Origin of the sequence: Streptomyces sp. NPDC088810 (assembly GCF_044750305.1) — a bacterium.
In the GTDB taxonomy this organism is placed as follows: domain Bacteria; phylum Actinomycetota; class Actinomycetes; order Streptomycetales; family Streptomycetaceae; genus Streptomyces.
Genome location: NZ_JBIVJQ010000012.1, coordinates 221,815 through 276,802, shown reverse-complemented (window position 1 = coordinate 276,802; position 54,988 = coordinate 221,815). Strand labels below are relative to the sequence as shown.

Sequence of the window (54,988 nt, the reverse complement as noted above, 5' to 3'; positions counted from 1 at the left end):
GCTGAACTTCTCCTCGCTGGACCTGGCCCCGGACGAACTGCTCGGACACCTCGACGAGATGGTGACCCGGCTGGACACCCAGGGCGGCCTCACCGACGACGACCGGGTACCGCTCACCGGGGCCACCTGCCTGTACGCCATCTACGATCCGGTCGGCGGGCGCTGCACCCTCTCACGCGCCGGGCACCTCGCACCGGCCGTGGTGGACCCGCAGGGCAGGGTGACCTTCCCCGACCTTCCCCTGTCGCCGCCCCTGGGGGTCGGCGGGCACCCCTTCGAGGCCGGGGAGCTGGACCTGCCCGAGGGCAGCCGGCTCGTGCTGTTCACCGACGGCCTGATCGAGAACCGCGGACGGGACATCGACGAGGGCCTGGACATGCTCTCCGCGGCCATCGCGCACGCGGACCGGACACCGGAGGAGACCTGCCGCGCCCTGGTGGACACGATGCTGCCCGGCCACCCCAGCGACGACGTGGCACTGCTGGTCGCCCGCACCCGGCTGCTCGCCCCCTCGTCCGTCGCGGCCTGGGACGTCCCGTTCGACGCCGAGGCCGTGCCCCGGGTCCGCAGGGAGGTGAGCCGCCGGCTCGCCGACTGGGGCCTGGAGGGGGTGGCCTTCGCCACGGAACTGATCCTGAGCGAACTGCTCACCAACGCGATCCGCTACGGCGCGCCGCCCGTGCGGGTCAGGCTGCTGCTGGGCCGCACCCTGGTCTGCGAGGTGTCGGACGGCAGCAACACCTCGCCTCGCCTGCGGCGCGCGGCCAGCACCGACGAGGGAGGCCGCGGACTGTTCCTCGTCTCGCAGTTCGCGGACATCTGGGGCACCCGCTACGCCCCCCGGGGCAAGGTCATCTGGGCCGAGCAGAACCTGGACAGCGTCTCGGAACCGGACCCGTCGGCCCTGTTCGACGTCATGGGCCTGTAATCCGCGGCGGGCCGACGGGCACGTCAGCCACGTCGACGCGACACCGGTGGGATGCGAGTTTCGGGAGCGCTCCAAAAAACGCGGACTCCCGCGCGCCCTCCCTTCCGACCTGCGGCTTCGAAACCCCTTCGATACTCGTCCCGCCGCCAGTCTTGTCAGGGACATGGACTGTCCCTACAGTCCCTGGCCAACGGAGGGAATGGGAGCGCTCCCATTCCTGCGCCTGTGGGAGCGCTCCCGCACTCCCCCCACCGTCATGTGAGAGGACCCGCATGCGACCGTCCAAGCACCATGTCCGTGGAACGCGCGGCCTGTTGGGCGCGCTGCTCACCGTACTCGCCGCCGTGGCCGCGCTGCTCGGCGTCGCGCCGGCGGCCCAGGCCGACACCACGATCTGCGAACAGTACGGGTCGACGACGATCCAGGGCCGCTACGTCGTCCAGAACAACCGCTGGGGCACCGGCGAGGCCCAGTGCATCAGCGCCACCGACTCGGGATTCCGCGTCACCCGGGCCGACGGCTCGGTGCCGACGAACGGCGCCCCGAAGTCCTACCCGTCCGTCTACAACGGCTGCCACTACACCAACTGCTCGCCCGGAACCAGGCTTCCGGCCCGGCTCGGCACCATCTCCAGCGCGCCGACCGGCATCTCGTACACCTATGTGAGCAACGCGGTGTACGACGCCGCGTACGACATCTGGCTCGACCCCACGCCCCGCACCGACGGCGTCAACCGGACCGAGATCATGATCTGGTTCAACAAGGTGGGCCCCGTCCAGCCCGTGGGCTCGCAGGTCGGCACCGCCACCGTCGCCGGGCGCACGTGGCAGGTGTGGTCCGGCAACAACGGCTCCAACGACGTCCTGTCCTTCGTCGCGCCGTCGGCGATCAACAGCTGGAGCTTCGACGTCATGGACTTCGTCCGGCAGGCCGTCTCCCGGGGTCTGGCGCAGGACAGCTGGTACCTGACCAGCGTGCAGGCCGGGTTCGAGCCCTGGCAGAACGGCGCGGGTCTCGCCGTGACCTCGTTCTCCTCCACGGTCGAGACCGGCGGCGGCTCCGGGGGCTCGACGGCCTGCAAGGTGGCGTACGCGACGAACGTCTGGCAGGGCGGTTTCAGCGCCGACGTCACCGTCACCAACACCGGCGCCTCCCCCGTCAACGGCTGGAAGCTGGCTTTCACGCTGCCTGCGGGGCAGCAGATCAGCAGCGCCTGGGGCGCCGGCGTGACGCCGTCCTCCGGGGCGGTCACGGCGGGCAATCTCGCCTACAACGCGCAGATCGCGCCCGGCGGCCAGGTGTCCTTCGGCTTCCAGGGCAGCTACGGCGGCACCTTCGCCAAGCCGGCCGGTTTCAGCCTGAACGGCAGCGCCTGCACCACCGCGTGACCCACCCGCTCCGGGACCCGCTCGTCCCGCCCGCCGATCGGGCGGGTCCCGGCTCCACACCAGCCCCACCCCGCTCCCGGACCGCTTCCGGAAAGGCCCACCCGCATGAGCCTCCTGCTCGCCCGCCGCCGCCCGGTGACGGCCCTGACCGTGTGCGCCGCGGCCCTTGCGCTCACCGCGCCGGCCGCCGCCGCACCGGAGCCCGTGGCCGCCCCGGCCGCGCTCCTCCCCTACCAGGACGCGTCCTTACCCGTGCGGGACCGGGTCACCGACCTGCTGTCCCGCATGACCCTGGACGACAAGCTCGGCCAGATGACGCAGATCGAGAAGGACGCCCTCGTCCCGCAGTCCGACCTCGCCGCCTACCGCATCGGATCCGTGCTGTCCGGCGGCGACTCGACCGTCAGTCCCAACAACGCCCAGACCTGGGCCGACACCTACGACTCCCTGCAGCGCACCGCCCTGACCACCCCGCTCGGCATCCCGATGATCTACGGCATCGACGCCGTGCACGGCCACAACGCGGTGCGCGGAGCCACCCTGTTCCCGCACAACATCGCTCTCGGCGCCACCCGTGACCCCGCGCTCGTCCAGCGGATCGGGCGGGCGGTGGCCGAGGAGGTGTCGGGCACCGGCATCGACTGGGACTTCGCGCCGTGCCTGTGCGTGGCCCGCGACGACCGGTGGGGCCGTACCTACGAGTCGTACGGCGAGACACCCGAACTGCCCTCCGCCCTCACGACGTTCATCACCGGGCTGCAGGGCGACACGCTGGGCTCCGGGCCGGCGTCCGTGCTCGCCACCGCCAAGCACTACCTCGGCGACGGCGGCACCGCAGGCGGTGTCGACCAGGGGGACACCAAGGTGTCCGAGGCAGAGCTGCGCGCCGTTCACCTGCCCCCGTTCAAGGAGGCGGTGCGGCGCGGTGTGGGCGCGGTGATGCTGTCGTACAGCAGCTGGAACGGTGTGCGGTCCCACGCCCACAAGTACCTGGTGACCGACGTGCTGAAGGGCGAGCTCGGCTTCACCGGGTTCGTGGTGTCCGACTGGGCGGCGGTCGACCAGCTCGACGGGCAGACCGGATTCACCGGTGCGGAGATCAGCACGGCGGTCAACGCGGGCGTCGACATGGTGATGGTGCCGCACGACTACAAGAGGTTCCTCACCCTGTTGCGCGGCGAGGTCGGCGCCGGCCGCATCGCCGCGTCCCGGATCGAGGACGCCAACCGGCGCATCCTCACCAAGAAGTTCCAACTGGGCCTCTTCGAGCGGCCGCTGGCCGACCGCTCGTACACCGCCACGGTCGGTTCGGCCGCGCACCGGGAGCTGGCCCGGCAGGCGGTACGCGCCTCACAGGTGCTGCTGAAGAACGACGGCGGCGTGCTGCCCCTGCCGAAGTCGGCCAAGCTGTTCGTCGCCGGCAAGTCCGCCGACGACATCGGCAACCAGAGCGGCGGCTGGACCGTCGGCTGGCAGGGCCGCAGCGGCCCCGTCACCGACGGCTCCACGATCCTGCAGGGCATCCGGGCCGCCGTCACCGACCCGTCCCGGGTCACCTACGACCGCTACGGCAATGGCATCGACTCCGGTTACCGTGCCGCCGTCGCCGTGGTCGGCGAGACCCCGTACGCCGAGGGCCGGGGCGACCGGCCGGGCGGGCTCCAGCTGGACCAGGAGGACCTGGGGACCCTCGCCCGGCTGAAGGCGAGCGGGGCGCCGGTCGTCGTGGTCCTCGTCTCCGGCCGCCCACTGGACGTCTCCGCCCAGCTGCCCGACTGGAAGGCGCTGCTGGCCGCCTGGCTGCCCGGAACGGAGGGCGCCGGCGTCTCCGACGTCCTGTTCGGCGACCACGCCCCCACCGGCAGGCTGCCGGTGAGCTGGCCGAGGACATCCGCCCAGGAACCCGTCAACAACGGCGACGGCAAGGACCCGCTCTTCCCGTACGGGTACGGACTCACCTACTCCGGTACCGGTCCCGCACCGGCGCCCGGGGCGTGCACCGCACGGTTTCGCACCACCTCGTCCTGGCAGGGCGGTTACCAGGCCGAGGTCACCGTCGAGAACACCGGTTCCGACGGGCTGACGGGCTGGTCGGTGCAGTGGGACTTGGGCGGCTCCCGCGTCACCAGTCTCTGGAACGGCTCGCTGAGCACGGCCGACGGCCGGGCCACGGTCCGCAATGCCGCCTTCAACGGCTCTCTGGCGCCGGGTGCCACCGCCGCGTTCGGCTTCACCGCGGACGGCACCGCCGGCACACCCGCCCCGCACTGCGCCGGCAGCTGAGCGCGCCGGCCCCGACCGCACGGCTCCCGCTGACCCCGCACGCACGAGGAGGACACATGACACACCCCATCCGCCGAGCGCCCGTGGCCCGGCCGGGCCGGCGACGGCGCCGGGCAGCCCCGCTGGGCGCGGCGCTCGCCGCCCTGACACTGGGCCTGTCAGGGCAGCTCACCGCGCACCCCGCGGCCGCCGCGGAGAGCCACGTCGACAACCCGTTCGCCGGCGCCTCGTTCTACGTCAACCCCGACTACACCGACCGCGTCCGCACCTCGGTGGCCCAGACCTCGGACCCCGGGCTCAGGGCGAAGATGCGGAAGGTCGGCCGCTATCCCACCGCCGTGTGGCTGGACCGGATCGCCGCCATCGGCGGCGGGGGCAAGGACGCCGGCCGCAAGAGCCTCGCCGACCACCTCGACCTGGCCCTCGGCCAGAAACGGCGCGGACAGCCGATCACCGCCACCTTCGTGGTGTACGACCTGCCCGGCCGGGACTGCTCGGCCCTCGCCTCCAGCGGTGAACTCCCGCTCACGCAGGCCGGTCTCGACCGCTACGAGCACGAGTACGTCGACGCCATCGCGAACGTCTTCAAGAAGCGGAAGTACCGCGACATCCGCATCACGACGGTGATCGAGCCGGACAGCCTGCCCAACCTGGCGACGAACACCTCCGACCCGGAGTGCGCCCAGGCCAAGAGCAGCGGGATCTACGTCAAGGGCATCCAGTACGCCCTGGACAAGCTGCACGCGCTCCCCAACGTGTACACCTACCTGGACTTCGCGCAGTCCGGCTGGCTCGGCTGGGACGGCAACCTGACCCAGAGCGTGCAGCTCTACACGGACGTCGCCCAGGGCACCGCCGCCGGGCTGTCCAGCGTCGACGGGCTGGTCACCAACGTCTCCAACTACATTCCACTGGAGGAGCCCTTCCTGACCGACCCGGACAGGACCGTCGGCGGGAACGTGGTCAAGTCCGCGAAGTTCTACGAGTGGAACGCCAATTTCGACGAGTCGGACTTCACCAGGAACGTCCACCGGGCGCTCGTCGCGGCCGGCTGGCCCGCGTCGACCGGCATGGTCGTCGACACCTCCCGCAACGGGTGGGGCGGCCCCGCACGTCCCACGGCGGAGAGCACCAGCACCGCCCTCGACACCTACGTCACCGAGTCCCGCATCGACCGCCGCGCCCACCGGGGGCTGTGGTGCAACGTCAGCGGCGCCGGGCTGGGGCGCCCCCCGCAGGCCGCGCCGCCCGGCTATCCCGACTCCCACCTCGACGCGTTCCTGTGGGTGAAGCCGCCGGGCGAGTCGGACGGCGCGAGCGCCGACATCCCCAACGACGAGGGCAAACGCCTGGACCCCATGTGCGACCCGTCGTACACGGCGCCGGGCGCGGGCGGCAACAAGACCGGCGCGCTGCCCGGCGCCCCGCTGGCCGGGCACTGGTTCCCCGAGCAGTTCGCGATGCTCGTGAAGAACGCCGACCCGGCCGTGCCCCCGGGCCGCGGCACCGGTCACTGACACGACGTACGCCGACGCCCCGGCGGACCAGCCCGCCTCGGTACGGCGCCCGCCTGATGCGAACCGAAAGGAGCAGAACGTGGCTCGACGCAACAGACTGATGTCGGCGGCAGCGGCCCTGTCGACGCTGCTCGCGGCGCTCGCCCTGACCCTGCTGGGACAGAGCAGCGCCCAGGCGCACGGGGTGGCCATGCTGCCCGGATCCCGCACCTACCTGTGCTATCTGGACGCGCGTACGACGACCGGCGGGCTCGACCCGACCAACCCGGCGTGCCGGGACGCGCTGGCCGAGAGCGGAGCGACGGCGCTGTACAACTGGTTCGCCGTGCTCGACTCCCGCGCCGGCGGCCGGGGCGCCGGTTACGTCCCGGACGGCACCCTGTGCAGCGCGGGCGACCGGTCCCCGTACGACTTCCGCGCCTACAACGCGGCGCGCTCGGACTGGCCGCGGACCCATCTGACCAGCGGGGCGACCATCCAGGCCCAGTACAGCAACTGGGCGGCGCACCCGGGTGACTTCCGGGTCTACGTCACCAAGCAGGGCTGGTCACCGTCCTCCGCCCTGCGCTGGACCGACCTGGACCTGATCCAGACGGTCACCAATCCGCCGCAGCAGGGCTCGCCGGGCACCGACGGCGGCCACTACTACTGGGACCTGAAGCTCCCCTCCGGGCGGTCCGGTGACGCCCTGCTCTTCATCCAGTGGGTCCGCTCGGACAGCCAGGAGAACTTCTTCTCCTGCTCCGACATCGTCTTCGACGGCGGTCACGGCGAGGTCACGGGCATCCGCGGCTCCGGCAGCACACCGACGCCCACCCCCACGCCCACGCCGTCGGATCCGCACACCGGGTCCTGCATGGCCACCTATTCCGTGGTGAACTCCTGGAACGGCGGCTTCCAGGCCTCCGTCGAGGTCATGAACCACGGCACGGCACCGCTCGACGGCTGGGCCGTGGCCTGGCGGCCCGGGGCGGGCACCAGGATCAGCAGCCTGTGGAACGGCACGCAGTCGACCGCCGCCGACGGCACGGTCACGGTCCGCAACGTGGACCACAACCGGGTCGTACCGGCCGACGGCAGCGTCACCTTCGGCTTCACCGCCACCTCGACCGGCAACAACGTCCCCGCCGGTCCGATCGGCTGCGTCCCGGCGCAGGGCACCTCCTGACGCACCCCGGCCGCACCGCCTCCCCGGCCCGTTCCGGGGAGGCGGTGCGGGTGCCCTGGGAATCAGGCCGGGGCCGGCGGAAGCAAGGTGGGGCGCTTGGGGCCGCGGCCGTCGCCGGAGGAGTGGCCGCGCAGGCGGCGTAGCAGCCAGGGGCCCAGGAAGCTGCCGGCCCAGCGGAGTTCGGCGGCGACGGTTCCCCGTGCGGAGGGTCCGGCCGGCAGGGGTCGGGTCCAGCTGTCGTCGCTGTCGGGCAGGCCGAGCGCGTGGGCGACGGCGGCCGCGATGCGGGCGTGGCCGAGCGGGCTCGCGTGCAGCCGGTCGGCGCTCCACAGCCGCGGATCGGTCACCACCGGGTGCCCGGCCGTCTCCGCCACCACCACGCCGTGACGTCCGGCGGCCTCCCTGATGCGCTCATTGAGTGCACGGACCCGGGGGCCGATCGGGCGGGCCAGCGGCGTGATGCGGCCGACGTCGGGGAACGTGAGCGTCGCCACGGTGGCGCCCTGGGCGGTGAGGGCGGCGAACATCGCCTCCAGGTGGCCGGCCACCTCGTCGAGGTCGAAGCCGGGGCGCAGCACGTCGTTGACGCCGGCCACCACGGTGGCGAGGTCGGGCCGCAGGGCGAGAGCCGGGGCGAGCTGCTCGGTACGGACCTGACCGGCCCGGCGGCCGCGCACCGCGAGGTTGGCGTAGCGCAGGCCGGGACTGTGCCGGGCCAGCTGCTCGGCGAGCCGGTCGGCCCAGCCGCGCAGCCCGTGCACATCGTCGCCGTCCCCGAGCCCCTCGGTCTGGCTGTCGCCCAGGGCGACGTAACGCAGATAGGCACTGCTCGGCACCGGCCCACCCCCTGGATAGAGAACTATGCACTTAGGTGCATTATTGAGTAATCACCGTAGCTTCCGTCCTCCATCCCGCACAACCTTCGGACGAGCCGCCACTCCCGCGAGCCGTCCTCGGCCGCGGCAACCTCCGGAGCAGCGGCCGGCACCGGGGGATCGTCCCCGTATCCCGACAGTCTCGAACACGGACCCCGACAAGATCCTTGACGAGGCGTCAGCGGCGTTCCTACCCTCGCAGCGGCATGGGAGCGTTCCCACACCCTCCTCCCCCCACTCCCCGGAGGTCAGCGTGTCCGGATCGCGCATCGCCGTACGGCCCGCCGGGAGGACGGTCGGTGGCGCCGCCGCGGCCGCCGTGCTGGCGCTGTCCGCGCTCACCGGGTTACCGCAGACCGCGGACGCCGCCACCGCCCGGCAGGTGGAGAGACTCGGCCGGAGCAGGGCCGGGACACCGCGGACACCGGGGACACCGGGGACACCGGGGGCGGCTCCCTGTACGAGCCGGCGCGTACCGCCGCCCGCTTCGTCCCCGACCCGTTCAGCGCGACACCGGGGGCGGGCATGTACCGAGGCCGCGTTGGCCGACCATCCGGCGGTGTCCGCCGCCGTGGACGTGGTCCGCGGGGACCGGCCGGGCGACAGGCGGCTCGTGGGCTACGCCGCGCGGGCCGCGCACGCCGGCGGTGCTCCGGCCGACCCGGCGGGGCTTCGCTCCTTCGTCCGGGACCGGCTGCCCGCCTACATGGTGCCCTCCGCCGTCGTCGTTCTGGACGAGCTGCCCCTGACCGCCAACGGCAAGGCGGACCGGGCCGCGCACCCCGATGGAGGCGCAGAGCGCCGCCGTCCGCGCCGAGTTGCTCGACCGGGACGACATCGGCGTGCACAACGACTTCTTCGCCCTCGGCGGCCACTCCCTGCTGGCCACGCAACCCGTGAGCGGGTGCGGACGGAGTTCGCGGTGGACGTCTCGCTGCGCGGGTTCTCCGAGTCTCCGACCGTCGCCGAGCTGGCGGAGCAGATCCTCACCCCGCAGGCCGCCGCCCTGGACGAGTCGGAACTCGACTCCCTGCCGGCCGAACTGACCGACGAGTGACCCGCACTGCCCCGACTAGCACCGCCCAGGAGAAAAGCATGCTGGTACGCGCCCTTTCCGCGAGCGAAGCGGCACGTGCTCTCGACTGCACCGTGAGCGAACCGATCGACTGGGTCGGCCCCGACCAGCTCGAAGACGGGCTAAAGAGCGGCCACTACCGGCCGGAGTGGACCTGGATCGCGGAGGACGGCGGGAAGCTCCTCGCCCGCGCGGTGTGGTGGGGGCTGCCGGACGGCACCCACCCCCTGGCGCTGGACTGCCTGTACGTGCACGAGTCGGTCGGGGACCGCCAGGCGCTCGCCGCCCACCTGATCGCCTCGGCACACGAGCGGTTCCGCGCCCAGGGCATGACCCGGCTGCCGGAGTTCCACCTCTTCTCCCGCACCGACGGGCCCCCGGCGGAGACGTCGGCCGCGCTCGACTGGCGGATCGGGGCCGCCGCCGCGGCCGGCCTGACGGACGTCCTGCGCAGGCTGCGTTACGAGTGGACGGCCGACGGCAAGCCGCCCGCGGCCCCCGAACGGCTGGTGTTCCGCCCGGAACCCGACGACGAGGTGTTCCTCGCCGCCTTCCGGGAGGTGGCCGAGCAAAGCCTCGACACCACGACCCGGCGCGCGGTCGCACGGCACGGCGTGGCCAAGGCGGCCCGGGACGACCTGGAGGGTTACCGGGACATGCCCGGCGACCGGGCCTGGTGGCGGCTGGCCCACACCCCGGACGGAACACTCGCCGGCCTGCTCGTCCCGTCCCGCAACGACCAGAGCTTCGTGGTCGGTTACCTCGGTGTGGTCCCTTCCCTGCGTGGCCGGGGGTACGTGGACGAGCTGCTGGCGCAGACCACCCGCATCCTGCTGGACGCGGGCGCCCGCCGGATCACGGCGGACACCGACCTGGTGAACCGTCCCATGGCGGCCGCGTTCGACCGTGCCGGCTACCGCAACTTCGCCTCCCGGACCGTGCTCGCCGCTCCCGCCGACAGCTGAACGGCCGCCGCACCCGCACCCGGCCGGCCCCACCCTTACGTGGAGACCTCTGATGCCGATCCCCCATGCCGGTCCTCGCCTCGGACCCACGGTGGCCGACCCGGCCGACGACGGATTCGTCCACCGGTGCGTCCTCACCGACACCGAGGCCGAACAGGCCCTCGACCTGGCGCCGCGGCGGCACGGACACCCCGTACGACCGGATCCGGGATGACTTCCGGGAGTTCATGCTGCTCACCGCGTACGCCGCCACCCTGGCCCGCTTCAGCGGTCAGCAGGACTTTGTCCTCACCCTCCCGGTGGCCGACTGCTCCCGCGAGGAACTCAGCAGGACCGTCGGCCTGTTCGTGAACATGAACACGCTGCCCGTCCGCGTGGACGCGTCCGGGAACCCCACCCTGCCTCCCCTCGGTCGCGCTGCCGCCTGGAGCTAGGCGGAGCGGTCGGGTGGTCGTGCGATCCGGGTCAGGTCGGTCATGAGGGAGTTCAGCCAGGCCACGGTCGCGTAGTAGCGCCGCGGGGCGCCGGGCGGCTCGGTGCCGAACCCGGCGGGGGCCGGGTCGATGAGCGGTGTCGTCGCGGCCGGGGTGTCGTCTGCCGGGTCCAGTGCCGCCGAGACCAGCAGCATCCGTCCCGCCACCCGCTCCCCCAGTACGCCGGCCGACCCGGCGGCCGCCGGGCCGAGCGGGGTGCGCGGCGGCTCCAGCAGCCGGGCCGACCCCCACAGGGTGTGATGCCCGGCGATCAGTGTGGCCTGCCAGTCGACCGCGGGTGGCTGCGGCCCGCGCCCCTTGCCGCCGAAGGGCGTCGGTTCGCTCTGCAGCTGGGCGTACGCGGACTCGGCGAGGACGACGGCCCGCTCCAGCGAGCGGTGCCCCGGCACGCCCGACGGCACGGAAGCCGCCGCGCCGTCCGCCACCGAGGCGCTGGTGGCCACCACGATCTCCGCCGCCCTGCGCAGGAGGTCCGCCGCCGCGTGGCGCAGCTCCTCGTGGGCGCCCCGGGGCCAGGCCAGCACACCGAAGACGGCGCCGATCGCACTGCCGACCAGCACGTCCAGCATCCTGACCTCCGCCAGCCGCCACGTCGGCTGCGCCAGCTGCGCGAAGACCAGCGCGACGAGCACGGTGAACAGTCCCTGCGCCCACCCCACGCCCCGGACCGGGCCCACCATGAAGGCGCCCAGCATCCACACCGGCAGCAGGACGGCGTACACGGCGGTGTCGGACCCCACCAGGATGAGGACGCCGGCGCTGACCAGCGCCCCGGCCAGGGTGCCCGCGAGCGCCAGACGGATGGTGCTCCACGTCTCGCCCAGGGTGGTCCGGGTGAGGGTGAGCGTCGCCAGCATCGCCCAGAAGCCGTGCGGCAGCGTGTCCACCCCGGCCACGAGCCGGACGGCCGTCAGTGCCAGCGCCATGCGCACCGCGTTCTGGAAGAACACCGACCGGCGTCCGGCGTGGCCGCGGGCCCGGTGCCACCACAGCAGCGGGGTCCGGATCGTGGCGTACCAGAAGCGGTCGGGCGGCAGCTCCACCGTGGTGTGCCGGCCGCGCACCGCCAGATCGGCCGCCGCGCCCATCGCCAGCGCCGCGTCGGCGGCCTCCAGCACGGCGGCGTGGCAGCGCAGCACGGCGGGCGGAATACAGCCCCCGGCGGAAGGCGGCCCGGCGGAGACGGCGGACAGCCGGGCGCGGGCCGCGACCAGCTCCTGCTGCCCGGCCGCGGGGGACGCCTCCGCCCGCAGACAGGCCGCGGTCGCCCCGGCCAGTCGCGCCACGCTCCGCAGTACGGCGGTCACGTCGGGCGCCGTGTCGTTCCCCCGTACGGCGGGCAGCTGCACGAGCCTGCCGAGCAGGGTGCGGACGGCCAGACCGGTGTGCGTGAGGGCGCGGTCCCGCACCCCGGGCCCCGCCGGCCGCTCCGCCTCCGGCACGTTGAGCGGCCGCAGCGCCTGACTCGCCTCCTGCGCCGCCCGGAGGTCCGCGTCGGTCAGGGCGGCGGGGGCCGTGGCGAGCCGCGCCGCCCACCGCTCGGCGACCAGCGCCGCGCGGGCGGCCCGCTCGCGGTAGGGCACGGGAGCCGGCTCGCGGAAGAGCAGCGCCTCGGCCGCGACGAACAGGGCCGCACCCGTGGTCGTTCCGATCAGCCGGTCGCCGAGCGAGCCGGGATCGTACGGCGGGAAGGACGGCAGGATGTAGAGGAGTTGCAGGCCCGGCGCCGCCCCCGCCGGGCGCGGTCCGCCGACGGCGGAGAAGGCCAGCGCGAAGCCGATCACCAGCATGCCGGCGACCGCGCTCCACGTCCGCACCGACAGCCAGGTGCCGACGGCCACCAGCATCCAGCACACCGGCACCAGGCGCGCCATGAACGCCGCGCGCTGCCGGCCGGTACCGGGGATCCTGGACAGTCCGCCCAGGGCCACCACGGTGAACAGCGCGTACGTGGCCGCGACGGGGCGGTCGAGACCGTAGCGGAAGAGGTAGAAGCCGGCCGCCGCGACCAGGGTCACGCGCAGCGCACGGCGGCCAGAGACGGCGTAGGCCGCCGGCAGCCGGGCACCTCGCAGACCCCACATCCCTACAGAATCGCCCATCTGCGCAGGTCCGGCACCTCGCCGAAAACAACAAGGGCAAGGAGTCAGCACTCCTCGCCACTCTCAACTTATAGCGCACGGGGGGGCTTGCGGCAAGGCCCCGGTCATCCCGCAGAATTGCCGGCCTAGGTCAGGAAGCTGCCGGAAACGGGGATTCACCACATGCATGCACATATGTCGGCGTACGGTCCGCGCGGAGACGCCGAAGCGCCCGACCGCCGGAACCGAGCGATGACACACCCCCCGACCACCAGCGCTTTCGACCTTCCCGAGCGGCTCGCCGCGAAGGCCGACCCGACGCTGATCGCCGACGACGAGAGGCATTTCGCGGCCATCGCGGAGTGCCTCGAACAGTCGATCGCCGAGCTGACCGAGCGGCTCGACGCCGAGCGCAGGGCGCCCGGCGGCATGGGCCGGCAGGCGATGGACCGGGACGCGGAGATCCACCGGCTGACCGGCCGCCTGCGCACGCTGCGCCGCTTCGGTCTGGACCTCTGCCTCGGGCGCATGGTCGGCGCGGACAGTCCCGAGCCCGTGTACGTCGGACGGCTCGGCCTCACGGACAGCGCGGGCCGCCGGCTGCTGGTGGACTGGCGCTCGCCCGCCGCCGAGCCGTTCTTCGGGGCCACCCACGCCAACCCGATGGGGCTGGTCAGCCGCCGCAGGTACCGCTGGACCGACGGCCGGATCAGCGACTACTGGGACGAGGTGTTCACCTCGGACGGGCTGGTCGGCCATGCCGCGCTGGACGACCAGTCCGCCTTCATCGCCAGCCTCGGCGGCAACCGCTCGCCGCGGATGCGGGACGTGCTCGGCACCATCCAGGCCGACCAGGACGCCATCATCCGGGCCGGGTCCCGCGGCGCCCTCGTCGTCGACGGCGGCCCGGGTACGGGAAAGACGGTCGTCGCCCTGCACCGCTCCGCCTACCTCCTGCACGCCGACCCCCGGCTCGGTCACCGCCGGGGCGGCGTCCTGTTCGTCGGCCCGCACCGGCCGTACCTGTCCTACGTCTCCGACGTCCTGCCCAGCCTCGGGGAGGAGGGCGTGCAGACCTGCACCCTGCGGGACCTCGTCACCGAGGGCGCCGGCGCGGCCGTCGAGACCGATCCCGAGGTGGCCCGCCTGAAGTCGTCCGCGGACATGGTGAAGGCGGTCGAGAAGGCCGTCAGGTTCTATGAGGAGCCGCCCACCGAGGGGATGACGGTCACCACCCACTGGTCCGACATCCGGCTCGGCCCCGACGACTGGGCCGTGGCCTTCGAAGCGGCCGAACCCGGCACTCCGCACAACGAGGCACGCCACCAGGTCTGGGAGGAGCTGCTGACGATCCTGGTGGACAAGCACGACGGCGACGCCCCGCCCGAGCTGCTGCGCCGGTCGCTGCGGCAGAACAGGGAACTGGTCACGGCGTTCCACCGTGCGTGGCCGCTGCTGGAGGCGGCCGACCTCGTCGGCGACCTGTGGACGGTACCCGCCTACCTGCGGATGTGCGCTCCCTGGCTGAGCCGCGACGAGGTCCGACTGCTCCAGCGCCCGGACGCCCAGGCCTGGACGGTGTCGGACCTGCCGATCCTGGACGCGGCACGCCAGCGGCTCGGCGACCCGGAGACGGCCCGGCGCAAGCGCCGGCACCAGGCCGTCCTGGCCGCCCAGCGCGAGCGGATGGCGCAGGTCGTCGACAACCTGGTCGCGGCCGTGGCCGACTCCGGCGCCGACGGCGACGACGGCGAGGGCCTGGTGAGGATGCTGCGCGGCGAGGACGCCCAGGTCAGCCTGGTCGACGAGAGCGAGCTGGCCACCGTGGACCCGGACCTGCTCGCCGGCCCGTTCGCGCACGTCGTCGTGGACGAGGCACAGGAACTGACCGACGCCGAGTGGCAGATGCTGCTGCTGCGGTGCCCGTCCCGCAGCTTCACGATCGTCGGGGACCGCGCCCAGGCCAGGCACGGTTTCACCGAGTCGTGGCAGGAACGGCTGGAACGGGTCGGGTTCGACCGGATCACCCTGGCCTCCCTGAGCATCAACTACCGGACGCCGCAGGAGATCATGACGGAGGCCGAGCCGGTCATCCGGGCGGTGCTCCCGGACGCCAACGTGCCGGCCTCCATCCGCAGCACCGGCATCCCCGTCGTCCACGGCCCGGTGTCCGACCTGCACCAGGTCCTCGACACCTGGCTCGCCGCGCACACCGACGGGATCGCCTGTGTCATCGGCGATCCCGCGTTCCGGTCGACCCCCCGCGTCCGCTCCCTGTCCCCCGAACTGGCGAAGGGCCTCGAATTCGACCTGGTCGTCCTCGTCGACCCGCAGGAGTTCGGGGACGGCGTCGAAGGTGCGGTGGACCGCTATGTCGCGATGACCCGGGCCACCCGGCAGCTCGTGGTCCTCACGAGCGCCTGAGACCGGCTCAGGTGGTGCAGGTCGGTACGCCGTCCAGCCAGGCCGGGCCCTGGATGTAGATGTTGGTGACCCAGGCACGGTAGTCGGGGAGGTAGGACCAGGTGTCGTTGGTGTAGCCCTCGGCGGTGACGAGTTCGGCGTGCTTCTGGCAGGCGACCCGGATCGTCGTGGGGCCGGGGAAGGCGTAGACGCGGGCGGCCCTCGTGGAGGGCTGGGCCTTGGTCCAGACGCCGGTGCCCCAGGTGCGGAAGACGGGGCCCTCGACGGTGCCGGTGTTGACGCGGACGGCACCGAAGTAGTCGCCGCCGAGGCGGACGTCACTGACCATCAGCTTGGTCCCGGACTGCCGGGCCTCCACCATCTTGCCGGCGCCGAGGTAGAGGGCGATGTGGTGCAGGTCGGCCGAGGTGCCGTAGGCGAGCAGGTCGCCGGGGAGGAGCGGGGTGAGGCCGTCGGCCGCGGTGAAGCGGGCGGCGGTGCGGTGGGTGTAGTACTGGGCGCTCGCGTCACCGTTGAGGAGGTCCGCGCCGGTGGCCTGGGCGTAGGCGTAGCGGACCAGGCCCGAGCAGTCGAAGCCGACGCGTTCGGGGTCGTGTTCGCTGGCCGGGTCGGTGGGGTCCACCTTGCCGTGGGTGGGGCCGGGCTGCGCGCCGTGGCCCCCGCCCCAGGTGTACCAGACGCCCGCCGCGACCTGGGCGCAGGCGGCGTCGACGGCCCGTTCGGCCGCGGCGGTCGCGCCCGGGGCGAGGACGCGGCAGCCGCTGTCCGCCGCCTGCGCCGGTCCGGAGTGCCGGTCGGCGGCGGTCGCCGACGAGGTGAGGAGGAGAGCTGTCAGCAGGGTGATGAGTGTGCCGATGGCGCCGGTTCGCCGCAGCATCCGGTACCCCCGTTTCGTGGTCTGGTCGTGAGAAGGTGTGCGGCCCCCAGCGTTCCCGGGGTGTGGTGGGCCGGTCGAGGAGGCAGCGCGGGCCTTCTTCGACGGGCAACGGGAAACGCTCGGGAAACCCCGTCCGAGCAGGGCGGTTGCTCAGGGCTGTGGGCACGCGGAGGCGCCGGGTGCGGGCTCGCCGGGGAGCAGGGCACGGCGCGTCGCCGGGTCCGTCTCCCGGTCCAGGCGGCAGATCTCCGCCAGCCGTGTCCCCGTGTCCAGGTTCCACAGCCGTACCGTGCCGTCGGTGCCGCTGCTGGCCACCGTCCGCCCGTCGGGTGCGAAGGCCACGCCCCACACGGCGTCGGTGTGCCCGGAGAGCGTGGCCCACAGCCGCCGTCCGGGCACGTCCCACAGCCGTACCGTACGGTCGTTGCCGCTGCTGGCGAGGAGCCGGCCGTCCGGTGAGAAGGCCAGGCCGCGTACCGAGCCGGTGTGGCCCGTCAGCGAGCCGAGGAGCCGGTGCCGGGCCACGTCCCACAGCCGTACGGTGCCGTCGTTGCCCGAACTGGCCAGCGTGCGGCCGTCGGGGCTGAAGGCGACACCGCGGACGGCGCCGGTGTGGCCGGTCAGCGTGACCGGCCGACGGCGGTTCCGCAGATCCCACAGCCGTACCGTCAGGTCGTCGCCGGCGGAGGCCAGGGTCTGCCCGTCGGGGCTGAAGGCGACGCCGTTGACGTAGTCGGTGTGGCCGGTGAGGACGGCGAGCGGACGACGGCCGGGGACGTCCCAGAGGCGTACGGTGCGGTCGGCGCCGGCGGAGGCGAGCGTGCGGCCGTCCGGCGCGAACGCCACGGCGAACACGGCGCCCTGATGGCCGTGCAGCACGGCGCGGGGTCGGCGGGCCGCCGGGTCCCAGAGCACCACCGTGCCGCCGGAGCCGGCCGAGGCCAGGGTGCGGCCGTCGGGGGCGAACGCCACGGTGGTGACGCTGCCGGTGCCGCCCGTCAGGGTCGTGGGTGCGCCGCGCCGCCGGGCCGGGTCCCACAGTCGTACGGTGTGGTCGGCGTCCGCGGTGGCCAGCAGCCGCCCGTCCGGGCGGTAGGCGACGGCGGAGACCGGGCTGAACGGGCGTGCGGCCAGGGTCCGGCCGCGCAGGTCCCACAGGACCACGGACTGGTCGAACCCGCCGGTGGCGAGCAGTGTGCCGGTGGTGTCGACCGCCACGGACATCACGTAGTCGGTGTGTCCGGCGAGGGTGGTGACGACCCGTCCGCTGCGGACGTCCCACAGTCTGGTCGTGCCGTCCCCGCTCGCGCTGACGACGGTGGTGCCGTCGGGGGTGTAGGCGACGGCGTTGACGTCGTCGCTGTGCCCGGTGAGCGTCGCCGTCAGGCGGCGGCCGTCGACGTCCCACAGCCGGACCGTCCGGTCCACTCCCCCGCTGGCCAGGCCGCGGCCGTCGGGGGCGAAGGCCAGGCCGAGCACCCCGTCGGTGTGGCCGCGCAGGACGGCCCGTTGCCTGGCCCGGCCGGCATCCCACAGCCGTACGGTCCGGTCCGTGCCGGCCGAGGCCAGCGTGCGGCCGTCCGGGGCGAAGGCGAGCGCGTCGACCTCGCCGGAGTGGCCGGTGAGGCGGGCCGTCCGCCGGGGGGTGCCGGCCGTGTCCCAGAGCTGGACGGCTCCGTCGTCGGCGGCGACGGCGAGGGTGCGGCCGCGCGGGGCGAAGGCGACCACGCGGGCCGCGCGGGTGCCCGAAAGCAGGGTGGCGGGAGTGGAGCGGGCCGGGGACCAGAGCCGTACCGGTCCGTCGGTCGCCGTGACCGCGAGGGTACGGCCGTCCGGGCTGAAGGCGAGGGAGCGGATCCGGCCGGGGACGGTGAGCGTCGCGGTCGTCCGGTGGTCGGTCAGGCGCCACAGCCGGACCGTGCCGTCGGAGCTGCCGGTGGCCAGCAGCCGGCCGCCCGGCGCGAAGGCCACCGTGTTGACCGGTCCGCGGTGGCCGCCGAGCCGGGCCGTGAAGGGCTCGGCCTGGGTGCTCAGCAGGGCTCCGCGGGTCGTGGCGGTGGGTTCGGTGCGGTAGGCCTCGGCGGCGAGCAGCATGGACGCCTCGGGGCGGCCGCCGGCCAGCAGGGTGGACCGGACGGCGAGCGCCTGGGAGCGGGCGAGGCGTTCCTGGGCGAGTGCGTCGGCGCGCTGCCGGTGGGCGATGCCGCCGGCGGCCAGGGCGCAGCCGAGCAGCACGACGAGGGTGGCCACCATCGCCTGCCGCAGCCGGGTCTGACGCCGTGTCCGGCGCTGCCCGGCCTCCTCCTCCGCCTGGCTGGCGCGCAGGAACGCCTCCTCGACGGGGCCCAGCGGGCCGAGGCCGTCGGTGTCCGCCGCCCAGGAACGTACGGTGTCCAGGCGTGTGCCGCGGTAGAGCGCCGACGGGTCGCGGCCCTCGCGTTCCCATGCGGCGGCCGCGTGGGCGAGTCGCTGGCGGACGAGCAGGCCGGCCCGGTCGGCGCTGATCCATTCCCGCAGCCGCGGCCAGCTGTGCAGCAGGGCCTCGTGCGTGATCTCCACGCTGTCGCTGTCGACGGTGAGGAGCCGGGCGCGGACGAACACGTCGAGCGCGGTGTCGGCGCCCTCCGCGTCGGCCAGTTGCGTCATCAGGGCGGCACGGCCGACCCGGCGCCGGGTGGCGCCGGCCCCGTCGGAGACCTGCACCAGCCGGGACAGGATGCGCCGGATGGTCTGCTGTTCGGCGGGATACAGCTGGGCGAACGCGTCCTCGGCGGTGCGTGCCACGGCTCCCTGGATGCCGCCGGTGCTCTCGTACCCGGCGACGGTCAGCGTGCCCGCCTCGCGATGGCGCCAGGTGGCCAGCAGCGCGTGGGAGACCAGGGGCAGCGCCCCGGAGGGGACGCCGTGGGCGCCGGGTTCGCCGGTCAGTCCGGCGTCCCGCAGCAGCAACGGGACCAGGCCGGGGTCGAGGGTGACACCGGCGAGTTCGGCGGGACGGGTGATGGACTCGACCAGCTCCGCCGTGGTCATCGGGGGCAGGACGTAGAGGCCGTCGGTGAAGACGGGGGCGAGTTCGGGCAGGTCGAGACATCGGCCGGAGAAGTCGGCGCGCACGCCGAGGACGACCACGGCGGGATCGTGGTCGGGTGACGGCGGGGGCGCGGCGAGCGCGCACAGCACGCGGGCGAACGTGCGTCGTTCGGCGTCGTCGGCGCAGAGGGTGAACAGTTCCTCGAACTGGTCGACGAGCAGGACGAGCCGGGGCGGTGGTGGTGGCCGCCGCCCGGCAGGGGTCGCGTCCGCGCGGGTCCGGACGGCGGCCAGGAGGGCCTCGGGCCGCTCGCCCAGCCGGGTCGCGGTGAGGTCCAGGTCGCCGCCGAGCACCTTGGCGGTGCGTTCCAGCAGCTCGTCCACCGGGTGCGCGGTGGGCGTGAGGGTGACGACGGGCCAGCGGTCGGCCCCGGCCATCGGAAAGCCGCCGGGCCGCCGCAGGGCGGGCACCAGACCGGCGTTGAGCAGTGAGGACTTGCCCGCGCCCGAGGGGGCGACGAGCAGCAGCGGTCCCTTGCCGACTCTGCCGAAGACCCGCTCCACGAGGGCGGCCGTGGCCCGCTCCCGGCCGAAGAAGCGGCCGGCGTCCTGCGGGGTGAACGCCGACAGGCCCGGGTAGGGGCAGGCGGGGCCGGTGACATCGTTGCCGTCGGCTGGTTCCGCCCTGCGCTGCGGTACGACCAGACGCAGCAACTCGCCGTCGGCGCGCAGGATCTGGTCGCAGCGGCGGGCCACGTCGACGGTCGCGCGCTTCGCGCCGGTCTCGATCTTGCTGAGATACCCCTTGCTGTAGTGGGTCTGTCTGGCCAGGTCGGCCAGTGACAGACCGCGCTGCTGCCTCAGTCGTCGTAGCTGTGCGGGGAAGGACGGTGTGGTCGGCACCGTCCGCTCCCCGTCGTTGTCGGTCGGGTTGCCGGTGTCGGCTCCCTGTTGCGGCTCCCCCAAGGCGTCCCCCATGGCAAGCGTGCCCAGGCCGTGAGACGGCGGGAGCCCAGGTTACTGCCGGGGTGTGACAGGTGGCCCAGCCATGCGTGTGGAGTGGCCGAAAACAAGCTTCCGGAACCGCGGTCGCGGTTCCGGAAGCTTCCCCCGTGATGACCCCTCGGCCGGCCGTCGGTGGGGCGCGGCGGGCCGAGGGTCGTGGACCTGCGGGCCGTGCTGCCTACGGCCGGTTCAGGGTGATGGAGTTGATCGGCGTGAGGTCGGCGTACACGCCCGTCCCCTCGGCGATGGGCGTGCCGCAGCCGACGCCGTTGTAGCCCGTGCACAGGCTCGCCGTGGCGCCGCCGTACTGGTTGTTGAGGACCCAGTGCCGTCCGACCTGGTTGCTGAGGTTGTGCGGCCCGTAGCTGTAGAAGACCAGGCTCGGCGACTGGGCCGGGTTCTGGTTCTGCGGGTACACGCACACCGCCCCGTCGGGGCAGCCGGCCCACGGGTCGGCCGCCGGCTTGGCGTGGGCCGCGCCGCTCATGGCCAGTACCGCCGCCGTGGCGGTCGCGAACGCGGCGCCGGCACGCATCATCTTGCGCATGGTTCCCCCTTGCGGTTCTCCTGCCTCGTGGCAGGTCGTGCCTGGAGTTGACGACCATCACGTTCCCGCCGCGGCCGGCCGGAGTCGACGGGTTTCCCGTCGCCCGTCGCCTCCGCGCCCGGGAAACCGCGCCTGACCAGCGGGAGCGGGACAGGTGGGCAACCTGGGCTGTACGTCGCGGTCGGCGGGGATGCCGTCACGCCCGGAAGGCCGCGGTCGCGATGTCGGCGAAGGAGCGGATCAGCGGGTTCCTGTCGCCCTGCCGCCATGCCACCACCACACGGCTCGACGGCATGTCGGTCAGCGGCACCACGATGAGTCCCTCGCCCGGCTCGTGGTCCAGGAGGGTCATGCCGACCGTGCCGTTCCAGAGCACGGCCTGCCGGCATTCCGGCACGACCCGCACCACCGGGCCCTGGCGGGGCTCCCGCGAAGTGGGTCACCCCGAAGCAGAGCGCGGAGGCCAGTCGACGTCCTCGTGCCGGAGCACGCGGAGGATGCCTTCCAGCAGGTAGCAGCCGGCGTAGGGCAGCGAGATCTCGATGCCGTCATCGGCCGGGCGGTTACGGGTACAGCGGGCCACCACCGCGTCCGCGCGGGCGGAGTTCCTCGTCAGGCAGGTGTCCGACAGCGCGGTGAGCAGGCATGGGCGAAGACCCCTTCCGGCAGGGCGGGGACCGTGTGCCGGACCGACGGCAGAGGGAGGCGGCAGGCTGAGGGGATGCGTGAGAAGACTTCGCCGGCCGGCGGGGCGGTGCCGTGGCTGGTACGACCGTCCGCCCGGTCCTGGCACTGCGCACCGGCCCCCGCCGAGGTACGGAACTTCCACGCCTCCCTGCCCGGTTACACCCCGACCCCGCTGACTGAACTACCACCGCTCGCAGTGGAGTTGGGGGTGGGCCGGGTCTTCGTCAAGGACGAGTCGGCGCGTCTCGGCCTGCCGGCCTTCAAGGTGCTGGGCGCGTCATGGGCGGTGCACCTGGCGCTGGCGGCACGTACCCGCGGTCCGGTCACCCTGGTCTGCGCCACGGACGGCAACCACGGCCGCATCGTGGCCCGGCTGGCCCGGCTGCACGACCGGCGCGCACACGTCTTCGTCCCGCAGGACATCCATCCGGACACCGCGGCGGCCATCGCCGGCGAGGGCGCGGCGGTCACCCGGGTGCCGGGCCCGTACGAGGAGGCCGTGCGCCGGGCGGACGAGGCGGCCCGGGCGCCGGACGCGGTGCTGATCCAGGACACCGCGTGGGAGGGGTACGAGACCATCCCCGGCTGGATCGTCCAGGGCTACTCCACGCTCTGCGCCGAGACGGACGAGCAGGTGGCCGCCGCCGGAGCCGCCCCGCCGGGACTGGTGGCCGTTCCGGTGGGGGTCGGCTCGCTGGCGCAGGCCGTCGTCACCCACTACTGCAGCCGTACGACGACCCCGGGCCCGGCCCTGCTGTCGGTCGAACCGGAGTCCGCCGCCTGCCTCCTGGCCAGCCTCGCCCGAGACGCTCCGGTCGACGTCGGCACCGGCGAGACCACCATGGCCGGCCTGAACTGCGGGACACTGTCCAGCACCGCCTGGCCCGTGCTGCGTGCGGGGCTGGACGCCGCGGTCACCGTCACCGACACCGACAGTGCCCGTGCGTCCCGCGACCTCGCCGCGCTGGGCGTCTCCTCGGGCCCCTGCGGTGCCGCCGCACTCGCCGGTGTCCGCGCGCTCCTCACCGGCGACGGCGCCGGGGAACGCCGCGAGCGGCTGGGGCTGGGGCCCGACTCGGTGGCCGTCCTGCTGAGCACGGAGGGCACGGCCGCCAACCCGCACTCGCTCCCTTGACGCCGAACTGAGCGCGGCTCACCCTCGACAACGTGAGAGACAAGCCCGGTCGGGCGCTGTTAGTTTGCGGCTGTGGATCTCTTCTCTCGCTCGTGGGCGGCCTTGCTGACCGCGGTCGGCGCGCTCCCCGACGAGGACTTCGCGCGGCCGTCCGGCTGTGCGGGCTGGCTCGTCCGGGACCTGGTGTGCCATCTGGTCATCGATGCTCAGGACGTGCTGATCACCCTCGTGACGCCCACCGCGGCTGAGCCGACGCGCACTGCGGTGACATACTGGAACGTCACGGGCACCCCGCCGGCCGGTGACGACCCGCTGGACGCGCTGACCGTCCGGCTGGCCGCCGCGTACGAGGAGCCGCGGCTGCTGAAATTCCACCTGGACGACGTCGGTTCGGCCGCCGGCCGCGCGGCGGAGCTGGCCGATCCGGATCAGCGGGTGAGCACACAGGACATGGTGCTGACCGTGGGCGACTACCTTTCCGCGTACGTGCTGGAGTGGACCCTGCACCACTTGGACCTGATCGCGCACGTCCCGGGCGCGGCGCAACCGCCGGCCGAGGGCCTCGCCCGGTCCCGCGCGATGCTGGAGGAGATCGCCGGGGCGTCCTTCCCGGGGGCGTGGTCCGACCAGGACGCCCTGCGCATCGGCACGGGGCGCCGAGCCCCGACCGACACCGAACGGATCCAACTGGGCGCCTTGGCCTCGAAACTCCCGCTCGTCCTCGGGTGAGCGCGTTCGCCTTCGGGGCGGCCGGGCAGGTGCCGGGGGGCAGGCGATTTCTGAGTTCCTCCGTCATCCGGTCCGGCAGGCCGGGGAGAACGGTGTCAGGCCGGCGTGGGCGAGGGGAGTCGGGGGGGCGTAGCCGGTGCTCTGCGCGTCCGAGGTGTAGGCGCGGGTGGCGGGGGCGAGGCCGGTGTGCGCGTCGCCGAGGCGGGCCTGGGTCTCGTAGGAGCCGTCGCCCGAGTAGGTGTACGCCGCCAGATCGGGGGGGCGGTCGTGGTCGAAGTCGGCCACGGCGATGTCCTTCGTGACGCGCAGGTGGAGTCGGACGGTCCGGCGGCTGCGGCCGGTGCCGGAGAAGGGGCCCAGCCTCAACTCGGCCGCCGGGGCGGGATCGGGTCGTCGCCGCCCTGTTCCTCGCCCGCCACGACGACCAGATCGCTCCAGCCGTCCCGGTCGAAGTCCGCCACAGCGGCGCTCACATACTCCTGCCGGCTGCCCGGGCGGTCGGCCAACTCCCTTGCGGTGACGGTCATCTCGTGCGACGAGCCCATGGCGAAGGTGACGGTCAGCAGGGTGCCGTGGTGGGACGGGTCGGTGATCCGGTCCGGACGGCCGTCGTCGTTCACGTCGGCGATCAGGTCCCCGGACCCCGTCAGGCACGCGATGACGCCGGGCGGTCCGGTCGGGCGGGGCGGGGACTTTCCCGGGGAGTCCTCGGCGCCGGGTAGGAGCAGCAGGGCTGCCGCCGTCGAACAGGCGGTGCGGGTGAGGCGTCTCGGCCGGGAGCGGCCGTGGTGTGTGGTACGCGATCACCGCGGGCGGCGGGGGCGCGGAACAGCGCATCGACGCCGGCCCGCTGCCGGCGGACCGGTGGGTGCACGTGGCCGTCGCCTACGGGTCCGGCACCGCCGTGCTGTACGTCGACGGCCGCGAGACGGGCCGCAACACGGGCGTCACCGTGGAGCTTCGCAACTTCGGCAACCACATCCGGGCCGCCTACATCGGCCGCTCCCAGTACCCGGACCCGTATCTGAAGGGAGCCGTGGACGACTTCCGCGTCCACGGCCGCACGCTCACCCCGGCCGAGGTCACCGCCCTGGCCCGGACCTGACGGCACCCGAAGGCCATCGTGGCCCGGCAGCCCGGCAACGGCCGGCTGCCGGGTCCCGGCGTCTACTCGGTTTTGCCGCCTCGCCAACGGTGAAAACGGGTTGACCCACCCGTATCATCCAGGTGTCGCACCGCCAGGAGCGGAGGGAAAGATGCCGGAAAGCGCTGGGCCCGTCACCGAACTGACCTCTCAGTACGTCAGCCAGGTGACCAACGACCTCGAACACAACCTCAAAGAGCAGGAACGCATCACGGCCGAAATCGCCGCGCTGCAGGAGCAGTTGACCACCCTGCAGCACGACCACGCCATCCTGCTCAACATGCAGCAGGCGCTCGGCATCGCCGCACCGACCGGTGGCGTGGTCGTACCCTCCCCTCGGAAGAAGAGCGGAGGCACGCAGCGTACCGAAGCCAAGAAGCCGGCGGCCAAGACCGCGGCCGCCAAGTCGGCCACGGCCAAGACGACGGCGAAGAAGCCTGCGGAAAAGAAACCGGCGGCGAAGAAGGCGACTTCCGAGCCGGCTCAGCCCACTCTGGTCGAACTCGTCCGCCGGCACCTGGCGGAACAGAACGAACCGCGCTCGGCCGCGGAGGTCACCGAGGCGCTGGGCCGGGCGTATCCGGAACGCGGCGTCCAGACCAAGGTCGTACGCGCCACCCTGGAGAACCTCGTCGCCAGGAACGGCGCTCAGCGCACCAAGCAGGGCTCGTCCGTCTTCTACACCGTGCCCGCCGATTCCGCGGAGGAGACGGCAGAGGGCACCGACACGGGGACGTGACGGCCGCCGCTTGCGCCGAGCCCCGAGGTCGCGGCGGGATGCCGGGTGTGCTCGTCGACGGCTTCGGGCGACAGCAGCGACGGCTCGGACGTTCGGGGTTTCGTCAGGCGGACGGCCGGTCGGCGGGATCGAAGCTGGCGAAGTAGGCGGCGGCCATGTCCTCGTCGGCGTGGCCCTGCGCGGCGGCGCGCTCCAGGCGTGCGGCGCTCGCGGCGGCCACGTCCAGCCGCACACCGTGTGCCTCGCCCGCCCGGACGATGAGCCGGGCGTCCTTGGCGGCCGTGGCCACCGCGAACTGGGCCGGTGTCAGCTGCTCGTCCAGGATGAGCTTGGACTTGGCGCGCAGGTACCCCATGTCCAGCGGGCCGCCCGCGATCGCGTCGAAGAAGCCCTGCGGGTCCACGCCGAGCGCCTGGGCCAGGGCCAGCACCTCGCCGGTCGCGGCGGTGGCCGCGAGGACCCAGCTGTTGGCGACCAGCTTCAGCCGGGTGGCGGTGCCGGCCGCGCCGTCCTCGCCGGTCCACACGGTACGGGCCCCGACCGCGTCGAACACCGGGGTGACGGCGGCTCGGTGCCCGCTCGGGCCCGCGGCGAGGACGAGGAGCCGGCCGGCCTCGGCGGGCTGGCGGGTGCCCAGCACCGGCGCGTCGAAGAACACCAGGTCGTGGTCGCGGGCGAAGCCGGCCAGGTCGCCGATGTCCTCGAGGCCGGCGGTGGTGGACTGCACCCAGGCGGCGCCGGAGCGCAGCGCGGGGGCGGCCTCGCGCATGACGTCCAGGGTGGCCGGGCCGTCGTAGAGCATGGTCAGGACGGCGTCGGCGCCCTCGACGGCCTCGGCGGGCGTGCCGGCGATGTGCGCGCCGTCGGCGGCGAGCGGTTCGGCCTTGGCGCGGGTGCGGTTCCAGACCCGGACGGTGTGTCCGGCCCGCACGAGGTTGCGGGCCATTGCGGCGCCCATGATGCCGGTGCCCAGGACGCTCACGGTGAGCTTGTCGGTCATGACGTCAACTTTCTGAATCCTGTGGGGGCTTTGGAGGCGACGCGGACCAGGCCGTCCAGCCACCGATCTGCGTCTCCTGGGTGAGGATACGGATCCGGCCGCCGGGAAGATCCTCCACCAGCCAGGTGTGCAGCACGTGGAGCCGCTCCTCCGGTGTGCCGTCCTGCCGGGCCGTCCAGGACAGCCGGCCCGGGTCTTCTCCGGCGCGCGGCCGGGTACTGGTAGCGGGGGCGGCTTGGGAATTCGTTACCGGCCGTCCCCGAACGCTCCGTACTGTGACCCGATGACGACTCAGGTGATCCTTCTCAACGGTGGTTCCAGCGCGGGGAAGACCGGAATCGTGCGGTGCCTGCAGGCGGTACTGCCCGAGCCCTGGCTGGCGTTCGGGATCGACTCGCTCGTGGACGCGCTGCCGCCGGGATTGCGCGGGGCGGACGGCGGGATCGACTTCGCCGATGACGGCGGAGTGCACGTCGGGGCCGGCTTCCGGGCCCTGGAGGCGGCTTGGATGGAGGGCGTCGCGGCGACGGCTCGTGCGGGCGCCAGGATCGTCGTGGACGACGTCTTCCTCGGCGGGGCGGCCTCCCAGCAGCGCTGGCAGAAGACCCTGGCCGGCCTGGCCGTGCTGTGGGTCGGCGTCCGGTGCGATCCCGAGGTCGCCGCGGCACGGGAGCTGGCCCGAGGGGACCGGGCCCAGGGCATGGCAGCGGCCCAGGCCGAGCTGGTGCACCGAGGCGTGACCTACGACCTGGAGGTGGACACCGCCCACACCGAGTCCCTGACCTGCGCCCGAACCATCGCCGCCCACGTCGGCTGACCGGCGGGCATGGCGAGGGTGACGTGCCGCGGTTCGAGGCGCGGTTCCCACCGGCCCGGGTCCTGTTCGGCCGTACCGGCGGGGTCTTCGGCCCGGCACTTCGCCGGAGCACTGTGGCAGGGCCCGGCGCGTCCGGTGGACTTGCCGCTGGCGGGATGCGGAGCCGGTGGGCCCCGCGGCGACGGCCGGTACCGGTCCTGTGAGGGCCGACCGGCACATTAGGAGTACGGCAGCGGCCGGTTGCACACCGCCTGATCCCGGCTCCGGGCCGCGGCTCACCCACCGTCCGCGCCGTCTCCCCCGGCGCCTCGAGACGCGGGCGGAACCGCCGTACCCGGTGCCGGCTGTCCGGGCCCACCGGCCCACTGCGGCGGCACCGGGGCGCCGTTGACGTACGGGTACGCCATCGCGAAAGCCGGCGGCGGTGCCAGGGGCTTCGGCGCCGGGGCGGTGCGCTCCAGCCGCCGGCGGCGCAGCCACCAGGCCACGGCCGCCGTGTACAGCGCGATGCCCACGACGTCGAGCGCGACCATCTGCCATGGCGCGTCGGCCGCGCTCTCGTCGCTGCCCAGTCCGCCCACGACGGCGGCCGAGGCGCCGAAGGCGAGGAGGTTGTTGACCGCGTGCAGGGCGATGGACGCCTCCAGTCCGCCCGTCCGCCAGGTCAGCCAGCCCGCGGCCGTCCCGAACACCACCAGGTCGGCGAAGCCCCAGGGAGTGCCCCAGCCGTGGGCGGCGGCGAACAGCACGGCCTGCGGCAGCAGGGCGGCCCACGGCGAGCGCAGGTACGCCCCGGCGGTCTGCGTCAGCCAGCCGCGGAACACGTACTCCTCGGCGGCCGCCTGCACCGGCACGAGCACCAGCAGCATGGTGAGGGCCTTGCCGAAGGCCGCCCAGCCCACCCACGGGCTCTCCGCCTCGCCGTCCGCGGGCAGCAGGAACATGCCGCCCATCGCGAGGGCGAGGATCGGGACGGCGGTCAGCACGCACCGCAGCAGCCAGCGCCATCTCAGCCGCCCGGTCACGGAGGAGACCGTGCCGGCCCGGCGCCTGCCGATCCAGCGCACGGTCAGCACCAGGACGGGTATCGCCACCGCGATCGAGAGCAGGTCCACGGCGGTGCCCGAGACGGGCCCGAACTCCGGCCAGCCGTCCGCGTCTTCGCGGTATCCGAGGGACAGCCCCAGAGCCGCACTGGACAGCATCAGGAGGACCACGGCGACCAGATAGGTCACGGCCGCCACCAGCGTCCCGAGCAGGGGGCGCCACCACCGATAGCGCGGGGAGAGACGGGCCAGGCGGTGGTAGGGCAGTTGCTCGGTGGTCTGTGGCTGTGTCATGCCGCCAGCCTGCCCGCACACGCGCCCGCGTGCCATCGGCCTGAGGCATGACCGGATTCTCTGTCCCTGGTTGGTGCCCGCCCTCTGTCTCTGGTGGGAGAGACCCCTCCCCCTCGGGTCCGGTGCCCGGCGCACGGCCGGCCTCTACGCTCGTCGGCGACATGGAGGCGATACGCAACTGGCTTCTGCCCCTGCTGCTGCGGCCGGGCAGGGCGCCCTGCTGTGGCCCGGCGTTGGCACCGCCGGCACACCCGGCGGACCGGCGCTGTTCTGCGCGCTCAGCGCGCTGGCCCTGGAGACGGCCGCGCCGGGGCGGCGCCGGCCCGTACCGGTGCGGGCGCTGGCCTGCACCCTGGGTGCCCTGGTCCTGGGCGGACTCGCGTGGCCCCGGCCCGCGCTGCTGTCCGACATGGCGATCGCGCTCGGCGTGTACCTGCTGTGCGCCGGCTCGGGGAGGCACGGCGCCAGTGGCTCGCCGGCCGGCTCACCGCGGCCCGGCGGCTGGCCGGGGCGGAGCAAGCCCGCCGGCCGGCGGCCGGCGGCCGACCACGAGCGCCGGCGACTGGCCCGGGAGCTGCACGATGTGAGCCCCCATCACCTCACCCCGGTCGTGGTGACCGCCGACGCCGCGCGCCGGCTCCACGACAGCAGGCCCGATCTGGCCGCCGAGGCGCTGTCGTTCGCGGAGCGCACCGGCGCGGAGACCTCACGGCTCTGCAACGGCTGGTGGCCGGCCCGTCGGCCGAGGTGATCCACGGCATCGTCCGCGAGGCGCTCACCAACGCCCCGCCACCGCCCCCGGCCGGCGGGCCCCTGGGCCGGCTCACCCAGCGGGAGCGGGAGGTCCTGCTGAAGATCGCCTCGGGGCTGACCAACGCCGAGATCGGCGCCGAACTAGGCGTCACCACGGGCACGGTCAAGAGCCATGTGAACGCGCTGCTGTCCAAGCTCGGCCTGCGCGACCGGGTGCAGGCCACGATCCTCGCCTACGAGACCGGCCTGATCACCCCGGGCGGTGTCCCGCAGGGCTGACCTCGTACCGGCCCGCCGTGGCCGCCGAGGTCGATGTCCGTTCCCCGCCGGTGCTCCCCGATGCCGTCGGATGGGATGGAGCCATGACTTCACGAGTGGAACTGCGGGGCAGGACGGCACTGGTCACCGGCGGGAGCCGGGGCATCGGCGCGGCGACGGCACGGCGTCTGGCACGGGAGGGCGCGGACGTGGCCCTGACCTATGTGCACGACAAGGACGCGGCCGAGGGCGTCGTACGGGACATCGAGGCGCTGGGGCGGCGGGCGGTGGCCCTGCGTGCCGACTCCGCGGACGCGGCGGAGGCGGCGGGCGCGGTACGGCGCGCGGCGGAGGAACTGGGCGGGCTGGACGTGCTGGTGGGCAACGCTGCCGTGGGGGTGATGGGGCCGTTGGAGAGCCTGTCCCTCGCGGACATCGACCGGCTCCTCGCGGTGAACGTGCGCGGCGTCTTCCTGGCCGCCCGGTCGGCCGCCGCGCTGATGGGGGCGGGCGGGCGGATCATCACGGTCGGCAGTTGCATCGCGGCGCGTGTGCCGGGCCCCGGGGCCACGCTGTACGCGATGAGCAAGTCGGCCGTCGTCGGGCTGACCAAGGCCCTGGCGCGGGAGCTGGCCGGGCGGGGCATCACGGCGAACGTCGTGCACCCGGGCCCGACCGACACGGACATGAATCCCGCGGACGGGCCGCACGCGTCGGGCCAGGCGTCGATGACCGCCCTGGGCCGCTTCGGTACGGCCGAGGAGGTGGCGGCCATGGTGGCGTTCCTCGCGGGGCCGGAGGCGGCGTACGTGACGGGCGCGGAGTTTTCGGTGGACGGCGGATACGCGGCGTGACGGGCGGGGAGGGCGTCGGCGTCAGGTCTCGTCCAGGCGGCGTACGTCCTCCTCGTTCCACTTCCTGGTGTCGCGGGGCCGGGTGTAGGGCTCGGCGCGGGGCGGATGGCCGCCGGCGATGGCCCGCTGCCGCAGGGTCTCCGCGTCGAACTCCAGGCCCAGCAGGACGGCCAGGTTGGTGATCCACAGCCAGACCAGGAAGACGATGACGCCGGCCATGGTGCCGTAGGTCTTGTTGTAGGAGGCGAAGTTGGCGACGTAGAACGCGAAGCCGGCGGAGGCGGCCATCCAGATCAGCAGGGCGAGGAGGCTGCCGGGGGTGATCCAGGTGAAGCCCTTGACCTTGGCGTTCGGGGTGGCCCAGTACAGGATGGCGATCATCACGGTGACGAGCAGGACCAGCACCGGCCACTTGGCGATCGCCCAGACGGTCAGTGCCGTGTCGCCGAGGCCGAGCGCCTGCCCGGCGCGGCGGGCCAGGGGCCCGGTGAAGACCACGATGAGCGCGCCGGCCATGGTGAGGATCATCAGGACGACGGTGACGCCGACGCGCACCGGGAGGATCTTCCACACCGGGCGACCCTCGGGCATGTCGTAGACGGCGTTGGCGGCGCGGATGAACGCGGCCACGTAGCCGGACGCGGTCCACACGGCGAGCACGATGCCGACCAGGGCCATGACCGAGCCGACGCCGGCGCCGTTGCGCAGCTGTTCCACGGCCCGGGTGACGATGTCCCGGGCAGGGCCGGGCGCGAGGCCGTTCAGGTTGGCCAGCACCCGGTCGGTGAGCGATCTGCCGGCGACGGCCAGCAGGGAGACCAGCACCAGCAGGGCGGGGAACAGGGACAGGACGGCGTAGTAGGTGAGCGCCGCGGCCCGGTCGGTCAGCTCGTCGTCCGCGAACTCGCGCAGGGCGCCCCTGAAGGCCGCGGCCCACGCGCGGCGGGGCAGTTTCGCGGGGGTCCGGGGCGCCCGCCGCTCGACCTCCGGGGCGGGACCGGCCTCCTCCGGCGCCGGGATCCGCGGCGCCGGGGTCTCGTCGGCGGCCTGCCGGTGGTGCCGCCGGGGTTCGTGCAGCTTCGCCATACCTGCCGGGTAACCCGGCAGCACGCCCTCAAGCCCTCCGCCGGGCCCCCGTGTGCCGGGCGGTCTGCCCGGAGGCCTCCGCCCGGCAGCGGGGGCGGAGGGTGTTCCGGGCAGACCGGGTGCGGTACCTCAGTGGGCGTTGGCGAACCGCTTGAACGCGGCCTTGGTGCCGGATCCGGCGATGCCGTCGATGGGACCGCGGTAGCCGTAGCCGTCCTTCAGGAGCCGCTGGAGCGCCTTGATCGTGCCCTTGCCGACGACGCCGTCGATCGGGCCGGTGTAGCCCCAGTACTTCTTCAGGCAGCGCTGGAAGGCCTTCCAGCTGTTGGTGCCGAGCTTGCCGTCGATGGAACCGCGGTAGTTCCAGTACGTCTTCAGCCAGCGCTGGACCTTCTTCGCCTGGGTGGCGTTCAGCCCGAGGTTGTTCGACGCCTGCGGGATGACGGCCTCGCTGACCGCCGCCGGCTGGGCTGCCGCGGGTGCGGCGAAGCTGGTGCCCGCCGCCGCCAGGCTGCCCGCGGCCAGCGCCACGGTCGTCGTGGCGGCGAGGAGGGTCCTGGTGAGGATGTTCGTCTGCATGTGTTTCCCCCTGGTTGACGAGTGCCTCACGGCACGGCACACAAGCTACGTGCCGGGGCTCGGCCCGTCGCCAACCCGGGAGTTGACCTCTGGCTCCACCGGCCGCGGTACCGCCGGGCCGATGTACAACCTCCGCGGTAGGTCCAGGGGGCGCACACCGCCGGCGCTCAGCCCCTGCCTCCGCTGAGGTTCCCCCACCGGGGTCCGATCTGCTTCCACTCCTCGTCCCACTCGGCCATGCGCCGCCGGATGAGCCGGCTGCGGACCAGCCATCCGGCGCCCCAGACCAGCGCGCCGGCCGCCGGGGCGACGAGGGCGCCGGTCAGCGCCGACTGCAGGTCGGCCGCCGCTCCGGTGACGGGGGCGGGGACGACCCGGTCGGACTGGTTCGTCCACACGGTGAGCCGGGTTCCGGCGGGGGCGCCCGGGAGGACCTTCGCCCGGTCGGTGTGCACCGAGCCGTCCGCGTCCGTCCAGCGCACCGCGGCCCACACCCGCCCGTCGTCGTATCCGCTGCCCGCGGCCGGGGTGCGCGCCGCGTCGTCGGTGAGTACGGCGGCCACGGGGTGCACCTGGGACAGCCGTGCCGCGAACGCCGACTCGGAGGCCTGGGCCGCCACCACGCCCGCGAAGATCCCGGCGACCAGGGCCAGCAGCCAGCCGGCGAGGACGATCCAGGCCTCGACGACGTCGCTGTGCCGCTTGAGCGGGTTGCGCCGCCACCGCCACAGCCGCACCGGGGTGACCGTCGTGGGGGGTGTCCGTGTCATCGTCACCGCCTCCTCTCGCGCGCCGGCGGCCCGAACCCGGGGCGGCAGCCGCGGTCTCCCGACCCGGTGTCCCGCGCGAGGGTCATGACACCATCCTGCACCTGTCCACGCCCGTCGTCCGCTGCGGACCGGTGCTTGTCTTCCCGGCCCTGGCCGCCCGGCTCTAGGAGGGCGTGAGCGGCAGATCGTCGGTGTAGGCGTTGACCGGCTGGGCGACGGGGGTGGCGTCCCGGACGTCGAGCGCCGCCTCCGCGGTCCTGGTGCCGAGGGTGCCCCGCGGGTGCCAGGTGCCGGTCACCGCCAGCCAGGTGTCGGCGGGCGGCGCCTCGGTGCCGTACATGCGGACCTTGACCGTCTGCGAGTCCGCCGCGCAGCAGGTGAAGATGATGCGGGTCAGGTACCAGCCGCCGTCGTCTCCGGCCGGGGTGACGAAGCCCGTCAGCCGCACGGTGCGCTTCCCGACGGCCCGGCTGCGGTCCTGCTGGACCCGCTTGGTGAAGTCGGTGAGGGTCATCGGCAGCGGCGATGTCGCGGGCAGCGGGGCGAATCCCTTCTTCTGCACGGCGACGGGCTTGCTGTTGGCGCGGGCCGCGGTGTACGCGCCGAGCGCGGGCGGGGCGTACAGCAGCAGGCTGAGCGCGGGCAGGAAGAGCAGCCAGGCGACGCGCGGGGTGCCGGTGTGGTCGTGGCCGTGCTCGTGTCCGGTGTCCCCGGAGGGGTGGTGACGGTCCCGGACGGCCGCCCCCGCCAGGCCGAGCAGCAGCAGGACCAGCCCGGACGCGATGAGCAGCGGGCGCAGTCCGGCCTTGACGTAGCGCAGGTAGGTGTCGGTGAAGAGGGCCGCGTGCAGCAGGCCGATGCCGGTCAGCGCCAGGAGCAGGGTCTGGACGGGGCGTTTCACAGCAGCGCGCCTCCGATCAGGACGCTCGCGGCGATCGCCACGACGGTGGTCGCCGTGGAGAACCGCCAGGCGAAGGCGCGGCCGAAGGTGCCCGCCTGAAGGGCGATCAGCTTCAGGTCGACCATCGGGCCGACCACGAGGAAGGCGAGCCGGGCGGTCGGCGAGAAGCCGGTGAGCGAGGCCGCGACGAACGCGTCCGCCTCCGAGCAGACCGCCAGCAGGACGGCGAGGGCGGCCAGGAAGAGCACCGAGAGCCAGGGCGAGCCGGAGAAGGTGTCGAGGACGGAGCGGGGCACGGTGACGTTGAAGGTGGCGGCGGCCATGGCACCGAGCACGAGGAAGCCTCCGGCGTGCAGGAAGTCGTGCTGGAAGCCGAGCCGGAACTCGGTCCAGCGGCTGTGGCCGTGCCGGTGGCCGGTGTGCCGGTGGCGCAGCAGGGGGCGCAGCCACTCCTCCTTGCCGAGCCAGAGCCACAGCCAGCCCATCACGGCCGCCGTGGTGAGGGAGGCCAGCAGCCGGGCGGCGACCATCGCGGGGTTGCCGGGGAAGGCGACGGCGGTGGCCGTGAGCACGACGGGGTTGATCGCCGGGGCGGAGAGCAGGAAGGCGAAGGCGGCGGCCGGGGTGACGCCCCGGCGGATCAGGCTGCCGGCGACGGGGACGGAGGCGCACTCGCAGCCCGGCAGGACCGCGCCGGCGACCCCGGCGACCGGTACGGCGAGGGCCGCCCGCTTCGGCAGCACCCTGCTGAACAGGTCGGCCGGCACGAACGCGTTGATGGCGCCGGACAGGGCGGTGCCGAGGAGCAGGAAGGGGAGCGCCTGGACGGTGATGGCCAGGCAGACGGTGCGCCAGGCCTGGACGGCCGGATCGTCGAGCCACTGTGTGCCGGCCAGCAGGAGCACGGCCGTGACGGCGGCCGTGAGCGCGAGGGCGGCGCCGAGCGGCCGGGGCCGGATGCGGCGCACGGCCGGACCGAGGGGTACGGCCGACACACCAACCAGTTCATCCGTTTTTTCCATGGTCACTCCGGATGTCGGTGTCCGGCCGACGATAAGCGAGGAGGACGGCCCGGCCGCGCGTACACGCCGCCCCGGGAGCGAGCCGGACCCCACAATGCGCTCCATCGGTGGCTCTTCTCACAATCCGGGCGAATCGGGGCCGAAGGTGACCGGTGCCACGTCGCCGGGCGCGCGCGGTGGCTACGTTCGTGACCCATGTCCTCCCGCCACTCCCGCACCGCACGGACCAAGGCCGGCGCCCTGCTGGCCTCGGCCACGGCCCTGCTCTCCGCCGGCCTCCTGCACCCGGCCCCGGCCACGGCCGCCACCACCGCACCCTCCGGACACCCCCCGGGGCACGCCACGGCCGCCGTGCTCGACCTGGACGGCGCCGGCGGCACCCCCGTGCTGCACGGCGAGGACCGGGCGTACGACACCGCCAGCATCGTCAAGGTCGACATCCTCGCCGCGCTGCTGCTCCAGGCGCAGGACGCGGGACGGCAGCTCACCGCGCAGGAGAGGAAGCGCGCCGAGCCGATGATCCGGCGCAGCGACAACGCGGCGGCGAATGCGCTGTGGCGGCAGATCGGCCGGGCCTCCGGGCTGGCGGCGGCCAACAAGCGCCTGGGGCTGACCTCGACGACGGGCGGCCCGGGCGGCAAGTGGGGCCTGACCCGGACCACCGCGAGCGACCAGATACGGCTGCTGCGGGCGGTGTTCGGCGCCGGGGGCGCGGTGCGTGCGGGCTCCGGCGGGCTCGACGCGCGGTCCCGCGCCTATGTCCGCACCCTGATGAGCAAGGTCGTACCCGAGCAGAGCTGGGGCGTCTCCGCGGCCGGCACCGAGGACTCCGGGCGAGCCCTGAAGAACGGCTGGCTGGAGCGGAACACCACGGGCCTGTGGGACGTCAACAGCGTGGGCCGGGTCACGGTCAAGGGGCACCGGTACCTCGTCGCGGTCCTGTCGGACGGCAGCGCGTCGATGGACGACGGCGTGTCCCTGGTGGAACGGACGGCCCGCGCGGCCGTGTCCTGAGGGGAACACCCGGGCCCGGGCGGTACGGTAGCGGCTCACTGGTTCAAACCAATCCCGGTTCCCTGTGACACGCCTGTGACAGTCGGCGGACAGCTTCATGAAGTCCGGCTAGCAATCTGGTGGAACAAGGGCAAATCGCCCTAAACGGACAGCCCCCCAGCCGTTCCGCCGGAGGAACCACCATGAGCGCCATCCTCGCCCCGTCGCACACCGAAGCCCCCGCCCCCGCGCTGGCTCCGCGCGAGCGGGAGACGCTCCGGCACATCGCCGCCGGCCGCACCTACCTGCAGACGGCCCGCCACATGGGACTGTCCACCCACACCGTGGACGCCTACCTGCGCCGCATCCGGGCCAAGTTCAACATCACCAACACCGCCGAGCTGACCCGCATGGCCATCGCCCTGGGCCTGTGAGCCACGGGTGCCCGGCGAGCCGGGAAACGGTGGCAGGATGCCGGGGTGGATGTGATCTTGCGAACGGCCGGGGGACTGCTGGGGACCGAGCTGTCCGACCCGGTCGACCTGGGCGGCAGCCGCCGCAGCTCCGTCCTGCGCTGCCGCACGGCGGCGGGCGGCACGGTGATCGTGAAGGCATTCGGCCGGGAACCGGAGGCGCTGCGTTCCTTCGCCTCGGAGGCCGCCGCGCTCTCCCTTGGCGCGGGCCCGGCCCTGCTGGGCGTGGACCCGGACACGCCGCTGCTGGTGATGGAGGACCTGGGAGCCGCGCCGACGCTCGCGGACGTACTGCTCGGCGACGATCCGAAGGCGGCGGCGGACGGCCTGCTGGCCTGGGCCGGCGCGCTCGGCCGGCTGGCCGCAGGCTCGGTGGCCGGGCGCGCCGACTTCACCCGGCTGGCGGCCCGGTTCGACCAGGGCGTGCCGTCGGGGCCGGACGACCCGTGGATCGAGCGGTGCACCGCCGAGCTCCCCGTGCTGCTCGCGCGGTCGGGGATCGCCGTGCCGCCGGACCTGGCCGGTGAGCTGGCCGGCATCGGCACGGCGGGCGGTGACCGGTACCCGGCGTTCACGCCCGGCGACACCTGCCCCGACAACAACCTGCTCACGGCGGACGGCCTGCGCCTGATCGACTTCGAGAGCGCGACCTTCCAGTCGGTCTTCCTGACCGCCGCCTACTGCCGGATGCCCTTCTCCACCTGCTGGTGCGTCTTCCGGCTGCCCGCGGGCCTGGCCCGGGAGGCCGAGCAGACCTATCGCTCCGAGGTCATGGCCGTCTATCCGGAGCTGGCCGAGGACGCGGTGTGGGAGGCGGGCCTGCGCCGGGCGATCGCGCTCTGGACGGTCCACGGGACCGTGTACCTGCTGCCCCATGCCGGCGAGGACCGGCCGATGCACCGGACCCGGCGCCCGGTTCCGACGGTGCGCCAGCTGCTGCGGCACCGCTGGGAGACCGCGCGCACGCTCACGGAGTTCCCGGCGCTGGCCCGGACCATGGAGCTGCTGCTGGACGACCTCGCCCGTGACTGGCGGACCGCCCCGCTGGCGGAGTACCCCGCCTTCCGGAACTGAGGGCGGCGGGAGCCGGGAGAAGGGGCAAGGTGCCGTCCGGGGCTTTTCGGCCGCCGCGGAAGGGGCACGCGGTCGGGGTACGACTTCCGACCGGAGGGGCGGTACCGCGATGGCCGAGTACGAGCGTTCCCGCACCATGCCCGCACAGCCCGAACACGTCTTCGACCAGGCGGCCAACGTCGACCAGCTCGACGCCTGGCTCCCGGACGCCGTGCACGTGGACGTCGAGGAGCCGCCCGCCGTGACCGTGCACGAGGACATCTCCGGCCTGGACATGCCCGCCCTGTTGCGCTCGGAGCCGGAGCAGATGCGCCTGGAGTGGGGCACCCGCGAGCAGGGCAGCTACACCGGCTGGCTCCAGGTGGCGGGCATCGGCAGCGGGGCCAGCGAGGTGACCGTGCACCTGTCCTTCTTCGACGACGGCCACGATCCGGGCGAGCAGGCGGTGTACGACGCCCTCGACGGCAGCCTGCGAAGGCTGGAGGAGCAGGTGCGGCTGCGGGTCGACAACGCGGGCGGCTGAGGTGCCGCCCCCGGTGCGCCGGCATCCGCTGCGTCTGACGACACCGGTCAAGCAACACGTCTTCGGCGGCCGGGCCCTCCCCGACCGGCGGGAGCTGATGGCGGACCCCGGCGGGCTGACCAGCGACCGCCCGCACGGGCCGCGCTTCGAGTCGACCGGGAGCGGCTGCGCCGGGCGCTGCTCGCGCGGGACTCCGGCTGTCCGGTCCGCCACCGGTACGGCGGCATCAGTCCGCCAGCGCTTCGCGGAGCGTTGAAGGCGTGAGCCCGAAGGTGTCGCGGATATCGCTGTCGTCCACGAGGAACGGACGCTCGGACATGTAGCTCATCTCGGCGAACTCCCGCCACAGCGGATCGGTGAAGGACAGCAGCGTCAGATCCCGTTCGGTGAGCGGCTCCAACCGCGGTTCGGGTGCTCCGTGGAGTTCGGCGAGTTCCGTCGCGGCCTGTCGCAGGGTTGTGGTGATGACCGGGGCGTGCCAGGCCCGTCCCCAGGCCTGCTCGTCGCCGCCGACCGCCACCAGCGCCGCTGCGACGTCCTCGGTGTACGAAAACGAATGCGCCGCATCGGGGTCGCCATGGACGAGAGCCAGTTCACCTTCGCGGACCCGAGGCGCGACCAGCAGCGTGAACGCTGAGACTGCGCCTGGGCCCAGGTACTGGCCGGCTCGCACCTCGGTGGCCCGCAGCCGCCCTTCGTCGTGGGCCTCCTTGGCCTGCCGCCACAGCTCGGCCCTCACCCGGCCCTTTCGGGTGTTCGGGACCATCGGGGTGCGCTCGGTGACCGGCCCGGCGGTCTGCTGATAGCCGTAGTGGTTGCCGAGCATCACGTAGTCGGCCCCGGCCCGCTCGGTCGCGGCGAGGATCGAAGCGAACAACGGGGGCATGGTGTCCGGCCAGGTGTGGTAGGCGGTCATGGCGGCGTTGAAGACCGTGGTCGCTCCGGCCAGTGCCTCGGTCAGCTCGTCAGTGCGGCCCGCGTCCAGGGCGATCCGTTCCACGCCGGGGTGGTCAGGGCCACTGCCGCTGCGTGTGATGAGGCGGACCCGCTTGCCGCCGTCGGCCAGTTGCCTGGCTGTCGCGACTCCGGTCGCGCCTGCCCCGATGACGACTGATTCAGCCATGATTTCTCCGTTATCCCTTTGAAGTGGAAGGTTTCCCTGACAGGGAAACGTGGTTCGCGGGGCCCCGACCGCTCGCCCAACTCTGCCGCGCGGAAGCGGGATAGGGTCAGTGGCCTGAAAGCCACGAGGTCCAAGGATCTAGCCATGCATCGTGTCGCCGTCCTGGCCGTCCCTGCGGTCAAGCCCTTCGACCTGTCCATGCCGTCGACGCTGCTCGGCGCCGCCGAACTCGACGGACGCTCCGGCTATGAGGTGACGGTGTGCACCGCCAGGCCCGGTACGGTCGCGGCCTCCGGTGGCATCGAGGTGGTGATCCGGCACGGCCTCCAGGCGGTCGCGGCGGCGGACACGGTGATCGTCCCGTCAACCGCCAGCCGGCACGACGCCGAGCCGGCCGCACTGGACGCCTTGCGGGAGGCGGCCGCCGCGGGCAAGCGCGTAGCCTCGATCTGCAGTGGCGCCTTCGTCCTCGCCCAGGCCGGGCTCCTCGACGGCCGTGCTGCCACCACCCACTGGGCCCTGGCCGAGGAACTGCAGCGCGCCTTCCCTGCGGTGCGCGTGGACGCCGACCGGCTGTTCGCCGAGGACGGACCGATCGTCACCGGTGCGGGCTCGGCCGCCGGGATCGACCTGTGCCTGCACCTGATCAGCTCCGACTACGGCGCGGCCGTGGCCAACGCGGCCGCCCGCGCCGCTGTCGTCACCCCAGTGCGCCACGGCGGGCAGGCGCAGTTCGTGCAGACCCCACTACCGGCCAAGACCGACTCTCCATTGGACGCGGCCCGCATCTGGGCACTGCAACATTTGGACCAGCCGATCTCCCTGCACGACCTGGCCGGTCAGGCCGGAGTCAGTGTGCGGACCCTCACCCGCCGCTTCACAACCGAGACTGGCGTGACCCCGTTCCAATGGCTGCTCCAGCAGCGGCTGCTGCGGGCCCGCGAGCTGCTGGAGACCACCGATCTCACCGTCGACCACGTGGCCCGCCGCAGCGGCCTCGGCTCCGGCGAGTCGCTCCGCCAGCACCTGAGCCGCCACATCGGCATGACCCCGGCCGCCTACCGAAACGCCTTCACTCACCGCCCGACCGCGACGACCGGTCGGTGACCGCGCGTGACTCGGCCCGGATACGGCGGAGTGTCCACGTGTGCCATGGGGATGGCCCGGCGTCGGCGATTCGGGGTGACGAGCCGGGAAATGGACGGCGTGAGTGAGCAACGCTTCGATGTGTGGGCGTCCGGCGCCGCCTACGAGCGGTACATGGGGCGCTGGAGTCGGGCCGTCGCGAAGAAGTTCACCACCTGGCTCGACCGCCCGGCCGGTCTGCGGTGGCTCGACGTGGGGTGCGGCACCGGCGTGCTCTCGGCAGTGGCGAGCACCCTGTACCGGCCCCGCGTGGTGCTAAATCGACCGGTCCGAGGCGTTCATGAGCACGACCAGGGCCACCTGTCCCCCTCCGGCTTGCTTCCTCCTGGGCGACGCCATGGCCCTGCCCGTGCGCGATGCGGGATGGGACGTGGCCATCAGCGGTCTGACGCTGAACTTCCTGCCCGACCCGGCCACGGCCGTGGCCCGGATGGCCCGCGCCGTCCGGCCCGGCGGACTGCGGGACAGACTTCGGGACGCCTTCGATGCGGCTGTGCCCAGAAGAGCGGACGGTTCCATCGCGCTCACCGCACGGGCCCGGGGCGGGGTCCCGGCATGCGGCTCAGGATCATGCCCTGAAGAACACCGTCGAGGCCGCCTGCCAGGTCAGCGGATTAGAAGGAAGAAAGGGGAATCAACCGCTCCTTCCATGATCAAGATATAGCGCACAGGGGGGCTTGCGGCAAGACCCCAAGGGTGGCGCAGAATCACCCGCCTGACCCGGATACACGAGGCCAGGGCCACTGGCAGGCCCGGAACCCTGCGAAATGAGAGGCACTCCATGCGCGTGCTGTTGATGGCCTACGGGTCGCGCGGAGACGTCGAACCGCTGGTGGCGGTTGCGGTGCAGCTGCGGGACCTCGGAGTGGACGTGCGGATGTGCACGCCTCCGGACTTCGCCGAGCTGTTCGACTCCGTCGGCCTCCCCCTGGCGCCGATCGGCGAGCCGGTGCGCCCGTTCGTGAAGGGGGTGCTCACCGGGAAGACGAAGGCTCCTGCTGAGGGTCTGCCCGCACGCGCGGCCGCGTTGACCGCCACGACGTACGAGGCGGTCGTCACGGCTGCCGAGGGCTGCGACGTGATCCTGGCGACCGGTCTGCTCCCGGCTGCGGCCGGCGCGAGGACGGCTGCCGAGCACCTGGGCATCCCTTACGTGTTCGTTGCCTACTTCCCCGCCTACCTGCCCTCACCACACCACCCGCCGTTCGAGCGGCCGGGCCGGCCGTTCCCACCCGGCGTCACCGACAACCGAATGCTGTGGGACCTGGACACCGAGACCATGAACGTGCTGTTCGGGACCGGTCTCAACACCCACCGGGCGTCCATCGGCCTGCCGCCGGTGGGGCACTTCCGCGACTACGTCCTCACCGACCGCCCCTGGCTGGCCGCCGACCCGGTCCTCAGCCCGTGGCAGGAGCCGGCGGACCTCGACGTGGTGCAGACCGGCGCGTGGTTCCGGACGGACGACCGCCCGCTGCCCGCCGACGTGGAGGACTTCCTCCGCGCCGGTGAACCGCCGGTGTACGTGGGGTTCGGCAGCATCCCCCTCCGCAACGCAGAGGACGTGGCCCGGGCGTCCGTCGAGGCGGTCCGGGCGCAGGGCCGCCGGGTGCTCCTCTCCCGCGGCTGGGCCGACCTGGCCGTCGCCGACGGCCAGGACGACTGCTTCGCCGTCGGCGAGGTCAACCACCACGCCCTGTTCCCGCATGTCGCAGGCGTCGTCCACCACGGCGGTGCGGGGACCACGACCACGGCCGCCCGGGCCGGTGCGCCCCAGGTGGTCGTACCCCAGCTCGCGGACCAGCCGTACTGGGCCGGCCGCGTGGCCGACCTCGGCATCGGCGCGGCACACGACGGCCCGAACCCGACCTTCGAGTCCCTGTCGGCCGCGCTCGGTGTCGCCCTGGCTCCCGAGACCCGAGCCCGGGCAGCCGCTGTGGCCGGCACGATCCGCACCGACGGCGCGACGGTGGCCGCGAAGCTGCTGATCGGCGAGGTCGGCTGAGAAAGGTGCCCGACCAAGAGGCCCGCCGCCCTGACGGGCCCTGCTGCCGGCGCAGCAGCGTTTCGGGTCTCGGGGCGGTGCCGACGGGCCAGGGCGCGCCGCGGTCGTACGGGGTGCGGGCGCCCCAGGGATTGCCGATGCGGTCGTCGTCGCTCACGGTGCCACCTCCGCGTGTCGCCTCGGGTCGCCGAACGACTACCCCGGCGGCGGGCCCTTCCCCCGGCGTCCGGGCCGGGGGCCGCGGAGGGGCATGGCAGGCGCCGGTCAGAAACCGGATCCCAGCCGCTGGGTCGAGTAGGCGCACTCGGTGTAGATGTAGCCGGACCTGAGCTTGGCGGTGTCCGAGGCCGGGGTCGCGCTGCTGTCGCGGTCCGGCTTGTGCACGAAGTAGGTGGTGCCGACGGGCAGGCTGATGGTGCGCTGCGGGTAGTGCCTGCTGCTGTCGTTGCAGGGCTTGAAGGTCTTGAACACCGTGTCCGCGAACGTGTACGCCTTGCAGCCGCCGCAGCCCTTGAGGGTGAAACTGCCGGTGACCGGCCCGGTGTACAGGACGGTGATGTCGTCCGGGCTGTCGTTCTTGACCGTCACGGAGATGCTGCCGCCGGAGGCCGTGGTGGGCAGCTTCTTGCCGGCCGCGGGGAGCGTTCGGGCGACCTCGGCGGCTATGGCGATCTTCTCGGCGCGGGCCCGGTTCCGGTCGTGCTTGTGGTCGGCGGCGAACTGCTCCATGGTCTTCTGCGCCGCCTCGAAGTCGCCGTCCTCGTACTGGTCGACACCGCACGCGTACGTGCCCGAGTCGCCGCTGCGGCCGGCGCGGCTCGCGGTCTTGGCCAGCCCGCCGTCCGCGTCGCGGGCGGAGCCGGCCAGGTCGCCGATCCGGGTGTCGAGGTCGCGCAACCGCTCGACGGCCGCGCAGGGATCGTCGCCGTCGACGGCCTTCTCCTGCTTGTGCACCGCGGCGTCGACGGCGGGCGCCACCTTGGCCGCCGCCCCGGACCGCGGGAAGGTGTCCAGCAGGTCGCCGAAGCGGGTCACCCAGTCCCCGTCGCCGGCCGCCAGGGACTGCTCCCCGCACGCGTACAGGGCGTTCGCGAGCCGGTCGTCGGGCCAGCCTGCCAGCGAGCCGAGCTGTTCCCCGGGCATCGTGTCCGGCACCGTGCGCAGGTACTTCAGCGGCTCCACGGCGTCGCAGTACCGGCCGTGGCCGTAGGCCGCGCCGACGGTGGTGTAGTAGGTGCGCAGGCTGCCGGGGACCCTGCGGGCCGCGCGGGAGCCGGAGTGGTGCACGGCGATGTCGCGGTACACCTCGAGGGCTCTTCGGTAGCCCGGCGTGGCGGAGCTGAAGGACCGCCGGCCGCTCTCGGCCACCAGGTCGTCGGCGCGCTCAAGGCGGCCGAGCAGCGCCTGTTCCACGGCTTCCTCGTGGGCGTCCCGGTACCAGAGGGCACCGCTGGCGGGTACGGCCAGCAGCAGCACGCCCAGCAGCAGCGCGAGGGGCGCCCTGCCGGGCCGGGTGAGCCGGGTGCGCAGGCCGGCGAGCCCGCCGTGGACGGCCGCCGCCGACAGGACCACGGCGTAGCCGGCGAGCGCGGCTCCGGGGACGCCGTCGGCGTCCGCGGGGAGCGCCACGAGCAGCAGCGCGGCGGTCGCCGCCCAGCAGGCCGCGGCCGGCACCCAGCGGCGCAGGAGCGCGTAGCCGAGGCCGAGACCGCTCAGGTTGAGCAGGGCGACCGCGGCTGCCCGCCAGGCGTCCGGCGGGGCGGGCGGCGGGCCCGCGGGCCGGGGTGGCGGGGCCGGCGGCATGGGTGGCAGCGGCGGTCCGCCGTACCCCTGGTTCGGATCGTACGGACCTCCGGACATGATGGCTCCCCCCGGTCAACTGCGCCCGCATGTCTGCGGATCCGCAGTGTACGGGCGCGGGCGCGTACCCGACAGAGGCCCGAAAGAGGGTCCTTTCCCTACACGATCCTTATTTGCCTCATACCCCAATTGTCCGATTATCCTGGGCGGCCTTGCCGGGCCGACCGAGCGGCCCGCGGATCCCGACGAGGAAGGGGGCGAGCACGGCATGCGCGGCGCACGGTGGTCCGCTCTGCCGGCCCGGATGAGACGCTTCGGCCGCACCCACTGCGCGGAGGCCGCCCGGGCGACCGTGGCCGCCGGGCTGACCTGGCAGACCTGTACGGCACTGCTGCACACCCCCGGCCCGTACGCGGGTGCCGTCGCGGCGCTGCTCATCGTCGAGACGACGGTGGTGCGCACGGTCTCCGCCGCCCTGCGGTACGGCGCGGGCTGTCTGCTCGGCGTTCTCATCGCCGTACCCGGCGCCCTGTACGCCCGCCCCGGCATGGCGGGTGTGACCCTGGTCGTCTTCGTCTCCGTGCTGTTCGCCCGGCGCGGGTTCCTCGGGCACCACGGCATCCATGTGCCGACGACCGCGCTGATCACGTTCGCCCTGGTCCGGGACCGGCACCCCGGCGAGCTGCTCTCCCACCTGGCGGAGATCGTGCTCGGCATCGCCTTCGGCCTGGCATGCAGCGCGCTGCTGCTCCCCGCCGTGCGGGTGCGGTCCGCCGAGCGGGCGCTGGAGGAGCTGCGGGTGCTGGTGGCCCGGTATCTCGACGGTCTGGCCGACACGGTGGTGGGCCGCGGGCGGCCCCGGGACGTGCTCGGCCCCGCCTGGGAGCAGAACCTCGACCGGGCGGTGGACCGGGCCCGCACGGCCGTGGACGAGGCGCACGAGAGCGTGCGGTGGAACCTGCGGCCGGCCGCCCGGCGCCGCCGCTGGCACCTGGACCGCCGGGTGCTGCGGACCCTGTCCGAGGTGGCGCGCGAGCTGACCGCCACGGCCCGGCTCCTCGACGCGCACCCGGGGGCGGCCGGCGCTTCCGGCCCCGGCGCCGCCTTCGCCCAGCCGTACGCCCGGCTGCTGCGCACCACCGCACTGTGCGCCTACTCCTGCCGGGGCGGCCGGCCGCACCCCGCCCTGCCCGCGACCCGGCGGGCCCTGACCCGGCTCGGCGCCGCCCGCTGCCACCCCCCGACCACCGGCGCCGAGGCCCGCCGCCTGCTCCGGCACCTGGAGTCGGCCCTGTCCTGCCTGTCCGCACCGGCGCCCGCCCCGCCCGACCGCGCCCACCGGGCACTGAGCCCGCTACGACCCACCTTGCGACGATGACCCACACCACTGCTCCGCACGCCGCCCCTCAGCCCCGCACCCCTGCGCACACCGACCCCCGGCGCCCGGCCCGGATCCTGATCCGCCGCCTCACCCGGTCCCGCGTGCTGCTCGCGGCGGCCCCCGTCGCCCTGATGACGGTCGTCGCCCTGACCGATCTGCTCACCCCCGACTGGCTGCATGTGTCACCGGTCATGGTCGCCGTGCCCGTGCTGGCCTCGGTGCTGCTCCCGCTGTGGGTCACGGCGTCCCTGAGCTGCGCAGCGCTGGCCGTGACCGCCCTGCTCCAGGCGGACGCCGGGCAGTACGGGCGTCCGGACTCGGACGTCGTGCTGTTCAGCCTGTTCGTGGTCGGCCTGACCTCCATGGCCGCCTGTTGCCTGCGCGGGCGCCGGGAACGCCAGTTGCAGCAGGTCCGCTCGGTGGCCGAGACGGCACAGCGGGCGCTGATGCACCCGCTTCCCCACCGGATCGGTGCGCTGGCCCTGCGCGGGGTGTATCTGCCGGCCGAGTCGGAGGCGAGGATCGGCGGCGACTTCTACGAGGCGCTGCCGACGCCGTACGGCACCCGGATCCTGGTCGGCGACGTCCGGGGCAAGGGGCTGCCGGCCGTCGGCGCCTCCGCCGCCCTGCTCGGCGCCTTCCGTGAACTCGCCTACCAGGAGCGGTCGTTGACGCGGGTCGCCGAGCGGCTGGACGAGCGGGCGCGGCGGCAGATCGCCGCCGTCGACGGCATCCTGGAGGACGGCCGGACGGACAGCGCGCTGTTCACCGAGCGGTTCGCGACCGCGCTGCTGGTGGAGTTCCCGCCCGGAGAGCACGTGGCCCGACTCGTGCACTGCGGGCACCCCGAGCCGTTCCTCGTGCACTCCGGGCGGGTGCACGGCCTGCTCCTCGACCAGCCCGGTGCCCCCCTCGGTCTCGGCGACCTGCTGGACACGGCACCGCCCGTCCAGATCCTGCCGTTCGGCCCGGGCGACCGGCTGCTGCTGTACACGGACGGGTTCATCGAGGCCCGGGACCGGCGCGGCCGCTTCCTCGACCTGACCGCCCGCGTCGAGGCGCACGCCGGCCGTCCTCTGGAGGCGATGGTGGCCGGTCTGCGCCGGGACCTCGTCCGCCATGTGCACGGCGACCTCGGCGACGACGCGGCGCTGGTGGCGCTGGAGCGGCTGCCCGGACGACCGGACTCCGCGCACCCCGAACCCCGGCACCCCGGTCGGTGAACAGGCCCCTTTCTGGCCTCGGCAGCGGCGCCGAGATGTTCCCGACCAGCCAGTGGCGGGCGTACGACGGCGGCCGGAACCGGCCGCCGATGACGGCCTGGACGAGCTGGACGTCTCCCGGCAGCGCCGGGACTGGAGCGCGCACATCCGCGCGGTCGAACGGCGGACCGTGCCGTTGCCGGACGACGTGACCCAGCTGCTGGGCGTCTCGGAGGACAAGCTGCTCGGGCTGGCCGAGGACGCGCCGGCCACCGCGCCGCGGGCCGTCGCCGCACTGGACCGGCTGACCCGGCGGGCCGGCCGGGAGGCGGCCGGTCTGATCGAGGAGGACGGCGTCCAGCGGTGGGACGACCTCAGCCGGGCCCTCGGCCTCGGCGCCGGCCGGGCCCGGTCCCTGGTCACCCGGTATCTGCTGCTCCGCTGAGCCCTGCCGGCCACGGGGCCGCGGCCGGCGATGACCAGCGCGCACGCCCGGCACCTCCGTACGCCCGAACCGCCGCAAGGTTCCACTGTCCGGCCCAATGACGGTGCGCCTGAGGGGCGGGCGAGCGCGACTGGTGTGACCGTGGGGACAGGAACCGCGATCACGAGTGGCGAGGAGGCAGGCATGCCGAACGGAGCCGGCGAGGGCTGTGCGCAGCTGACTGCCGTGGCGGACGCCGTGCTCTACGAGGGGTACCTGCTGTATCCCTATCGCCGGTCCTCGGCGAAGAACCGGGTCCGCTGGCAGTTCGGGGTGCTGCTGCCCCGCGACTGGGTGGAGCGGGACGCACCGGTCACGCCCGGCGTCTCCGGTTCCGCCGACTCCTGGTACCAGCAGACCGAGTGCCTGCTGCGGGTGTGCCGCGCCGACGCGGCCGTACGCGTGCGGGTGCGGTATCTGCAGCTGCAGCACAAGCAGGTGGAGGCGGCCGACGGAAACGGCGGACATCGCCCGGTCGAGTCGCTGCGGACCGCCGACGGGGTCGGCCACCTGTCGTTCGAGGAGGCGGTGCCGCGCGAGACCGAGCTGGTGCTGCCGTTGGCGGAGCTGCTGCGGGAGGAGCGGACCGCCGCCGTGGGCGCACCGGCCGGCACGGAGTACGAGCCGCTGCCTGAGGGCGCGGGGCGGACGGTGCGGCGGCGCCGGGAGGTGCGGGCGGAGACGACGGTCGTGGCCGAGCCGCTGGGGCCGGAGCTGTACCGGCTGCGGGTGCGCACCGAGAACACGGCCGGAGCGGCCGACCCGCAGGCCCCGCGCGGTGCGGTGCTCGGGCAGGCGCTGCTCGCCACGCACACCCTCCTCGCCGCCGAGGGAGCCGAGTTCGTGTCGCTGATCGACCCGCCCGCCGGCCTCGCCGAGCAGGTCCGCGGCTGCCGCAACGCGTTCACGTTCCCGGTGCTCGGCGGCCCGCCGCCGCAGCCGGCGAGCGACGACGGCGCGACCGGAGCGTTCCTGCTCTCCGCGCCGATCATCCTCCCGGACCATCCGCAGGTGGCCCCGGAGAGCCCGGGCGACCTGCACGACGCGGCGGAGATCGACGAGATCCTCACGCTGCGCACGATGCTGCTGACCGACGAGGAGAAGGCCGAGGCCCGGGCCACCGATCCGCGGGCCGCACGGATCCTCGACCGGGTGGACACCATGCCCCCGGAGGTCTTCTCCCGGCTGCACGGCGTCATCCGCTCCCTGACCCCGGCACAGCGCCCGGCCGCCGGGCGGCCCGCCTGGTGTCAGGAGGGCGGGGACGAGGGGCTGTCTCCGGCGACGGACACCGTCCTGGTGGACGGGGTGCCCGTGGGCGGCGGCAGCCGGGTACGGCTGTGTCCGCGCGGCCGGGGTACCGACGCCCAGGACATGTTCCTGGACGGGCGGACCGCACAGGTGGCCGCGGTCTTCCACGACGTGGACGGCAGCGTCCACCTGGCCGTCACCGTGGACGACGATCCGGCCGCCGAACTGCACGACTGGTACGGCCGGTTCCACTACTTCCGCCCCGACGAGGTGGCACCGCTCGACCGGGCCGAGTGCGCCGCGTCGGCCGCCGCCCACGACCCACTCCGAGACCGGCTGCAACGGAGGCCGCAGACATGACCACACAGAGCGGTACCACGGAAGTCCAGGGCGAGCCCAGCAGGGCCGAGGCACGGGAGGGCTTCGACGAGATCACCATCCTGTGGATCTCGGAGGGCATGAGCTGCGACGGCGACACCGTCTCCCTCACCGCGGCCGGCCAGCCCTCCATCGAGGACGTCGTGCTCGGCCTCATCCCGGGCCTGCCGAAGGTGAACCTGGTCAACAAGGTGCTCTCGCCGAGCCTCGGCGGAGAGGACTTCCTGGCCCCGTACCGGGCGGCGGCCCGCGGTGAGCTGGAGCCGTTCATCCTGGTCATCGAGGGCTCGATCCCTAACCAGAACATCATCGAGGGCGACGGCTACTGGACGTCGTTCGGCAACCACCCGGACACCGGTGAGCCGCAGACGCTGAACGAGTGGATCGACGACCTGGCGCCCAGGGCCTGGGCGGTGATCGCGGCCGGTACCTGCGCGACGTACGGCGGCATCCACGCGATGGCCGGCAACCCGACCGGCTGCATGGGCCTCGCGGACTACCTGGGCTGGGACTTCAAGGCGCGGTCGGGGCTGCCCGTCGTCAACGTGCCGGGCTGTCCGATCCAGCCGGAGAACTTCATGGAGACGCTGGTCTGGACGCTCCAGCACGCAGCCGGCGCCGCTCCCCCGCCGCCGCTGGACCACATGCTCCGTCCGCAGTGGCTGTTCGGGAAGACCGTCCACGAGGGCTGCGACCGGGCCGCGTACTACGAGCAGGCCGACTTCGCGCGGGACTACAACTCCCCCAAGTGCCAGGTGAAGGTCGGCTGCTGGGGCCCGGTCGTCAACTGCAACGTGCCCAAGCGCGGCTGGATGGGCGGCCTCGGCGGCTGCCCGAACGTCGGCGGCGTCTGCATCGGCTGCACGATGCCGAGCTTCCCGGACGCCTTCATGCCGTTCATGGACGAACCCCCGGGCGGCACGCTGTCGTCGATGGTGATCAAACCGTACGGGGCGGTCATCCGCCGACTGCGCGGCCTGACCAACGACATGGTGAACCACGAGCCCAAGTGGCGCCACAACAAGCGCAAGCTGACCAGCGGTTACGACCCGCACTGGCGTGCCTGACGCCGTCCTTCCCCATCCCGCCACCGACCCGATCGACCCGAACAGCGAGGGGCAGTACCGCAGATGACCACCACCGAGTCCCGGCCCACCGAACGCAAACCCGCTCAGCTCGTCGACATGTCCTGGGACCCCATCACCCGGATCATCGGCAACCTGGGCATCTACACGAAGATCGACTTCGCCAACCGGGAAGTCGTGGAGTGCCACAGCACCTCGTCGCTGTTCCGCGGCTACTCGGTGTTCATGAAGGGCAAGGACCCGCGGGACGCCGGGTTCATCACCTCTCGGATCTGCGGCATCTGCGGCGACAACCACACCACCTGCTCCAACTACGCCCAGCAGATGGCCTACGGCGTCAAGCCGCCGAAGCTGGCGGAGCACATCACCAACCTCGGCGAGGCGGCGGAGTACATCTTCGACCACACGCTCTTCCAGGACAACCTGGTCTTCGTGGACTTCTGCGAGGCGATGGTCAAGGCCACCAACCCGGGTGTCCTGGCCCGCGCCGAGCGCACCGACGCCCCCCGCGGGGACATCCACGGCTACCGGACCATCGCCGAGATCATGAAGGCCTTCAACCCCTTCGAGGGCGAGGTCTACAAGGAGGCGCTGAAGGTCAGCCGGATCACCCGGGAGATGTTCTGCCTGATGGAGGGACGGCACGTGCACCCCTCCACGCTGTACCCGGGCGGGGTCGGCACGATGCCGCAGCCGAACACCTTCACCGACTACCTCAGCCGCCTGATGCACATCATCGACTTCATCAAGAAGGCGGTGGCGATGAACGACGACGTCTTCGACTTCTTCTACGAGGCCCTGCCCGGCTACGAGGAGGTCGGCAAGCGCCGCATCATGCTGGGCTGCTGGGGCGCCTTCCAGAACCCGGACGTCGTCGACTACCGCTACGCGACGATGAACGAGTGGGGCCGGGCGATGTACGTCACCCCGGGCATCATCGTGGACGGGCAGCTGGTCACGAACAACCTGATCGACATCAACCTCGGCCTGCGCATCATGCTGGGCAGCTCCTTCTACGAGGACTGGGTCAACGAGGAGCCGTTCGTCACCCACGACCCGCTCGGCAACCCCGTCGACATGCGTCACCCGTGGAACCAGACCACCGTGCCGGTGCCGCAGAAGCGGGACTTCGAGGGCAACTACAGCTGGGTGATGAGCCCCCGCTGGTACCACCCGGGGACGGGCGAGCACCTCGCCCTGGACACCGGCGGCGGCCCCCTCGCCCGGCTCTGGTCGACCGCGCTGAGCGGCATCGTCGACACGCCGTACGTCAAGACCACAGGCGGCAGCATCCGCATCACCCTCCCGAGGGGCGAGAAGCTGCCGGAGACGACCCTGGAGTGGCGCATCCCGAAGTGGAGCAACACCCTCGAACGGGACCGCGCCCGGCCGTACTTCATCGCCTACGCCGCCGCCATGGCGCTGCAGTTCCTGGAGGAGGCGATGGGGATGCTGCGCAACGGCGACACCAAGGTGTACGAGAACTTCGAGGTGCCGGACGAGTCGATCGGCTGCGGCTTCCACGAGGCGGTGCGCGGTGTCCTCTCGCACCACCTGGTGATCCGGGACAAGAAGATCGCCAACTACCACCCGTACCCGCCCACCCCGTGGAACGCCAGCCCGCGCGACATCTACGGCACCCCGGGCCCCTACGAGGACGCCGTCCAGGGCCAGCCGATCTTCGAGGAGAACGGGCCCGACGACTTCAAGGGCGTCGACATCATGCGCACCGTCCGCAGCTTCGACCCCTGTCTGCCGTGCGGTGTCCACATGTACATGGGCAAGGGCAAGACCCTGACCACCGTGCACTCGCCGACGTACGGAGCCAACCGTGGCTGACACCGACGTACGGCTGCCGGACCCGGCGGTGGAAGCGCGCCTCGCCCGGCTCGACGAGGTGCTGACCGGCCTGGAGACCGTGCCCGGCCCGGCGCTGGAGGCGGTGCGGCTGCTGACCGAGGTCTACGGCGAGGCCCTCGCCCGGGTGCTGGACCTCGCGGAGCAGCCGCTGCGGGAACAGCTGGCCGAGGACGAGCTGCTCGGGCACCTGCTGGTCCTGCACGACATCCATCCGGAGCCGCCCGAGCGCCGGGCCGCCCGCGCGGTGGAGAAGCTGCGGCCGGTGGTGCGCGAGCGCGGCGGCGACCTGGAATGGGCCGGCGTCGACGGGCGGGTGGCCCGGGTGCGGCTGAGCACCGGCGGCGGCTGCGGTTCGGGCTGCGGCGGTGGCTCGGCCGACCCCCTGGAGGCCGTGCGGGCCGCCGTCCTGGCGGTGGCGCCGGAGCTGGAGTCGGTCGAGCCGGTCGCCGAGGAGCGCCGGCCGGCCACCGCGTTCGTACCGCTGAGCACGATCAAGCGCCGGGCCCTGCCCCAGGAGGCGCGGTGACCGTGCACGGCGCGCTCGCCCGGGTGATCCGCTCCGCCGCCGACCGTGCGGTGCGGGACGAGGCCGAGGTCTGCGAGCTGTGCGCCGCCCGCGTCGCCGCGGAACACGCCCATCTGTACGACACCGGGGCCGCCGAGGTGCGGTGCGTGTGCGGGCCCTGCTCGGTGCTGTTCGCCGACGGCGGGGCGGGCGAGGCCCGCTACCGGCTCGTGCCCCGGCGCCGGCTGCGGCTGCCGCCGGTCGACACCGGGGTGCTGGGTGTCCCGGTGGGGCTGGTGTTCTTCGTGCCGCGTTCCGACGGCACGGTCACCGCGCAGGGCCCGAGCCCGGCGGGGGCCATGCGGTGGGAGGTGGACGCGGCGGCCTGGCAGCGGCTGGCCGCCACGGTTCCGCAGCTCGCCGCCATGGCCCCCGATGTCGAGGCGCTGCTGGTGAACACGGTGCGCGGCCTCGACGAACACTGGATCGTGCCGGTCGACGACTGCTACCGGATGATCGCCCTGGTCCGCCACGAGTGGCAGGGCCTGTCCGGTGGCGGCCGGGTCTGGCCGGCCGTAGAACAGTTCTTCAGGGAGCTGACCGAGCGGTCGTGAAGACCGGAAGGAGACCCGACATGGGCAGCATCCGAGTGGGCCGCCCCCAGGCCAAGCCCGACACGCCCAGTCACGTGCGCGGACTGCACCAGGGCAACAAGGGCCCGTACAAGCACCAGACCGGACACCACAAGGACGGCAGCTCCGACGCGCGCCGCTCCACCGGGATCCACTGGAAACGGCATGACGCCCTGGCGAAGGACATGCCGAACATCTCACCGGGATGAGGGAACGAATGACCGTGCAGGCAATGACCGCCATGAAGATCGCCAGAGCTGCGAGGAGAAGGAGATCGGGGATGTCGGGGCGTCGGGTGCTGATGGCGCAGGCCGCCGTGGCCGGCAGCCTCGCGACGGCCCTCTTCGTCAAGGAGCTCCCGGGCATCGTGCGTGAGGTGCGGATCTACCGGATGACCGGTGGTCTGCGCGCACACCGCCGGTACCCGTGAGGCCGGCGTGCACGAGCTGTCGATCGCGACCGCGATCGTGGAGCAGGCCGGAGAGATCGCCCGGGCGGACGGCGCCGAGGGTGTCTCGTCGGTGACCGTCCGGGTCGGGGAGCTGGCGGGTGTGGTGCCGGACGCCCTGCACTTCGCCTTCGAGGTGGCCCGCGACGGCACGGCCCTCGCGGCGGCCCGGCTCGTGGTCGAGCAGGTGCCCGCCCAGGCCTGGTGCGGGGAGTGCGCCGAGGAGTTCGCGCTCGGCATGCCGCCGTTCTTCTGGTGCCCGCGCTGCGACCGGCCGTCGCAGGAGCTGCGCAGCGGAAGGGAGCTGGAGATCACGGGCGTCGAGCCGGCCCCGGCCCCGGTCTGACGGCCGGGGCCGGGGGGCGTTTCAGCAGATCCGGGGCAGCTGCTCGCCGAGCGGCAGGTCGAGCACCCGGGTGCCGCCGAGACCGGTGGCGACGACCACCATGCCCGGGTGGTCGGCCACGCACTCTCCGATGCGGGCCGCGCCGGCGCCCTGCGGATGGGCGCGCATCGCCGCGAGGACGGCCTCGGCGTGCTCCGGGGGCACGAAGGCGACGAGCCGGCCCTCGTTGGCGACGTACAGCGGGTCGAGGCCCAGGAAACCGCAGGCGTTCGCGACCTCGTCCGGCACCGGGATCGCCCGTTCCTGCAGCCGTACGCCGGTGGCGGAGGCGCGGGCGATCTCGTTCAGGGAGGCGCCGAGGCCGCCCCGGGTGGGGTCGCGCAGCACGTGGAGGTCCGGGGTGACCGCCAGCATGGCCGCGACCAGGTCCGCGAGCGGCGCGGTGTCGGAGGTGATCTCCACGCCGAACTCCAGGCCCTCCCGCACGCTCATGACGGCCACGCCGTGCAGGCCGATCGGCCCGCTGACGATGACGGCGTCGCCGGGCCGGGCGCGCTGCGGGCGGATGTCGACGCCCTCGGGGACGAGGCCGACGCCGGCGGTGGTGACGTAGACGCCGTCGCCGTGCCCGGACTCGACCACCTTGGTGTCGCCGGTGGCGATGGTGACGCCGGCCGCCTCGGCCGCCGCGCCGACGGCGCGCGCCACGCGCTCCACGACGGCCAGTTCCACGCCCTCCTCCAGGATGAAGGCGGTGGACAGGTACGCGGGCCGGGCGCCGCTCATCGCCAGGTCGTTGACGGTGCCGTTGACGGCGAGGTCGCCGACGCTGCCGCCGGGGAAGAACAGCGGCCGTACGACGTAGGAGTCGGTGGAGAAGGCCAGCCGGGCACCGCCGAGGCCGAGGACGGCCGAGTCGGTGAGGGCGGCCAGGGTGGGGTTGCCGTAGGCGGGTGCGAAGACCTGCTGGATCAGCTCCGCCGACAGGGCGCCGCCGCCGCCGTGGCCCATGACGACGACCGGCTGGTCGCGCAGGGGGGCGGGGCAGGTCCAGTTCGCGGGGTCGACGACCGCCTCGGGGGATTCGGTGGCGAGGTCAGCCAACGGGGTTCATCTCCTCGCGCGGGATCCGGGATCCCTGGGGTGCCGGGGTGTCGGTCATCCTGCGGTACAGGTAGTAGGCCGCGCAGGCGCCCTCGCTGGAGACCATGGTGGCGCCGAGCGGGGTGCGCGGGGTGCACGTGGTGCCGAACGCCGCGCATTCGGTGGGTTTGATCAGGCCTTGGAGGACCTCGCCCGCGCGGCACTCGGCGGGTTCCTCGGTGCGGATGCCGGTGACGTCGAAGCGGTGCTCGGCGTCGTAGGCGCGGAAGGCGTCGGTGAGCCGCCAGCCGCTGTCCGGGATGCGGCCGATGCCCCGCCAGTTGCGGTCGGTGACCTCGAAGACTTCCTCGATCATGCGGACGGCCGCCGGGTTGCCCTGCTCCTGCACGGCGCGGGGGTAGGCGTTCTCCACCCGGTGCTCGCCGCGTTCCAGCTGGTGGACGGCGCGGCGGATGCCTTCGAGGATGTCCAGCGGCTCGAAGCCGGTGACGACGACCGGGACGCGGTGCTTCTCGGCGAGGCCGGGGTACTCGGCGGTGCCCATCACGCTGCACACGTGCCCGGCGGCGAGGAAGCCCTGCACCCGGCAGGCGGGGGCGGTCATGATGGCCTCGATCGCCGGCGGGACCCGGACGTGGGACACCAGCAGGCTGAAGTTGGCCAGGCCCAGCCGGCGGGCCTGGTGCACGGCCATGGCGTTGGCG

Annotated in this window: 55 protein-coding genes and 2 pseudogenes (2 of these 57 running past the window's edge); 37 read left to right on the top strand and 20 right to left on the bottom strand. The window is 73.5% G+C overall.

The annotated features are described in order from the left end of the window. The 5 genes from ACIP4Y_RS32070 to ACIP4Y_RS32050 all read left to right on the top strand — a co-directional run. A protein-coding gene (locus tag ACIP4Y_RS32070; RefSeq protein WP_401399172.1) for a SpoIIE family protein phosphatase crosses the window boundary here: on the top strand, positions 1-928 show its 3' portion. The gene continues 1,685 nt to the left of window position 1, outside the view; only the last 928 of its 2,613 coding nucleotides appear in the window; its start codon lies beyond the left edge, outside the window; the stop codon is at positions 926-928. A gap of 272 nt (positions 929-1,200) precedes the next feature. Beyond that, positions 1,201-2,316 carry a cellulose binding domain-containing protein gene (locus ACIP4Y_RS32065; RefSeq protein WP_401399170.1) on the top strand — a complete coding sequence of 372 codons (1,116 nt, stop codon included), beginning with the start codon at positions 1,201-1,203 and terminating at the stop codon, positions 2,314-2,316. A 105-nt stretch (positions 2,317-2,421) separates the two neighbouring features. Continuing rightward, the gene (locus ACIP4Y_RS32060) at positions 2,422-4,599 is read left to right on the top strand and encodes a glycoside hydrolase family 3 N-terminal domain-containing protein (protein ID WP_401399168.1); all 2,178 of its coding nucleotides are present in this window, start codon (positions 2,422-2,424) and stop codon (positions 4,597-4,599) included. Between the two features lie 56 nt (positions 4,600-4,655). Further along, positions 4,656-6,116, top strand: a complete 1,461-nt coding sequence (locus ACIP4Y_RS32055; RefSeq protein ID WP_401399167.1) for a glycoside hydrolase family 6 protein — start codon at positions 4,656-4,658, stop codon at positions 6,114-6,116. A 79-nt stretch (positions 6,117-6,195) separates the two neighbouring features. Then, positions 6,196-7,284, top strand: a complete 1,089-nt coding sequence (locus ACIP4Y_RS32050; protein ID WP_401399165.1) for a lytic polysaccharide monooxygenase — start codon at positions 6,196-6,198, stop codon at positions 7,282-7,284. Between the two features lie 62 nt (positions 7,285-7,346). Here ACIP4Y_RS32050 and ACIP4Y_RS32045 read toward each other — a convergent pair whose 3' ends face one another. Beyond that, positions 7,347-8,120 carry an SGNH/GDSL hydrolase family protein gene (locus ACIP4Y_RS32045; RefSeq protein WP_401399163.1) on the bottom strand — a complete coding sequence of 258 codons (774 nt, stop codon included), beginning with the start codon at positions 8,118-8,120 and terminating at the stop codon, positions 7,347-7,349. A gap of 25 nt (positions 8,121-8,145) precedes the next feature. On the opposite strand from ACIP4Y_RS32045, the pseudogene ACIP4Y_RS32040 reads away from it, so the two are divergent. The 5 genes and pseudogenes from ACIP4Y_RS32040 to ACIP4Y_RS32020 form a co-directional block, all read left to right on the top strand. After that, positions 8,146-8,910: pseudogene (locus tag ACIP4Y_RS32040) on the top strand (hypothetical protein); the annotation flags it as partial. Positions 8,911-8,944: 34 nt separating this feature from the next. Then, a complete protein-coding gene (locus ACIP4Y_RS32035; RefSeq protein WP_401399161.1) occupies positions 8,945-9,205 on the top strand; it encodes a phosphopantetheine-binding protein in 261 nt (86 codons plus the stop codon). A 49-nt stretch (positions 9,206-9,254) separates the two neighbouring features. Further along, on the top strand, positions 9,255-10,199 hold the full coding sequence (locus ACIP4Y_RS32030) for a GNAT family N-acetyltransferase (protein WP_401399159.1): 945 nt from the start codon (positions 9,255-9,257) through the stop codon (positions 10,197-10,199). 52 nt (positions 10,200-10,251) lie between these two features. Further along, positions 10,252-10,413, top strand: coding sequence for a hypothetical protein (locus tag ACIP4Y_RS32025; protein WP_401399157.1), 162 nt, complete (start codon positions 10,252-10,254; stop codon positions 10,411-10,413). A gap of 13 nt (positions 10,414-10,426) precedes the next feature. Then, a complete protein-coding gene (locus ACIP4Y_RS32020) occupies positions 10,427-10,633 on the top strand; it encodes a condensation domain-containing protein (RefSeq protein WP_401399155.1) in 207 nt (68 codons plus the stop codon). Here ACIP4Y_RS32020 and ACIP4Y_RS32015 read toward each other — a convergent pair. Further along, positions 10,630-12,777, bottom strand: a complete 2,148-nt coding sequence (locus ACIP4Y_RS32015; protein WP_401399153.1) for an FUSC family protein — start codon at positions 12,775-12,777, stop codon at positions 10,630-10,632. The two genes, ACIP4Y_RS32020 and ACIP4Y_RS32015, sit on opposite strands and share 4 nt — an antisense overlap. 249 nt (positions 12,778-13,026) lie before the next feature. On the opposite strand from ACIP4Y_RS32015, the gene helR reads away from it, so the two are divergent. Then, positions 13,027-15,198, top strand: coding sequence for an RNA polymerase recycling motor ATPase HelR (gene helR / locus ACIP4Y_RS32010; protein WP_401399151.1), 2,172 nt, complete (start codon positions 13,027-13,029; stop codon positions 15,196-15,198). A 7-nt stretch (positions 15,199-15,205) separates the two neighbouring features. Here the strand turns inward: helR and ACIP4Y_RS32005 are convergent, their stop codons facing one another. From ACIP4Y_RS32005 to ACIP4Y_RS31985, 5 genes and pseudogenes are all read right to left on the bottom strand, one after another. After that, the gene (locus ACIP4Y_RS32005; protein WP_401399149.1) at positions 15,206-16,075 is read right to left on the bottom strand and encodes an NlpC/P60 family protein; all 870 of its coding nucleotides are present in this window, start codon (positions 16,073-16,075) and stop codon (positions 15,206-15,208) included. A 150-nt stretch (positions 16,076-16,225) separates the two neighbouring features. Continuing rightward, positions 16,226-20,083 (bottom strand): helix-turn-helix domain-containing protein, encoded by a 3,858-nt coding sequence (locus tag ACIP4Y_RS32000; protein WP_401399147.1) that lies wholly within the window; start codon positions 20,081-20,083, stop codon positions 16,226-16,228. A gap of 205 nt (positions 20,084-20,288) precedes the next feature. Further along, on the bottom strand, positions 20,289-20,657 hold the full coding sequence (locus ACIP4Y_RS31995) for a hypothetical protein (RefSeq protein ID WP_358647990.1): 369 nt from the start codon (positions 20,655-20,657) through the stop codon (positions 20,289-20,291). Between the two features lie 196 nt (positions 20,658-20,853). Then, positions 20,854-21,084 (bottom strand): annotated as a pseudogene (locus ACIP4Y_RS31990) (LysR family transcriptional regulator); the annotation flags it as partial. A 12-nt stretch (positions 21,085-21,096) separates the two neighbouring features. After that, on the bottom strand, positions 21,097-21,240 hold the full coding sequence (locus ACIP4Y_RS31985) for a hypothetical protein (RefSeq protein ID WP_401399145.1): 144 nt from the start codon (positions 21,238-21,240) through the stop codon (positions 21,097-21,099). A 138-nt stretch (positions 21,241-21,378) separates the two neighbouring features. On the opposite strand from ACIP4Y_RS31985, the gene ACIP4Y_RS31980 reads away from it, so the two are divergent. Continuing rightward, positions 21,379-22,479 carry a pyridoxal-phosphate dependent enzyme gene (locus ACIP4Y_RS31980; RefSeq protein WP_401399143.1) on the top strand — a complete coding sequence of 367 codons (1,101 nt, stop codon included), beginning with the start codon at positions 21,379-21,381 and terminating at the stop codon, positions 22,477-22,479. A gap of 72 nt (positions 22,480-22,551) precedes the next feature. Beyond that, complete coding sequence (locus ACIP4Y_RS31975) at positions 22,552-23,208, top strand: maleylpyruvate isomerase N-terminal domain-containing protein (protein WP_401399142.1); 657 nt, start codon at positions 22,552-22,554, stop codon at positions 23,206-23,208. A 63-nt stretch (positions 23,209-23,271) separates the two neighbouring features. Here the strand turns inward: ACIP4Y_RS31975 and ACIP4Y_RS31970 are convergent, their stop codons facing one another. After that, positions 23,272-23,493, bottom strand: a complete 222-nt coding sequence (locus ACIP4Y_RS31970; RefSeq protein WP_401399140.1) for a hypothetical protein — start codon at positions 23,491-23,493, stop codon at positions 23,272-23,274. A 77-nt stretch (positions 23,494-23,570) separates the two neighbouring features. Continuing rightward, a complete protein-coding gene (locus ACIP4Y_RS31965; RefSeq protein ID WP_401399138.1) occupies positions 23,571-23,828 on the bottom strand; it encodes a hypothetical protein in 258 nt (85 codons plus the stop codon). Between the two features lie 170 nt (positions 23,829-23,998). On the opposite strand from ACIP4Y_RS31965, the gene ACIP4Y_RS31960 reads away from it, so the two are divergent. Together ACIP4Y_RS31960 and ACIP4Y_RS31955 are read left to right on the top strand one after the other, a co-directional pair. Next, a complete protein-coding gene (locus ACIP4Y_RS31960) occupies positions 23,999-24,313 on the top strand; it encodes a LamG domain-containing protein (RefSeq protein ID WP_401399136.1) in 315 nt (104 codons plus the stop codon). Positions 24,314-24,464: 151 nt separating this feature from the next. Then, the gene (locus ACIP4Y_RS31955) at positions 24,465-25,091 is read left to right on the top strand and encodes a hypothetical protein (RefSeq protein ID WP_401399135.1); all 627 of its coding nucleotides are present in this window, start codon (positions 24,465-24,467) and stop codon (positions 25,089-25,091) included. Between the two features lie 103 nt (positions 25,092-25,194). Here the strand turns inward: ACIP4Y_RS31955 and ACIP4Y_RS31950 are convergent, their stop codons facing one another. Beyond that, positions 25,195-26,091: an NAD(P)-dependent oxidoreductase gene (locus ACIP4Y_RS31950; RefSeq protein WP_401399133.1), complete on the bottom strand. Its 897-nt coding sequence runs from the start codon at positions 26,089-26,091 to the stop codon at positions 25,195-25,197. A 283-nt stretch (positions 26,092-26,374) separates the two neighbouring features. On the opposite strand from ACIP4Y_RS31950, the gene cpt reads away from it, so the two are divergent. Next, complete coding sequence (gene cpt, locus ACIP4Y_RS31945; protein ID WP_401399132.1) at positions 26,375-26,908, top strand: chloramphenicol phosphotransferase CPT; 534 nt, start codon at positions 26,375-26,377, stop codon at positions 26,906-26,908. Positions 26,909-27,183: 275 nt separating this feature from the next. Here cpt and ACIP4Y_RS31940 read toward each other — a convergent pair whose 3' ends face one another. Further along, positions 27,184-28,248 (bottom strand): lysostaphin resistance A-like protein, encoded by a 1,065-nt coding sequence (locus ACIP4Y_RS31940; RefSeq protein WP_401399131.1) that lies wholly within the window; start codon positions 28,246-28,248, stop codon positions 27,184-27,186. A gap of 73 nt (positions 28,249-28,321) precedes the next feature. Here ACIP4Y_RS31940 and ACIP4Y_RS31935 point away from each other — a divergent pair, with 73 nt between their 5' ends. From ACIP4Y_RS31935 to ACIP4Y_RS31925, 3 genes are all read left to right on the top strand, one after another. Continuing rightward, on the top strand, positions 28,322-28,999 hold the full coding sequence (locus ACIP4Y_RS31935; RefSeq protein WP_401399129.1) for a histidine kinase dimerization/phosphoacceptor domain-containing protein: 678 nt from the start codon (positions 28,322-28,324) through the stop codon (positions 28,997-28,999). After that, positions 28,975-29,280 (top strand): response regulator transcription factor, encoded by a 306-nt coding sequence (locus ACIP4Y_RS31930; RefSeq protein ID WP_401399128.1) that lies wholly within the window; start codon positions 28,975-28,977, stop codon positions 29,278-29,280. Before ACIP4Y_RS31935 ends, ACIP4Y_RS31930 begins: the two co-directional genes overlap by 25 nt. A gap of 83 nt (positions 29,281-29,363) precedes the next feature. Beyond that, positions 29,364-30,113 carry an SDR family oxidoreductase gene (locus tag ACIP4Y_RS31925; RefSeq protein ID WP_401399126.1) on the top strand — a complete coding sequence of 250 codons (750 nt, stop codon included), beginning with the start codon at positions 29,364-29,366 and terminating at the stop codon, positions 30,111-30,113. Between the two features lie 21 nt (positions 30,114-30,134). Here the strand turns inward: ACIP4Y_RS31925 and ACIP4Y_RS31920 are convergent, their stop codons facing one another. The 5 genes from ACIP4Y_RS31920 to ACIP4Y_RS31900 all read right to left on the bottom strand — a co-directional run bounded on the left by ACIP4Y_RS31920 (position 30,135) and on the right by ACIP4Y_RS31900 (position 34,471). After that, positions 30,135-31,199 (bottom strand): YihY/virulence factor BrkB family protein, encoded by a 1,065-nt coding sequence (locus tag ACIP4Y_RS31920; protein WP_401399124.1) that lies wholly within the window; start codon positions 31,197-31,199, stop codon positions 30,135-30,137. A 129-nt stretch (positions 31,200-31,328) separates the two neighbouring features. Next, entirely contained in the window at positions 31,329-31,778 is a 450-nt protein-coding gene (locus tag ACIP4Y_RS31915; RefSeq protein WP_401399123.1) for a peptidoglycan-binding protein, read from the bottom strand. Positions 31,779-31,945: 167 nt separating this feature from the next. After that, on the bottom strand, positions 31,946-32,548 hold the full coding sequence (locus tag ACIP4Y_RS31910; protein WP_401399121.1) for a hypothetical protein: 603 nt from the start codon (positions 32,546-32,548) through the stop codon (positions 31,946-31,948). A gap of 163 nt (positions 32,549-32,711) precedes the next feature. Continuing rightward, on the bottom strand, positions 32,712-33,449 hold the full coding sequence (locus ACIP4Y_RS31905; RefSeq protein WP_401399120.1) for a TIGR03943 family putative permease subunit: 738 nt from the start codon (positions 33,447-33,449) through the stop codon (positions 32,712-32,714). Beyond that, a complete protein-coding gene (locus ACIP4Y_RS31900) occupies positions 33,446-34,471 on the bottom strand; it encodes a permease (RefSeq protein WP_401399118.1) in 1,026 nt (341 codons plus the stop codon). Before ACIP4Y_RS31900 ends, ACIP4Y_RS31905 begins: the two co-directional genes overlap by 4 nt. A gap of 195 nt (positions 34,472-34,666) precedes the next feature. Between ACIP4Y_RS31900 and ACIP4Y_RS31895 the strand changes: the two genes are divergently transcribed. From ACIP4Y_RS31895 to ACIP4Y_RS31880, 4 genes are all read left to right on the top strand, one after another. Beyond that, positions 34,667-35,485 (top strand): serine hydrolase, encoded by an 819-nt coding sequence (locus tag ACIP4Y_RS31895; protein ID WP_401399116.1) that lies wholly within the window; start codon positions 34,667-34,669, stop codon positions 35,483-35,485. Between the two features lie 182 nt (positions 35,486-35,667). Then, on the top strand, positions 35,668-35,898 hold the full coding sequence (locus ACIP4Y_RS31890) for a response regulator transcription factor (RefSeq protein ID WP_208030166.1): 231 nt from the start codon (positions 35,668-35,670) through the stop codon (positions 35,896-35,898). 51 nt (positions 35,899-35,949) lie between these two features. Then, on the top strand, positions 35,950-37,011 hold the full coding sequence (locus ACIP4Y_RS31885) for a hypothetical protein (protein WP_401399114.1): 1,062 nt from the start codon (positions 35,950-35,952) through the stop codon (positions 37,009-37,011). Between the two features lie 109 nt (positions 37,012-37,120). Further along, positions 37,121-37,534 carry an SRPBCC family protein gene (locus ACIP4Y_RS31880; RefSeq protein WP_401399112.1) on the top strand — a complete coding sequence of 138 codons (414 nt, stop codon included), beginning with the start codon at positions 37,121-37,123 and terminating at the stop codon, positions 37,532-37,534. A 226-nt stretch (positions 37,535-37,760) separates the two neighbouring features. Here ACIP4Y_RS31880 and ACIP4Y_RS31875 read toward each other — a convergent pair whose 3' ends face one another. Continuing rightward, positions 37,761-38,657, bottom strand: coding sequence for an NAD-dependent epimerase/dehydratase family protein (locus ACIP4Y_RS31875; protein WP_401399110.1), 897 nt, complete (start codon positions 38,655-38,657; stop codon positions 37,761-37,763). Positions 38,658-38,801: 144 nt separating this feature from the next. Between ACIP4Y_RS31875 and ACIP4Y_RS31870 the strand changes: the two genes are divergently transcribed. From ACIP4Y_RS31870 to ACIP4Y_RS31860, 3 genes are all read left to right on the top strand, one after another. Beyond that, positions 38,802-39,764, top strand: a complete 963-nt coding sequence (locus ACIP4Y_RS31870; protein ID WP_401399108.1) for a GlxA family transcriptional regulator — start codon at positions 38,802-38,804, stop codon at positions 39,762-39,764. A 319-nt stretch (positions 39,765-40,083) separates the two neighbouring features. After that, the gene (locus ACIP4Y_RS31865; protein WP_401399106.1) at positions 40,084-40,467 is read left to right on the top strand and encodes a class I SAM-dependent methyltransferase; all 384 of its coding nucleotides are present in this window, start codon (positions 40,084-40,086) and stop codon (positions 40,465-40,467) included. 117 nt (positions 40,468-40,584) lie between these two features. Beyond that, positions 40,585-41,808 carry a glycosyltransferase gene (locus ACIP4Y_RS31860; RefSeq protein ID WP_401399104.1) on the top strand — a complete coding sequence of 408 codons (1,224 nt, stop codon included), beginning with the start codon at positions 40,585-40,587 and terminating at the stop codon, positions 41,806-41,808. Between the two features lie 264 nt (positions 41,809-42,072). Here the strand turns inward: ACIP4Y_RS31860 and ACIP4Y_RS31855 are convergent, their stop codons facing one another. Continuing rightward, positions 42,073-43,611 (bottom strand): hypothetical protein, encoded by a 1,539-nt coding sequence (locus ACIP4Y_RS31855; RefSeq protein WP_401399222.1) that lies wholly within the window; start codon positions 43,609-43,611, stop codon positions 42,073-42,075. Positions 43,612-43,876: 265 nt separating this feature from the next. Between ACIP4Y_RS31855 and ACIP4Y_RS31850 the strand changes: the two genes are divergently transcribed. The 11 genes from ACIP4Y_RS31850 (at position 43,877) to hypA (ending at position 53,180) form a co-directional block, all read left to right on the top strand. Further along, the gene (locus tag ACIP4Y_RS31850; protein WP_401399102.1) at positions 43,877-44,986 is read left to right on the top strand and encodes an aromatic acid exporter family protein; all 1,110 of its coding nucleotides are present in this window, start codon (positions 43,877-43,879) and stop codon (positions 44,984-44,986) included. Further along, positions 44,983-46,212: a PP2C family protein-serine/threonine phosphatase gene (locus ACIP4Y_RS31845; RefSeq protein ID WP_401399100.1), complete on the top strand. Its 1,230-nt coding sequence runs from the start codon at positions 44,983-44,985 to the stop codon at positions 46,210-46,212. The genes ACIP4Y_RS31850 and ACIP4Y_RS31845 overlap by 4 nt, the downstream gene beginning before the upstream one ends. 52 nt (positions 46,213-46,264) lie before the next feature. Continuing rightward, complete coding sequence (locus ACIP4Y_RS31840) at positions 46,265-46,636, top strand: hypothetical protein (protein WP_401399098.1); 372 nt, start codon at positions 46,265-46,267, stop codon at positions 46,634-46,636. Between the two features lie 183 nt (positions 46,637-46,819). Beyond that, the gene (locus ACIP4Y_RS31835) at positions 46,820-48,286 is read left to right on the top strand and encodes a hypothetical protein (RefSeq protein ID WP_401399096.1); all 1,467 of its coding nucleotides are present in this window, start codon (positions 46,820-46,822) and stop codon (positions 48,284-48,286) included. Then, positions 48,283-49,371, top strand: coding sequence for a hydrogenase expression protein HypE (locus tag ACIP4Y_RS31830; RefSeq protein WP_401399094.1), 1,089 nt, complete (start codon positions 48,283-48,285; stop codon positions 49,369-49,371). Before ACIP4Y_RS31835 ends, ACIP4Y_RS31830 begins: the two co-directional genes overlap by 4 nt. Positions 49,372-49,434: 63 nt before the next feature. Then, positions 49,435-51,228, top strand: a complete 1,794-nt coding sequence (locus ACIP4Y_RS31825; protein WP_358638759.1) for a nickel-dependent hydrogenase large subunit — start codon at positions 49,435-49,437, stop codon at positions 51,226-51,228. After that, entirely contained in the window at positions 51,221-51,775 is a 555-nt protein-coding gene (locus ACIP4Y_RS31820) for a NifU family protein (RefSeq protein WP_401399092.1), read from the top strand. Before ACIP4Y_RS31825 ends, ACIP4Y_RS31820 begins: the two co-directional genes overlap by 8 nt. Beyond that, positions 51,772-52,368: a DUF5947 family protein gene (locus ACIP4Y_RS31815; protein WP_401399090.1), complete on the top strand. Its 597-nt coding sequence runs from the start codon at positions 51,772-51,774 to the stop codon at positions 52,366-52,368. Before ACIP4Y_RS31820 ends, ACIP4Y_RS31815 begins: the two co-directional genes overlap by 4 nt. 20 nt (positions 52,369-52,388) lie before the next feature. Then, positions 52,389-52,595: a hypothetical protein gene (locus ACIP4Y_RS31810; RefSeq protein WP_358638765.1), complete on the top strand. Its 207-nt coding sequence runs from the start codon at positions 52,389-52,391 to the stop codon at positions 52,593-52,595. A gap of 71 nt (positions 52,596-52,666) precedes the next feature. Further along, positions 52,667-52,816, top strand: a complete 150-nt coding sequence (locus ACIP4Y_RS31805; protein WP_358638767.1) for a hypothetical protein — start codon at positions 52,667-52,669, stop codon at positions 52,814-52,816. 7 nt (positions 52,817-52,823) lie between these two features. After that, entirely contained in the window at positions 52,824-53,180 is a 357-nt protein-coding gene (hypA, locus tag ACIP4Y_RS31800) for a hydrogenase maturation nickel metallochaperone HypA (protein ID WP_401399088.1), read from the top strand. A gap of 21 nt (positions 53,181-53,201) precedes the next feature. Here the strand turns inward: hypA and hypE are convergent, their stop codons facing one another. Together hypE and hypD are read right to left on the bottom strand one after the other, a co-directional pair. Then, the gene (gene hypE / locus ACIP4Y_RS31795) at positions 53,202-54,284 is read right to left on the bottom strand and encodes a hydrogenase expression/formation protein HypE (RefSeq protein WP_358638771.1); all 1,083 of its coding nucleotides are present in this window, start codon (positions 54,282-54,284) and stop codon (positions 53,202-53,204) included. Continuing rightward, on the bottom strand, positions 54,277-54,988 hold the 3' portion of the coding sequence (gene hypD, locus ACIP4Y_RS31790) for a hydrogenase formation protein HypD (protein ID WP_358638773.1). 434 nt of this gene lie beyond the right edge of the window; the window shows 712 of its 1,146 coding nt (coding positions 435-1,146); its start codon lies beyond the right edge, outside the window — the gene reads right to left on this strand; the stop codon is at positions 54,277-54,279. Before hypD ends, hypE begins: the two co-directional genes overlap by 8 nt.

What these genes read in the sequence shown, in the direction of transcription:
- ACIP4Y_RS32065 (WP_401399170.1), top strand. Translation starts at nt 1,201, where the DNA reads ATGCGACCGTCCAAGCACCATGTCCGTGGAACGCGCGGCCTGTTGGGC.
- ACIP4Y_RS32060 (WP_401399168.1), top strand. Translation starts at nt 2,422, where the DNA reads ATGAGCCTCCTGCTCGCCCGCCGCCGCCCGGTGACGGCCCTGACCGTG.
- ACIP4Y_RS32055 (WP_401399167.1), top strand. Translation starts at nt 4,656, where the DNA reads ATGACACACCCCATCCGCCGAGCGCCCGTGGCCCGGCCGGGCCGGCGA.
- ACIP4Y_RS32035 (WP_401399161.1), top strand. Translation starts at nt 8,945, where the DNA reads ATGGAGGCGCAGAGCGCCGCCGTCCGCGCCGAGTTGCTCGACCGGGAC.
- ACIP4Y_RS32030 (WP_401399159.1), top strand. Translation starts at nt 9,255, where the DNA reads ATGCTGGTACGCGCCCTTTCCGCGAGCGAAGCGGCACGTGCTCTCGAC.
- ACIP4Y_RS32025 (WP_401399157.1), top strand. Translation starts at nt 10,252, where the DNA reads ATGCCGATCCCCCATGCCGGTCCTCGCCTCGGACCCACGGTGGCCGAC.
- ACIP4Y_RS32020 (WP_401399155.1), top strand. Translation starts at nt 10,427, where the DNA reads ATGCTGCTCACCGCGTACGCCGCCACCCTGGCCCGCTTCAGCGGTCAG.
- ACIP4Y_RS32015 (WP_401399153.1), bottom strand. Translation starts at nt 12,777, where the DNA reads ATGTGGGGTCTGCGAGGTGCCCGGCTGCCGGCGGCCTACGCCGTCTCT.
- helR (WP_401399151.1), top strand. Translation starts at nt 13,027, where the DNA reads ATGACACACCCCCCGACCACCAGCGCTTTCGACCTTCCCGAGCGGCTC.
- ACIP4Y_RS32005 (WP_401399149.1), bottom strand. Translation starts at nt 16,075, where the DNA reads ATGCTGCGGCGAACCGGCGCCATCGGCACACTCATCACCCTGCTGACA.
- ACIP4Y_RS32000 (WP_401399147.1), bottom strand. Translation starts at nt 20,083, where the DNA reads ATGGGGGACGCCTTGGGGGAGCCGCAACAGGGAGCCGACACCGGCAAC.
- ACIP4Y_RS31995 (WP_358647990.1), bottom strand. Translation starts at nt 20,657, where the DNA reads ATGCGCAAGATGATGCGTGCCGGCGCCGCGTTCGCGACCGCCACGGCG.
- ACIP4Y_RS31980 (WP_401399143.1), top strand. Translation starts at nt 21,379, where the DNA reads ATGCGTGAGAAGACTTCGCCGGCCGGCGGGGCGGTGCCGTGGCTGGTA.
- ACIP4Y_RS31955 (WP_401399135.1), top strand. Translation starts at nt 24,465, where the DNA reads ATGCCGGAAAGCGCTGGGCCCGTCACCGAACTGACCTCTCAGTACGTC.
- ACIP4Y_RS31950 (WP_401399133.1), bottom strand. Translation starts at nt 26,091, where the DNA reads ATGACCGACAAGCTCACCGTGAGCGTCCTGGGCACCGGCATCATGGGC.
- cpt (WP_401399132.1), top strand. Translation starts at nt 26,375, where the DNA reads ATGACGACTCAGGTGATCCTTCTCAACGGTGGTTCCAGCGCGGGGAAG.
- ACIP4Y_RS31940 (WP_401399131.1), bottom strand. Translation starts at nt 28,248, where the DNA reads ATGACACAGCCACAGACCACCGAGCAACTGCCCTACCACCGCCTGGCC.
- ACIP4Y_RS31925 (WP_401399126.1), top strand. Translation starts at nt 29,364, where the DNA reads ATGACTTCACGAGTGGAACTGCGGGGCAGGACGGCACTGGTCACCGGC.
- ACIP4Y_RS31920 (WP_401399124.1), bottom strand. Translation starts at nt 31,199, where the DNA reads ATGGCGAAGCTGCACGAACCCCGGCGGCACCACCGGCAGGCCGCCGAC.
- ACIP4Y_RS31915 (WP_401399123.1), bottom strand. Translation starts at nt 31,778, where the DNA reads ATGCAGACGAACATCCTCACCAGGACCCTCCTCGCCGCCACGACGACC.
- ACIP4Y_RS31910 (WP_401399121.1), bottom strand. Translation starts at nt 32,548, where the DNA reads ATGACACGGACACCCCCCACGACGGTCACCCCGGTGCGGCTGTGGCGG.
- ACIP4Y_RS31900 (WP_401399118.1), bottom strand. Translation starts at nt 34,471, where the DNA reads ATGGAAAAAACGGATGAACTGGTTGGTGTGTCGGCCGTACCCCTCGGT.
- ACIP4Y_RS31895 (WP_401399116.1), top strand. Translation starts at nt 34,667, where the DNA reads ATGTCCTCCCGCCACTCCCGCACCGCACGGACCAAGGCCGGCGCCCTG.
- ACIP4Y_RS31890 (WP_208030166.1), top strand. Translation starts at nt 35,668, where the DNA reads ATGAGCGCCATCCTCGCCCCGTCGCACACCGAAGCCCCCGCCCCCGCG.
- ACIP4Y_RS31880 (WP_401399112.1), top strand. Translation starts at nt 37,121, where the DNA reads ATGGCCGAGTACGAGCGTTCCCGCACCATGCCCGCACAGCCCGAACAC.
- ACIP4Y_RS31875 (WP_401399110.1), bottom strand. Translation starts at nt 38,657, where the DNA reads ATGGCTGAATCAGTCGTCATCGGGGCAGGCGCGACCGGAGTCGCGACA.
- ACIP4Y_RS31870 (WP_401399108.1), top strand. Translation starts at nt 38,802, where the DNA reads ATGCATCGTGTCGCCGTCCTGGCCGTCCCTGCGGTCAAGCCCTTCGAC.
- ACIP4Y_RS31865 (WP_401399106.1), top strand. Translation starts at nt 40,084, where the DNA reads ATGAGCACGACCAGGGCCACCTGTCCCCCTCCGGCTTGCTTCCTCCTG.
- ACIP4Y_RS31860 (WP_401399104.1), top strand. Translation starts at nt 40,585, where the DNA reads ATGCGCGTGCTGTTGATGGCCTACGGGTCGCGCGGAGACGTCGAACCG.
- ACIP4Y_RS31855 (WP_401399222.1), bottom strand. Translation starts at nt 43,611, where the DNA reads ATGCCGCCGGCCCCGCCACCCCGGCCCGCGGGCCCGCCGCCCGCCCCG.
- ACIP4Y_RS31850 (WP_401399102.1), top strand. Translation starts at nt 43,877, where the DNA reads ATGCGCGGCGCACGGTGGTCCGCTCTGCCGGCCCGGATGAGACGCTTC.
- ACIP4Y_RS31845 (WP_401399100.1), top strand. Translation starts at nt 44,983, where the DNA reads ATGACCCACACCACTGCTCCGCACGCCGCCCCTCAGCCCCGCACCCCT.
- ACIP4Y_RS31835 (WP_401399096.1), top strand. Translation starts at nt 46,820, where the DNA reads ATGCCGAACGGAGCCGGCGAGGGCTGTGCGCAGCTGACTGCCGTGGCG.
- ACIP4Y_RS31830 (WP_401399094.1), top strand. Translation starts at nt 48,283, where the DNA reads ATGACCACACAGAGCGGTACCACGGAAGTCCAGGGCGAGCCCAGCAGG.
- ACIP4Y_RS31825 (WP_358638759.1), top strand. Translation starts at nt 49,435, where the DNA reads ATGACCACCACCGAGTCCCGGCCCACCGAACGCAAACCCGCTCAGCTC.
- ACIP4Y_RS31810 (WP_358638765.1), top strand. Translation starts at nt 52,389, where the DNA reads ATGGGCAGCATCCGAGTGGGCCGCCCCCAGGCCAAGCCCGACACGCCC.
- ACIP4Y_RS31805 (WP_358638767.1), top strand. Translation starts at nt 52,667, where the DNA reads ATGTCGGGGCGTCGGGTGCTGATGGCGCAGGCCGCCGTGGCCGGCAGC.